Raw genomic sequence first — 57,671 nt, forward strand, 5'->3', positions numbered from 1 at the left:
GAGATAACTAGTAGTACCCCGGGAACGTTATTTTTTATAACCGGGGTTGCTGCTAAAAAAGAGCAAACGTTAAGGGAGTGGGCTAAATGGCGATTGAAAGATCACAGGTAGAAGACATTATAAAAGCCGTTGGTGGCAAAGACAACATAGAGGCCTCTACGCATTGCGTAACTCGTCTGCGATTTGCCCTTTATGATGATAAGCTGGTCGATAAAGAAGCACTTGAACAAAATGATTTGGTCAAAGGCCAATTTTCTTCACAAGGACAGTATCAGGTCGTGATTGGTCCAGGCCTGGTGGATAAGGTATATAACGAAATGATCTCCATTACAGGAGGTAGTCGGGCTTCTAAAGACGATGTCAAAAATGCAGCAAGCAAAAAACAAAATCCAATTCAGCGTGCCATCAAGACGCTGGCAGATATTTTTATCCCCATCTTGCCCGCAATCGTGACTGCAGGTTTATTACTTGGAATAAATAATATTTTGACAGGCAAGGGGATTTTCTTCGAAGGTATGGCTCTGGTTCAGGTCTATCCTCAATGGACTGACTTTGCTGCTATCATTAACACCATTGCCAGCACCGCTTTTACATTCCTACCTGCCTTAATTGGATGGTCAGCCGTTGTCCGGTTTGGCGGCAGTCCTTTACTCGGGATTGTACTGGGTCTGATTCTGGTTCACCCAGATCTATTAAGTGCATACGGTTATGCGGATGCCGTTACCAAAGGAACCGTTCCGGTTTGGAATTTGTTTGGGTGGGAAGTGAACAAGATTGGTTATCAAGGACAGGTTTTACCTGTTTTAGTATCCGCTTACGTACTTGCACAAATTGAAAAATTCCTAAATAAAAAGATAGCGGATTCATTTAAGCTGTTACTCGTGGCACCGATTACATTATTAATAACGGGATTTCTGGCTTTTACAGTGATCGGTCCGGTTACTTTTATGATTGGTAATGCTATTACGTCTGGTCTTGTATACGTTTTCGATTGGGCTCCTGCGGTGGGAGGCTTGATCTATGGAGGCTTGTACTCCTTGCTCGTGATTACGGGAATGCACCATACTTTCCTGGCGGTGGATGTGCAATTAATTGGTACGCAGGGTGGAACGTTCCTCTGGCCGATGCTGGCGCTGTCCAATATCGCTCAGGGGGCCGGAGCATTGGCCATGATGCTAGTATTGAAGGAGCAAAAGGGAAAAGGGTTGGCTCTTACCTCTTCTGTGTCTGCTTTTCTGGGTGTAACCGAGCCTGCCATATTCGGGGTGAATATCCGATATAAATATCCGTTCGTATTTGGAATGATCGGTTCCGGTATCGCAGGTATACTGCTTACCGTAAATCATGTGATGGCTTCTTCCATTGGTGTGGGAGGGATTCCAGGCTTCTTGTCTATTTTCCCAAACAACTGGGGTGTATTCTTCATTGGGATGGCGATCGTATTGATTGTACCGTTCACTTTAACCTTTATGTATGGAAAACTGCTAAATAAGCGCCGTCAGACTCCAGCTACACCAGCTAACGACTCCGTACGGAAAGATTCGGGCCGTCAAGATTCTGCACTGGATGTGCTTGAAGTAAAGACTCCGGTACTGGGACGTGTTGTGCCGTTGGAGCAGGTTCCTGATCCGGCTTTTGCCGAACGGCAGATGGGACACGGTATCGCAGTGGAACCGAAGGATGGCAAGATTCTTGCCCCTTTCAGCGGAAAAGTTATTCATATCATGATGAAAAGCAAGCATGCCTTGATTTTGGAGCATCCGACAGGGGTACAGATTCTGGTACATGTGGGGATCAATACGGTGTCACTGAAGGGTGAGGGATTCACCATACATGTGGAGACAGATCAAACTGTGAAGCAAGGACAACTATTGATGGAATTTGACCGTGATCTGATTCAGAAATCCGGATATCCCATCATTACACCTGTCATTGTCCCGGATGGCCAAAGTATGATTAAATCGGTTGAGGAACTGCCAGGTGAGGCAGACGATTTGCAGTATACCTTAATGAGAATTCATTTGAATTCTTCATCAGGTCATAGGAATTAATTCAGATTCAATTCGCACAGTCTATTATAGTGAACAGGGAAGTGAAAGAATGCTACAATGAACGTGGTGATGAAAATTGACAAAGAATATATTTTTGCAAATTTATCAGGATTATTCGGGACAGATCCAGACAGGCGAATTGGCTCCAGGTACGAAAATGCCTTCTGAAAATGAACTGGCCCGGAAGTATAACACTTCTCGCGAAACCGTACGTAAGGCACTCCATTTGCTTGCACAAAATGGGTATATCCATAAAATAAAAGCTAAAGGATCTTTTGTTCTGGATATGGGGCGGATGGATTTTCCTATAGGAGGACTGGTCAGTTTCAAGGAAATGTCCGAACGGATTGGGCGTACATCACGAACCATTGTACATGAAAATCAACTACTTCCAGTTCCAGATGACATAGCCAATCATCTTGAGATTGACAAAGACAAATATTTGGTCTGGAAAGTCGTTCGTGCACGTGAAATTGAAGGTGAATGCGTCATATTGGACAAAGATTACTTTCGATCAGACATTGTACCTGTGCTTACTGAGGAAATTAGTCGTGGATCCATCTACGAATATTTGGAGGAAGAGCTTCATCTTCAAATCAGTTATGCTAAAAAAGTCGTTTCCGTAGAAAATGCAGACGAAGAAGATCATAGGCTGATGGACCTTCAGAACTACACTCATGTGGTCGTAGTACGCAACTATGTTTATCTGGAGGACACTACATTGTTCCAGTACACTGAATCAAGGCATCGGCTGGACAAATTCCAATTTGTCGACTTTGCCAGACGTTCCCACAGTGGAGACAAGAGAGCAGATTTTTTAAAATAACGATCAATAATATAGTTAAGAAGCCCCGTCTTTTAAGACGAGGGTTTCTTTTTTACCTTGGATGCAACTGCTGAGCAGCTTCTATACTGGCATTTGAGGGATTTGAATTTGCGTTTTATCCAAAAGCTATTTATAGAATGTTAAAAGGTTATATACTATTTAAAATACAATTCCATGATCAATGCAATGGGAACGAGGTGTATGTTATTTATGTATAGAGTGGCTATCTGCGATGATGAGCACAAGCAGAGAGAGCTTGTTAAAAATATGCTGATTACTTTGTCGATAAAGACCAGTATAGAATTTAAAGTTGAATTATTCGACTCCGGAGAACAGCTGGTATCTCATTATCAAAACCATGAGTCTCCATTCCATATCTTAATATTGGATGTTGAAATGAATGGCATGAACGGAATTCAAACCGCCCAAAAAATAAGAAGTTTAAATCACCTGGATGAACAGATTGTTTTTTTAACGAGCTACCCTGAATATATGGTGGAAAGTTTTGACGTAGTCACATTTCAGTATTTAATAAAACCGATTGCTCCCCATATCTTTGAGGAAAAAATGATAAAGCTGTGTCAATATTTTCAATCTCTCGATAAAAAATTCGTTATCATCAAGTCAGCTTATGAGGAAGTGCTTTTAAAATATGATGATATCATTAGTATTGAAGTGGTCAAAAGCTTAACCATAAAAAACAAACTGCATTTTGTAACCTCTACTCAAACCTATGATAGCAAAGGGATTCTTTCGGACTATGCTTCAGCATTAAAAGAACATAATTTTCTACAAATTCATCGTTCGATTATTATAAACTTAATTCATGTGAAAAAATTTGCTGGCGGTGATGTTTTGATGTCAAATGATGTGAAGTTACCTATTGGGCGTTCTAAAATAAAAGAAGTTAAAGATATATATACCAAATTTATGATCATGAAGATGCATTAATATGATGGAATATAACTCCCTGCTTCTTAATCTTTGCGTTGTCCTTGTTATGTGCTTCCAAGTGAATTTTTACTTTAACTCGGTTTTTGATAAGTCCAATCGAAAGCCGAACAGATTCGTGTACTTCATTATTTTTGGGTTGCTGGATTCCCTATATTTAAGTGTTTATTTGGCTCCTACGATATCTTCGATTTTAGCATTACTTGTCATATTTAGTTTAGCGCAATCGTATACAGTGGAAATAAAGACAAAGATCATCTTTTCTATCCTTTATGCTGTATTGATAACCATCGTTAATTTTATATCTCTTTATATTTTATATGCTGTAGGCTCTGTTAAAATTAGCAACTTTAGCCATTTGAGTGAACAAGATCACTTGATATTCTCTAAGGTTATGTTACTCAGCTGCATTATCATGTTTGCTGTCATTCAGATTATACGGTTATTTGCCAAACGAAGAACCTTCCCTTTGCAGCATCGTTACTATATTTTATTTTTAATCGTTCCCATCATAAGTTTATACCAGGTCAATGTTTTATCTGTTTATAGTGAAAAGAATATGTATTATTTTGGTTCTATTATTGGCTTTATTTCCTTAAATGTTTTTATCATATATATTTTTGATAATGTCATTGAAAAATTTCAATTAATGCATGAAAATGCTCAATTACAACATCAGATGGACTACCAAGATGCTAACTACGAAAAAACGGTTCACAGCTTCAAAAATATAAAAAGAATCATTCATGATACACACCAACAGTTTTTGTATATTGAAGAATGTATCAAGAGAAATGAATTGGCAGAGGCGAGTGAACATATTAAGGTTACCTTAAATAAGATCGAAGGAGCATATCAAAGGGTTAATACCGGTAATCTGGTTATAGATGCTCTTGTCACGAATAGTCTTAATATTGGGCAAGCCAATGGCATAAAGATAGATACCCAACTTAACTTATATTCACAGAAAGTAAATATTGAACGTTATGATTTATGTGTAGTTCTAGGGAATATGCTGGATAATGCCATAGAAGCATCCAAAAAGATCAAGATTGCCGATGACAGGTACATTCTTATTAAAATACATTCCAATGAGTCTGCGCTTTTCATTCACATCCTTAATCATGTGGAGAATGAAGTGGCTCATTTGCATAGTCAAAAATCAAACCCGGATGTTCATGGCATTGGCTTAACCAATATATCTAGAATATGTGACAAATATGGTGGGAATATGACCATTGAAACGAAAAATAAAGTATTCAATAATATGGTTTTATTTCCATTTTATAAGGACATTCCTTAGACATTATGTTGTTTAGGGATTGTTTTTTACATTTAAGGGTGTTTTTTTATATAGAATCCTCGTTCATTGTATGATCAGGTCAGTCATAAAATCTGGTGAAGCTATAAGAGGAGGAAATATAGAATGAAGAAAATAATAGCTGTGTTCGTTTCTGCTATGCTTTTTGTACTGCCGATGACGAATACTTTTGCTCAAGGCACTGATGAACCTATCAAGGAAAAGGCTCGCAGTCTGGCCTCGGAGCTGGTATCCAAATACGGTGTTAGCGGTGTGCAGTATGCCATTATGGATCATGGAAACATCGTATTATCGGATAGCGTGGGTGTAAAGAATAAAGCAACTAACGAGCCGATCACCAAAGATACGATGTTCGGTATAGGCTCTACAAGCAAAATGTATGTATCTGCTGCAACGATGATGCTGGTGGATGCCCATAAGGTAGATATTGATCAGCCATTAACAACATACATTAAGGACTTTAAAATGTCTGATGAAAGATACAAACAAATTACACCGCGTATGCTGTTAAATCATTCGTCAGGTCTTTATGGTGCTCACTATAAAAATAGTATGTTATTTAATGACAATGATACAGAAAATCATGATGAGCTCTTGCTAAGGTTGCAATCAGAAACTTTAAAATCAAACCCTGGCGAATATTCCGTATATACCAATGATGGATTTCAATTGCTTGAAATATTAGTTGAGCGGGTGAGCGGTCTAAGTTACACCGATTTCCTGGCAAAGCATATGAGTACCCCTTTGGGTTTGAAATCTACCAAAACACCTCTCGATCAATTTGATAGACAAAAGCTGTCCAAAACTTATTTTCCTGCGATTGAGGGGGCCTTACCGGTTGAAAATGCCAATGTCATCGGGACAGGGGGCTTATACTCCACCGCAGAAGAGGTGGCTATGTTTTCAGAAGTGTTAACGGGGAACAGACCCGATATTCTATCTGCCCAATCGGCGAAGTCCATGCAAAGTCATGAATATCGAAAAGGAATATGGGTACCTGAAGAGACAAACAGCTTTAATTATGGACTTGGTTGGGATGCGGTTCAGTTGGCACCGTTTAGTGATTACGGAATAACAGCGTTATCCAAAGGTGGGGATACTGTTTTGTATCACTCTGTCTTGATCACCATACCGGAGCATCATATTTCTATGGCTGTACTTTCATCTGGAGGGTCTTCCATCTTAGATAGTATTTTTGCCTCTAACATTTTATTGGAAGTTTTAAAAGATAAGGGCATCATTAAAGACATCCTACCGGAGAAAACATTTGAGCCTCCTGTAAAGGTGGAAATGCCATCTGAGTTACTTTCTTATTCGGGATTATACGGTTCTGTGGGTACAACCATCAATGTAGAGATTAAAAACGGTGAGTTTGATTTGCCTGCTTTCTTGGATGGATTCGTCCCGGCGCAAAAATATGTGTATACAGGCAATGGACAATTCAAAAGCAGTGATGGCAGTGTAGCCATAAGCTTTGACAAACAAAAAAACGGGAAAACGTATATTAAGGCTAACCTATATTTAGACTTTCCGGGATTAGGTCAAATGGTTATGGTGACTTATGAATATCAAAAGCTAGATGCCAATCCTGTAAATCCCACAGTTAAAAAGGCATGGGAAAACAGAAACGGGAAAAATTATTATGCTTTGGATGAAAAGATATCTTCCATATTTTATCTGGCTCCCTCATTTATAACGAAAAAAATATCCGTTGATCATGATGGATACGCAAGTGGAACTAAAATTGTCGATGAGAATAAAGCAGTAAATGCCGTTGAGATTCCTGTTATGAGTGGAAGAGATGCATTTGATCTGAATTTTTATACCAAGGATGGTTCGGAGTATTTAACCATAGATGGACAATCCTATATCAGTGAAGATGCTGTTAAACCTATCTTGGGAGGAAAATCAGTGTATACCATACCATCTAATGGCCAAGCCACATGGTATAAAATAGATAAAAACTCAGCCAATAAAACGATGACCGTTGATTTTCCAACAAGCGGAGGGTTCGCTGTCTATGATGAAAACGGAGCGGTTGTACAATTTTCAACTGCTAGCAATAACAATTCGGTTGTACTGCCCAAAGGTGGCTTGATCGTTTTGGGTGGCAATGCAGGGGATGTATTTAAAATCAATTTGAATTAAGTGTGTAGTCGCTTCTGTAAATTCAGGAGCGACTATTTCATTCAGCAGATGAACCTAAATCCGTAATGGATAATTTTATATCAAAGGTTACGGGTGTTTTGCTGAATTTGTAATCCCAATTATCCTTTACCTTTTTCCACACCTGCGGTTTCTCAATATGCAAATGGTCACCAAAACCGGCAACATCGACTTTATATTCTGACTGTAATTTGTGCATAAGAGACTTAATCCTGCGAGTCACTTGTTTTTCAAACTCTTTCTCAGCCTCCTTCATGTTTTGTGTCTCAGTCGGGTCCGCTTTATCATCCCAGTTTTCGATTAAACGTCCTTTGGATTCAATTTTTACGTGAAACGAGATATCGTTGCCTTCGGTTACTTTAGTTGTTATTTTGCTTTTTACCGATTTGATTTCGTAAGTGATAGCTTCATTCCGCTTGTCATATGTTTTTACAGCTCCGCCCTTAACATCACCTGTAATCCAGCCAATACTCTCCACGTCTTGTTGGTCCAAACTGCCTATCCAGTGACCGGTATCTCCTTTAATAATACCAGCACCTGAAAATTCCAATTCCCCATCGGATTCAGTGATGTTTTGCAATATATAGCTTTTTTTGGAATGCATCATCCCATCCAATTCAGACAAATTGACCCCCCTCATTACCTTGCTGGTTCTGAAATGGTTACGAAGCATATACAGAATATGAATGGATGGGACTTCTTCCTTATATTTGGTAACTAAAGTACTAGCTGCTCGTCCCTTGCTTAAGAAGACCAAGCAACTCGGGCGAATATCATTATCACGAAGCGCAAAATCCATCAATTGCTGCATCGTCTGTTCTTTCGCCAAATCGGTGGCAACCACCATGACCTTTAGATGGTGGCCAATAACGGGGCGATCCAAACGGAGAGAGAGCTGCCGGAAGATTTCAAGCAAAGAATCTCCTGTGCCAGTTATGTTGTTATAGTTTGGCTCTTGTCCTCCTCCTCCGCCTTGTTGGTTTGGGCTTCCAGATGATTTTTTGGGGACGATTTGTACGCTGGCCGTAATTTTATTTTTCTTGAAGTAACGGCTACCTTTCTTCTCCAGATCCTGTTCCAATGGAGTGAGCTCCCCCTTATCCAGAGAAAGTCCTGTATATATGCTAAGTTCCTCTACTTCTTTGCTGCTCCAACAACCGACTTGAGTCACCAGAAGAATAAAGGCAAGCAGTACAGATAGGATAGGTCGTCTACACATTTTGCTTCATTCCCTTCTTCCTGATCATGAACACAATGGAGAGAAATACCGGAATCAAAATAAATAATAGGATTCCCATATATCCGATCGCGTCGCCCAGGCTAAACACTTCCATCATACGAACAGGAGTCATTGTGGAGATAAAGATTAGCGGGATTAAACCGAAAACCGCATAACGATATTTAAAACCAAACACCTGTGAAACACCTAAGGATGCATTGAAGAAAAAACTGCAGGAATTACAAAACATTTGCATCATCCAGATCACTAGCAGTGGAAACTCTAGACGTTCAAAAAGAAATCCAGGGATTTCAAAACTGCGCATCAAATTAATGGTAGGCCAAGTACTTGTCACAGTGGAATCTACCGATAGCCCGCCGATCACCATAACTACGGTCAAAAAGTACAAAATTAAAGGGATACTGATCCCCACTACCATGGCCTTAAATGCCTTCTCGGGGTGCTGCATAAAAGCGACCAGTGTCATGACGACTTCACATCCACTGAAAACAAGGATAGTTGATTTCAGCCCCTTGATGACGGGCAAAACCCCTTCACTCAATACGGGACGAAGATGATCAATTTCAAAAATCCTTAAGCTAAAGAGAAAACAAAAAAGCAGAAAGAAAAGACTGATTGGAAGTACAATCTGGTACAGTCGCACGATGGGATTAATGCCTCCAAAAACTAAATAACTCCCTACCCAGATAAATGGAATCACAATCGCCCAGATGGGTGTGCCTTCGAGTAGAAAAAACATGGTCACTTCAGCTAACACACGTATTTCAAAGCCGGCAATGATTATAAAGTATATAATCAATAGCACGCTTAAGATTCCTCCCGGAACAGTGCCTACAATTCTTCTGGAGTATTGGTATATGGTGTTTCCGGGAAACTGTTGACTTAATTTCACCATGACCCAGACGACGAATATGACAATACCTCCACCGATGAGGACAGAAAGCCATGCATCAGGAGTCTGTACTTGTTCAGTTACACCCCTCGGCAGTGTCAAAATCCCTGCGCCCAATACGGTATTGGTCAGGAATACAGCCGCCTGCTTCGTTGTGATCTTGTCATCAGAGCGTCTAAACACAGTAGCTCCTCCTTCGTCTTGGCATCATGGTCTACGCCTTTTTTGCTGCGTTTTCATCATAACAGGTCTTCGTTTCATTAGAGATATAGGAGCTCGGATGTACATATCTTTCAAGTCGCTTAGACGCATCGGGGAAAAGGGAGTCACATATGGGACGCCGAAGCTTTTCAATTTCGTCAGATGGATACAAATCAACAGAAAGAACAATATGGTTCCGAGCATCCCCAGGATTGCTGCAAAGAGCATGCCGACGAAACGCAGTAGGCGCAAGGTAATGCCCGCACTGTATGTCGGTATCGAAAATGAAGAAATGGCAGTTACCGCAACCACAATCACCAGGAAGGGGCTGACGATGCCCGCATTTACAGCAGCGTCGCCGATAACCAAGCCTCCCACAATGCCCATTGCAGGACCAATGGGTTTGGGCAATCGGATGCCGGCTTCCCGCAGGATTTCGATCGAAATTTCCAGAATCATGACTTCAATGACGGAAGGAAAAGGGACGCCTTGACGGGTCTGAATGATGCTAATGACCAGCTTGGTCGGAATCAAACCGGGATGAAATGAAATAAAAGAGATATACAAAGCAGGGCCCATCAGCGCTATGAAAGCTCCAAAAAATCTCAGCAAACGTAAAAGTGAACCTGGAATCCAGCGTTCATAATAATCCTCGGGAGATTGAAGCAGCATACTGAAGGTCACCGGGACAATAAGTGCAAAGGGAGTCCCGTCCAGAAGAATGGCTATTCTTCCTTCCAGCAATGCATTAATGACACGGTCGGGTCGCTCTGTGTTGTGAACCTGCTGGAACGGACTTAAATAATTGTCTTCAATGAGTTGCTCTACATAACCGGATTCAGCCAAAAAATCCATATCTATTTTTGATATTCTGCGGTTTACTTCTTCAAGAAGATCCGGATTCACAATATCCTTGATGTAGGCGACAACCAGATCCTTTTTGATTCGGCTTCCCACTTGAAATTTCTTCATTTCCAGACTTTTATTTAAGCCCTGGCGTCGAAGCATCGAAGTATTTTCACTTAATACTTCCGTAAAACCGATTCTGGGACCCCGAAGTAGTGCTTCAGAGGTTGGTTCATTGACGGAGCGAATGGCGCCATTAGGCGAGCCTACCAGTAGTGCTTCCTTCATTCCTTCAATTAATAAGGCAGTATGACCTAAAAGGATGAACTCGTGCAGTTCCTCCATACTGGTAACTTCACTAATTTGCGTAAGTGGCATCAAGCTATCTTTTATAAAAGAGCTACTTATACTTTCCGGCTGTTCCTGTTGGTCCTGCTGGCCCTCAAACATCAAGACCTCCAATACCTGATTGCTCATAAGCTTTTCATCCTGCATGCCTTCTATGAAGACTAATACGGACCGAGCATGAAATTTTTTCAACATAAACTCACGAAAATGCACATCACTATTTCCGCCTATAGACTCTCGGATCGAATTTAAATCGGAATCGTAATTCCCTGTAATTTTAGAGTTTGGTTTATTCTGTTGATCAAGGTGCCCTTCGTTATTTTCATCGGAGAGCGGCCGACCGGAAGAATGTTTGGATTTCGCTCCCTTACTACCGACAAACGAATAAATCGAGGTGTTTATATAATAAATCCCTAAAGGAATAATCAACGCGAGGCCTGCTTGAAAGAGTATACTCCAGCTCGGAATATAAGAAATTATTTTAGACCACAAGATGACCACCTCCAAACGATTCAATTCTAAGATACAAGTTGTCCCTAAAGTATTCCTTATAAAGGTTGTATTTACACATGAACTGGAAAGATTCGTTCGATGACCAGAGCAAATGATCATCAACTACACTATTTTTAAATCTAATCATTACGGCAGATCTCACACCAAACACTTCTGTTTTTGTTTTAGGGCTATCTAGCACTGAGAGTCAGCGTGGGGAATGGTGCAAAACCCCTTGAAACGGAATAGGGAAATCCCTAAACATTCTTAATGCGAACCACATTGTGATTATAATCACATATAGCTCTATCTGCTGTATTAAAATAGAAGCATAAACAATATTCATTAGAAACGTAGAGATGTCGTCAGAAACGTAGAGATGTCGTCGGATAGGAAGTAGCGTCGAATGAATGGAGGAACCGGTATATGATAAACAGTAAAAAGAAGCTTGTGGTTATAGGGAACGGGATGGCTGGTATCAATACGGTCGAACAAATTTTAAAATTAACAGATAAATATGAAATTACAGTCCTGGGAAGTGAGCCGCATCCGAACTATAACAGGATCATGCTCTCTTATGTGTTGGAAGGTAGTAAAACAATAGATGATATCATACTGAACGATTTGCAATGGTATGCGGATCAAGGGATTACTTTATATACAGGAAAAATGGTGAAAAGTATCGACGGTGAGAACAAGAAGATTCTCACCGAAGACGGACTGGAAATTGATTACGATGTGGCTTTGGTGGCTACTGGTTCACAATCGTTTATTCTGCCTATTCCGGGTAAAGAATTACCGGGAGTAATTGGTTTCCGAGATATCGCCGATTGCTCGGCAATGCTGGAAGCGGCAAAGACCTATAAAAAGGCCGCTGTCATTGGTGGAGGTCTGTTGGGGCTGGAGGCAGCTAAAGGCCTGGTCAATCTGGGGATGGATGTTACGGTCGTTCATTTAATGGAGGATTTGATGGAACGTCAGCTAGACCGGGAAGCCTCTGCGATGCTAAAAGCAGAACTAGAACGCCAGGGAATCAAGTTTGCTATGCAAATGCAAACTTCGGAGGTGTACGGTCAAGATCGGGTACAAGGACTGCGGTTTTCAGACGGAAGCGAGCTGGAAGCGGATTTGGTCGTTATGGCGGTTGGGATCAAGCCTAATATTCAGGTAGCTGTGCAAAGTGGTATGGAAACGAACCGTGGTATTGTAGTCGATGATTTGATGAGAACCTCTGTGCCGGATGTATATGCTGTAGGGGAATGTGTTGAACACCGCGGAATCTGTTATGGTCTGGTAGCTCCGCTGTTTGAGCAGGGAAGTGTCATTGCCAAACATTTGGCAGGCGCGGAAACTGAAGGTTATATGGGATCGGTGGTTTCCACCAAGCTCAAAATTTCAGGGGTGGATGTTTTCTCAGCTGGCGAATTCATAACCCAGCCTGAACATACGGTGATTGTTGCAAAAGATGAGTGGAAGCGGACCTACAAAAAAGTGCTGCTTCGTGAAAATAAGATTGTTGGAACTGTACTGTTTGGCGATGTGAGCGAATCTGCTAGCCTGCAAAAATATGTGCGTCAGCAAACATTGATGACAGATGAAATATATGGACAGCTCATGGGTACTGGATGCAGCAATCACGGGTCGAAAACATCATCCGCTGAAACGATGGCCGATGATGAAATTGTGTGTGGCTGTAACGGTGTTACTAAAAAGGCCATTGTTGATGCAATTAATGACAATGGGCTGACTACAGTCGATGAAATTAAAGCATGTACCGGAGCAACTCGTTCTTGTGGAGGATGTAAGCCGGTCGTGGAGCAGATTCTACAATATGTTCTTGGAGACAGCTTCAAGACGTCAGCCAAGCAAGGAATATGTAGCTGCACAACATTGAGCCGGGACGAGATTGTGGAAGCGATCAAAACCAAAGGGCTGACAACAACGCGTGAAGTTATGAATGTACTGGATTGGCATAATGATGAAGGTTGCTCCAAATGCCGGCCGGCGCTGAATTACTATCTGGGAATGATTAACCCGGACACCTATGAAAATGAGGGGGATTCCCGTTTTGTAAATGAGCGATTGCACGCGAACATTCAAAAGGATGGAACGTTTACAGTTGTTCCTAGAATGTACGGCGGTGTAACGACCCCAGAAGATTTGAAGAAGATAGCAGATGTTTCTCTTAAATACAACGTTAAGGTCGTTAAAGTAACAGGAGGACAGCGGCTTGATTTGATCGGTGTCCGTAAAGAGGATCTGCCTAAAGTATGGGAAGAACTCGATATGCCGTCGGGGTATGCCTACGCGAAGTCACTTCGTACGGTTAAAACCTGTGTTGGATCGCAATTTTGCCGGTTTGGCACACAGGACTCGATGGGAATGGGAGAAGTGTTGGAACGGAAATTCGAACGACTGGACTTCCCGGCAAAATTCAAATTAGCGGTTAATGGATGTCCACGCAACTGTGCGGAATCATGTACCAAAGATATCGGAATCGTAGGTAATGATGGGGGCTGGGAGATCTTTATCGGTGGTAATGGCGGTATTAAAGCACGGTTGGCTGATTCACTCTGTAAAGTGAAAACCGACGCCGAGTTGATTGATATTGTAGGTAGCGTAATGCAACTCTACCGCGAAACAGGACAATACCTGGAACGTACTTCGGAGTGGGTGGAACGGATCGGTCTGGAAGAGATTCAGAAAGCAGTCGTTCAGGATACAGCTAATCGCCAAGCTTTAGTAGAACGTATCGAATTTGCACTGCAACAGGTCGAAGACCCTTGGAAAAAGATCATCAATGATGAGGATTCACGCAAAAATTTATTCGAGGTTGTCACCCCGTCTATTGTGTAATTGTATCTAAAATGCCTGAGGAAGGGAGCAATCAAGCAAATGATCAAAAATGCCGAATGGCTTGTCGTCGGTCACAGTAAGGATTTTCCGATCAGAATAGGACGTACCATCCACATCAAAGGTGTCGAAATTGCTGTTTTTCGCACTTCGGAGAATGAGCTTTATGCCGTTGAAAATATCAATCCTCATCCCAAAAGAGGTCCTCTTACAGAGGCGATAGTATCTGGTCATTATATCTATGATCCTTTATATGACTGGAAAATTGACCTGCAGACAGGCATCGTTCAAGAGCCTGATCACGGACAAGTTAAAACGTTCGCTGTTTGTGAAGAGGGAGAAGAAGTAAAAATATCGCTCGAAACGGTTTAGTTCATCTGATGGAATACAAATAAAAAGGGCTCAACAGGACAATCCTGTTGGGCCCTTTTCGGCTTGGATCAGGTAATGGTAATGCCTGCACTCGCATAACCCACCACGGTGTTGAGGAGGGAGGCTCCTGTAGCCGTTGCTGAGAAGACCATAAGTAGACGGGTCTGCGCGGTTACGGGTATAGCCAATTCGGTAGTAATACCACTAGAGATCGTTCCCAAAGCAACAATGTCAGTCAGTGGGGGAGTCAATATAACGGTAGCTCCGGGAATCGCTGTGAAGGAATTATTAGGTGTTGGGGAACTAAACAACTGGGCAGTAATGCTAACGGATGATGCTAAGAGGGTCAGAGCAGCTGTTGTACTGAAGTAACCAGCAATAGAGGTAATTACGCCATCCCGTGGTACGGAAAAAGCAAAGTTAATAAGCGGTCCTACAAGCGTACCTGTGAGGTCAATGGTATCGCCTACGAGGCCAATACCTGTAGCTGAGCTTCCGAAGCCGATCAAACTTGTGGTTCCTACCAGCCCACCAAGAACAGTTGTCAGTGTAGCAGGCCCTCCGGAAGCAAACGGGATGATGGCTCCCGAGCCGGTGGCTCCGGTAATCCCTGTAACGCCCGTAACACCCGTGGCCCCAGCGGGTCCGACAGCGCCAACTGCGCCCGGTAGACCATCGGGCCCCGTAGCACCCGTAGCGCCGACAGGTCCGGCAGGGCCTTCCGGTCCAGCGGCCCCGATAGGCCCAGCGGGCCCAGCGGCGCCCACAGGTCCCGCAGGCCCGTCAAGGCCCACAGGTCCGGCCGCTCCGATAGGTCCGGGAGCCCCTTGTGGCCCTGGTCCACCTGCTGGTCCAGGCGCACCGCCGGGTCCCACCGGTCCTGGAGGTCCTGGAGGCCCTGGAACCCCTGGAGGCCCTGGGGGTCCTTGTGCACCGGGCTCCCCTGACAAGTATGTTTCACCTAATACGTTGCTAACCATCGTTCCAGCGATTCTGATCGCGTTGATTAAGCTGTCTTTAAGAGCAGGATCGAGGGATTCTTGTAAAACGATGGACAATAGCGCATCCAGCAATTGTTGCAGTGCAGTACCTACGCCGATCGGCGAGAAAGGTGTAGCTTCTAACGCAACAATAGCAAGCTCCAGCGCTGCCAGTAAGTCTGCCTTGGCCCCGCCGCGAAGCCTTAAGCTTTTCGCCAGAGACAACAGACGTCTTAAAACCTGTTGCAAGGAAGATACATTAGCCGCAGAAGGGTTTGCGAACACGATGGGGATAATCGCGGTCATTTCATTAATCAGCCTGAGAAGATCTTCGATACTTCTATTTACTCTTGTTGGTTTACAGTCTTCATCTTTTTTTGATGCACCACTGAACCTGAACGGTTTTTTATGTTTCATGCTCAAATATCTCCTCCTGATCGTTCTTCCTACAGTAGAGGTGACAGGTGGTTCATCGCCCCGTTTCGCAGATACTCATAATATATTTTCTGAAGCGAAAAGGGTGAATGACCAAGCAAAAATGATTGTTGAAGGCTCCTACATAAAAATACACATAAAAAATACGGCCTCCCGAAAAGCTTGGAGGCCGCGTTGTATTGGCTATACTCATCTGATCTATGAAACTTGAAAATTCTTATTTAAGCATACGTACTAACAATTCAGCCATCTCACCTCTGCTGATAGCCGCTTTTGGCTTGAGCGTTCCATCTGGATAACCGCTGATCCAGCCGGAGGATACTGCATTTTGGAATGCTGTGGAGGCCCACGCTGAAATCTGCTGCTCATCCTTGTAGGATTGCAGTGCAGTAGTGCTGGAAATGGATGTCTGATTCTGCATCGCGTGTGACAGGATCACCATCGCCTGTTCACGGGTAAGGCTTTCATCAGGTCCGAAAGTTTGAGCGGTTAGCCCTTGAATCCATCCCTGACGGTAAGCAGAATCCACAGCTGATCCAGCCCAGTGTCCCTTCATATCTGTAAATGAGGTAGAAGGGCTCTCATCTCCAGCAGTTCCCAATGCTCTGGTCAGTATGGCTACAAATTCTGCACGGCTTACAGCGCGCTCAGGACGTATGTTGCCGTCTTTATAGCCTTGTATCCAGCCTTTGTCTGCAAGAGATTGCAAGGACTTCGCAGCCCAATGGCCTTGTACATCTGGCCATACTTGAGCTAGCTCTTGCGAATCTGACGAATTGATTGGGGCATTTTGCACACGGGTATGACCGGTTTGAGGCTTTGCATCTGTGGCGATGGCAAAGGTACCTAACCCGGTCGTATTCAGACTCACACCCGACAAAATCCCTTTTGAATCCATTACAGCAGTACCTTTTAGAATCTCACGCTCGCCATTCTCATGAATAACAAGAATGGAGAACTGGGGCTCTGCATTGTGTAACTCACCTAAGGATTCGTTATCCAGCGGTAGAATGATGGTCGATGTCCCTGTCCCTGTCATATTGGCTTTGATGTCTGTAACCGGACCCATCAGCGTCAGGCTGGATTGTTGCTCAGCCCAATCACGGATCTGCTGTGCACGCTGTACATCTACCTGCTGGAATGACAATGTAACGTCCTGCTGACCTGAGGCCATGCTGGTTAAGGTGTCACTGGATATCCTCAGTGTTCCATATCGGGATATTACCGATGCACCCATCTTATCCCACTTATTCAGTAAAGAATGAGGAAGGAGAACACGACTCATTTGTTTTTCCTGCTCCAAACGAATGTCTGCGTATGCTTTGCCCTCACGAAGTGCTTGCTGTATCTGCTCATCCAGAAATGCCGGCGAAGGAACAAAGAGGGAGAACTCTTTCCCTTGTTCGGAAAATCCGATCTGTGGCACGAAAGTAGATAGATCCTCAGTCTTATCTTTGTTAGATTTGCCTGTATTCGCAATTACCTTGGCAGGAACGGTCACTTCTATGGCTTGCGTCAAAGCATGAGAACCATCACTTACCCTCATAACATCCAGCATGATAGTTACAACGGAAGGAGTACCTGCTTGAACAATAGTTCCGTCTGTACGCACGATGTCTGGCTGGCTACTGCTGCTGATGGTCACACGGAAACCATCAGGTACAACAGGCAACCTGAGCAATGTATCACTTGTTGTAGGAGGTGTTATGCTTGTGATGGAATCGGCAACGCGCTGCGCGGTTAACCCTTGCGGATACACTAGCCCTGACGGAGCGCTCTTCATGCCATTTACGTTCTGTAGCACATAGTAGGTGGCTCCTTCAGGAACGGGTATAAATGTATATCTACCCTCTCCGGAAGCAATTCCTTCCGCTATAAGCTCCTGCTGAGCATTGTACAGCTCAAGCCGTGCGTTCGGTAAGGCGCCTGTAACGATCACAGAGGCTATATCCTCATTGCCTGCTGCGGCTGTAACAGCACGAGGCAGCACGTTTATATGGCGTTCTGCAGGCTCTGCCGTCCAACCCCCGTTGTCGCTATAAGCATAGTTCAATACATATACACCAGGTACATTTGTATCAACATTCCCGCTACCTGAAAGCTCAGGGAGCAGGATATTGCCGTAAACACTGTCCAGTACGCTGGCTCCTGGATCAGTGAAGCTGTCGCCGGTTTCCAGAACAATTGGATTACTGCCGTTCAATCGTACGTAAGGTGTATTCGGCAATGCCTTCAGCACTGTGATCGTGAATGTTCTTTGTACAGAAGCTGCACCTTTAGAAATAATGGCAATTAATTGTACATTCGCATCACCGTCTGTATATTTAGGCCGATTCACCTGACCACTATTGCTGAGGATATCCGGTTGATCCGAAGACCAGTCAATCTGGGTGTCAAATGCTCCTGTACGAGGCAGAGCAATGGAATCCTTAATCCCTTGCGGATAATCCAAATTTAGTGTATTTGCTGCCAAATTTACGGCTTCATCAGCACTTACGGGCAGTGCGGGCACGAGCAGGCTGAATGTTTTTCGCAGCTCAACCCCGCCTCGTGACACAACTGCTTCCAGCGTGATGGTCTGATCGCCTTGCACATAGCTTGGGAATGTTACATGCCCCGTATGATCCAGGAACTGGGGCTGAGTCGATGACCATGACACCTGAACACCATTCAATGCGTCTTTTGGCAAATATACGTCTCCGGTTACTGTAGTCATTGGCAACTCAAGCGCCCTGTATGCTGCGTCAACGGCTTCTGTATCGCTCATGGGCAGACGGAATACATGCGCAGTAAAATTCTTTGTTTTCGTTAAGCCTGCAAGTTGCAGGGTAGCCGTTAGGATAACGTCAGTATCTCCACTACTATAAGAGGGTCTGGTGAGTGTTCCATCTGATGCAATGACAAGAGGTTTGGACGAGGACCATTCGATCTGCGTACCACCATAACCGGATAATGGGAGAGATATATTTTCTGTCAGCGCAGACAAATCGCCAAGCGAGAGGGCACCTGCTGCTTGATCCAATGTATCATGTGCAGTTATCTTCGGTACGGTAACTTCGAAAGTTTGAGTATCCGAGGCGGTTCCTTTTGCAATCGTAGCTGTCAGTTTTACTTTTCGGTCACCCAGATCGTACCGCGGGCGTGTGACAGCCCCCTCATTCGTAATGACGTCAGGAGTATCCGAACTCCAGCTCACCGTCGTATCATTCAATCCAGTGAGGGGTAGTGTCAGATTTTGAGATACCGAATCAGCTGTATCTCCAGATGCAAAGCCTAAAGCAAGAGCGGCTTTTGCCTGTGCAACTCTCTCGGCATCGGTAAGTATAATCACTTTAACCTCTGAGGGAGTGCTCTCCCCTTTAGCATTCACAGCCTGAACCGTATAAATTGCTTCACCTGGCGGCAAGGCTGAAGTGTCTATGAATTGGGTTAAGCTGCCTGTATAGAGCGTTACGCTATCTCGTATGACTTTGTATGATGTTGCATAAGGAACAGCATCCCAGCTTAACTCCACTGTATTTCCATTTTTGGTTCCTGCAAAATGGCCCGGAGCCTGTGGAATAGGCAATTGCTCCCCATAAGCTGCGAATTCCATGATGGAAGTCCATTGATTGTTTCTTGCATTTCCTTGATCAATAGTTAATCGCAAGTATCGTGTAGTTACAGGGGCAATGCTCTTTTCAACATTAGAGCTTTCATTATTCTGGACGGTATCTACAGTCACCCAATTAATTCCGTTGCTGCTTGTCTGCAATCGGAAACTGTATGGATCACGTTGATCGTTCCATCCATAATGGACACCCATACCTGTAACAACATATCGATCTACGGTATACCAATCTCTCAGATCTACCTGGATCCATTTTTCACCATTGCTTGCCTGATACCAGCGGCTTGTTGGCTCGATTGACCCATCTACCGCTCTGGAGGGATCATAGGGTTGCGTGTAACCGCTTGAGCTTACAGGCTTGTGCAACACTACATTTTCCCAACCGGCAGCATGTGCCTCATTCGTCCCTATGAGCAGGAACGCACCGCCGATGAATGGCAGCAATGGAACCAGCAACCGATAGGGTTTCAATTTGTTGCGTGTGAAGTTATTGCCTTCGAGCACGCTATCACCTCTTCTTTATTAAATAGCACACTATTGAGCGTATTCATCTTATGGGCGGGACGGGTATGCCCCTTCGGTTGCGATGTAGTAGTTTACATTTGGCAACGGGGAAGCTCCGCGCAAGTCAGGCAATGCAAATGTGCTCATTCCATCGCCGCCAAAATTAGTGCCCAGCAGGCTAAATAATGCTGAATTCTGAGCAATGCTCAAGATCTGGCCCTCGCATTTTAGCCATCCCTTAGGAGCGAACATGTACGGGTACACCGTAATTTCCCCAATATAAGGCTCATAACCTGCATGTGCCTGTTTGGGACTGATTGCCGTTCCACCTAACAAAATGACCGCTAACAAACTCAACACAGCGGTTTTCTTCCAAAAATGATTCTTCATACCTACAACTCCTTTTTAGATTCGAATAATGGCCCACGAATTCAACGAATTTGTGACATTAGTCATAGAATGAATAGATATTATCATGGATTTCTACATTTGACACTACAGTTCATCTATCAAATTCACCTTTTTATTCCTTTTGTGAGCAAAGAAATTTATTCCATCCCACCTATCGTCCATGCATCTTTTTTCTAATCCAGGTAAATCTATATACAAATCCTATGGAAGTAAAGGAGGAAAGAACGTGTGGCAGGTCATCGGAACTCATATACCCAAATGGAACGTATGGATAGAAGCTGCCTTTTTGTTCATCATACCTTTGATTATTTTTCTGACGGTACGACAAATTAAAGCGATGGATGGTCGAGAGAGCAGACGTATGGAACGATTAAAGCTTCTAGAAGAAGAAGACCGTTCGGAGCAGGCAGATCGCAACCCGTCTGTAAGTGAGGCAGAGAAGGAAAAGGGAACCTTTACCGAAGATTATGAGGCGAATATAGAAAAAGTCAGACAAGCCGTCTCGGAAATGTCGGATGTAAACGAACGATCTTTTTTTCTGGAAAAACTGAACGCTGTAGGCACGCTTTTTTTTGTGGATGGCTTAACAGATAAGGTTGGCATGGATCAGAACATTTTAAAGCCACTGATGGATTGGGGGAGTTCCGGGCAAGGGGGGGAAGATCTTCCGAGAGGAGAAGAGCTTCGGAATATGTTTATTCGTCAGGTCATGCTGGTATCGGAAACAGAGTATACGTTAGAGGTGCAGTTCTCCTTGCAAAAGGTGCTGTTCGGTTCTGTCATACTCATGATTCAGGGCATACCAGGGGCTTTTGTGTTGGGTACACCCAAAGGGAATACACGAGGGGTGGAAGACCCTATATCGGAATCGGTGCTGCGAGGACCACGAGTCGGTTTTACCGAGACCCTCAGCGATAATACCGCAATGCTGCGCAGACATGGAGAAAGTACGGAACTGGCCATGTCGTCCTTCAAAGTTGGAAAAAGAGTGGAAAAACAGCTAATGGTGGTGTATTTCAGAGACATTGCCGACCCGGAGCTTGTGGATGAGGTGAAGCGGCGGGTCAAAACCATTGATATGGATGAGGTATTGGAGTCGGGCTATGTGGAGCAGCTTATTGAGGATAATTTTCTTAGCCCCTTTCTGCAAATTCAAAATACAGAGAGACCGGATCGGGTCATGGCTGCATTACTGGAGGGACGTGTGGCGATTCTGCTGGACGGTACACCTTTTGCGCTTCTTATGCCAGTAACGTACGGGATGATGCTTCAGTCTCCAGAAGATTATTATGAACGATGGATACCGGGGTCGCTTATACGATTCCTTCGTTTTATAGCAACTTTCATATCGTTGTTCGCCCCGGCGCTCTATATCTCCTTTATCTCGTTTCATCCCGGATTGATTCCAACCAAGCTGGTCATTTCCATTATCAGTGCAAGACAGGGGGTTCCGTTTTCGACGCTGGTTGAGGCCCTGATTATGGAGATTTCTATCGAAATTTTACGTGAGGCGGGACTTCGGCTCCCCAAACCCATCGGTCCAGCGATGGGCATCGTCGGCGGTTTGATTATCGGACAGGCCGCTGTTGACGCCGGGATTGTAAGTCCTATCCTCGTTATTGTGGTTGCAGTCACGGCGATTTCTTCCTTTTCCTCCCCTGTATACAGCGCTGGGATTTCCATGCGTGTCATGCGCTTTGGAGCCATGTTTACGGCGGCCACCTTCGGGTTGTATGGCGTGATCATGTTTTTCCTGATGCTGAGCATTCATATGGTTAAATTACACAGCTTCGGTGTGCCGTTCCTGAGTCTGACGACCCCCCGTTCGTTGAAAGACTGGAAAGATTACTTCATACGAGCACCGATACAATTTATGAAAAACAGACCCATTCTATTGAAGCATAAAGATCCTAAGCGACAAGGATGAGCTCGACACAGGAGGGAGCAAGATGGCCCGTGGGAAAAAAGCGGATAAAATTACAACGTTGCAGACAACGGCAATTGTGGTTTCCTTTATGCTGGCTGCCGGGTTGCTTACCCTTCCCAGAGTAGCAACTGAAGTTGCAAAAACACCGGATGCGTGGATATCTGTCATTTTAGCAGGGGCGGGCACTTTCCTGCTCGGATGGATTATGATCAAACTAAGTTCAAGGTTTCCAGAAAGTACCTTTTACCAGTATGTTCAGCGGATAACAGGCAAAGTCATTGGCAAAGGGATTGGTATGCTGATTGTTATTTATTTTGTTTGTATAGCCGCATTTGAAATCCGATCTGTAGAGGAAGTAACGTCGTTCTTTCTGCTTGAAGGCACTCCGGCGTGGGCGATTTCAGCACCTTTTATGTGGCTCTCTCTGTACCTATGCATGGGAGGAGTAAGCTCGTTGGGTAAAATATGCCAATTAATATTCCCGATTACGACGGCTATCTTTTTGTTGATATGCTTGCTGAGTTTAAATATTTTCGAATTGAATAATTTGCGTCCTGTCTTGTCGGAGGGGGTGATGCCAGTGGTTAGAACGCTCAAGACTACAATCCTGACATTAACGGGGACAGAGTCCTTGCTGATTATTTTTTGTCGGATGGAAAAACCCGAGAAAGCAACCAAGGCAATCGGACTGGCGATCGGGATCGCGGTCGCTTTTTATACAGCAACGCTGATCCTGTGCATTGGCGCTTTTTCGTTCGAAGGAGTCTTGAGCAGAACCTGGCCATTTTTAGATTTGGCTCGCAGTTTTGAAGTGGAGTACCTGTTATTGGAACGGTTCGAATCCTTATTGTTGACCATTTGGATCATGCAAATTTTTTCCACATTTAGTATTGCTTTTTATTGCGCTTCGCTCGGAGTTTCTCAAATTTTGAATAGCTCGTATTCCAAGACGCTGTTCATTTTGCTTCCGATCATCTACTTCCTGTCCCAAATTCCCAAAAATCTGAATGAGTTATTTTCTTTCGGAACGATCCTGGGGAATGCAGCTTTCATTTTATTCGCTCTGCTTCCACTGCCACTGCTGCTTATTTCTCGCTGGAGGAGGGTGCGGTCATGACGAGGGCACGGTCAGCATTACTCGGAATGGCTGCTCTCCTGATATGCAGTATACTTTCAGGCTGCTGGAGCAGTTCTCCGGTGGAGGATCTGAATCTGGAGACAGGCATTGCTATGGATATAGCGGAAGAATCTTTGCAAGAAGAACAAATTAATCGAAAAGGAGGAGATTATCCAAAGAAGGAGTTAATTACAGGAACCTTTCAATTTATCATTCCAGAAGAAAGCGGTGGATCCAACACTTCTTCTCCACAAGCTAAAAAATTTTTTAATATTACGGAAACGGGAGATTCCATTTTTGAAATGATCAGAGAAATTTCATTGCGGACCAATCGTCCTCCCATCGGGCAACATTTGAAAACGATTATTATCAGCTCAAGTCTGCTTCGCAAGATTCCCTTGTATGAGTTACTGGACTTTTCCTTGGGGGATAATGATATTCGGCTCAGCGTACAGTTGCTGATTAGTACAGACAAGGCGGGGAATACGCTTCAGGAGAAAATTCCTGGTCAGATTCCTGCTTATATTTTAAAGGATATATTCCAAAACCGTAAACGGAATGCGCGGTTGATAAAGCCCGTGGCTTTGGCTAAAGTGATCGGACCCATGAAGGGTGAAAGAAGCTTTATATTACCTAATGTCATTACGGCGGAGAATGAAATCAAGCTCGCAGGTGCGGGAATCATTAAGGGAAAGACGCAAACCTACGGTGGTTATCTGAATGAGTCAGAGGTTGAAGGTCTTATGTGGATCAAAGGCGATCTGAAGGGAGGCGTGCTGAAAAGCAGCGATCCGAAGACTGGGAAAAATATAGCATATGAGATCAAAGCGGTGAAAAGCAAGATCAAGGCCATCGTTCAGGGGGATGACATTTTCTTTCAGGTAAAAATGACCTCAGAGGGACGCATTTCGGAGGTTTTAAACAAAAGTGAAAATTTGCGTAGCAACGAAGTGCTTGGAAAAGAGGAGAGTCTTTTTCAGGAGAGAGTGAATTCATTAGCTGAACAAACGTTAGCTAAAATGCAAAAGCTGAAGGTTGACGTCGGAGGTTTCGGAGAAGCCTTGAGGATTCAGCATCCTAAAGTTTGGCGTAAGGTCAAAGAGGATTGGGATACCACTTTTAGCACCATTCCTGTACGGTTTAGCACAGATATCCATATTGAAGATTACGGCTCTTCGATTACGACGGCAGACTAGTTTGCACGTATTTTAGAAAAACCTTCAATACCACGAATCTACGTGGCGTTGAAGGTTTTTTAGGCTATTCAAACAGGAACAGTGTTTCTTCCAGCCACGTAATATAGCTTTCTTCCCGATTAATGGCACGGCTCAGCACCAGATAATGACCGAATTGGTTAGATCTGGGGGATTGAAGGTTGTCGTCCAGCTGTTGGAGGGATTTTTTACTTTCGTACAGATACTCCAGTTTTTCTTTACGTTTGGCAATCTGGTCCTCGAACAATCGCTTGTTCTCTTCCTTGGGGATGGCCGCTGAGAAATACAGCATAAGCATAAACTCATCCTTTTCCGTTTCCGGTAACTCCTTGGGGCTTAGCAGCCATTCCGTCAGCTCTTGGGTTCCTTTGGGGGTAATGCAGTACAATTTTTTTTCCAGCTTGGCTCCTGTAATGGAGGTGCGATATTCAATGAGTCCCTCTTCAGTCAGCCTTTTTAACTCGGGATAAATCTGACTGTGTTTGGCGCTCCAAAATTGTCCGATTTCCTGCTTGAATTGGCTCGTAATATCGTAGCCGCTCATTTCCTCTTTGTGAACTAGGCCCAAAATGGCATATTTTAAAGTGCGTTTCAACGTAGCTCTCCTCGTAAAACGGTATTTGACACTAGTATACCACAGTGCTACAATTTATATGTAGTTAAAAACATGTTTATATTTACATGTTTGAATTGAATATTTATTATCTTTGGTATCCCATTCAATTCATGAAAAATTATAATTGAGGAAAGAAGGATGCAAGATGGACAAGTTTATCGGCAGCCACATGATCTACACCTATGAGAATGGTTGGGAGTACGAAATATATATTAAAAATGAAGATACGATCGATTATCGCATTCATAGTGGTATGGTAGGTGGCCGCTGGGTACGTGATCAGAAGGTCAATCTGGCGAAACTGGTGGAAAATGTGTATAAAGTATCGTGGACCGAACCGACAGGCACTGACGTTTCTCTGAATTTTATGCCTGAGGAAAAACGTATGCACGGCATTATTTTCTTCCCTAAATGGGTTCATGAGCATCCGGAAATCACTGTGCGCTACCAAAACGATTTTATTCCGCTAATGGAAGAATCGCGTGAAAAGTATGAAACGTATCCAAAGTATGTGGTGCCTGAATTTGCAAATATTACATTCATCGAAAATGCAGGTGTGAACAACGAAAAATTGATTTCCCAAGCACCTTATGAAGGAATGACAGACGATATTCGTGCAGGTAAACTGCAAGTGTAATTAACTCTGTGCTGAAAGTGTAAAAGCCTAGCCTGTGATAAACAGTCTCAGGCTTTTTTGCATGAACTGAAAGTAGATTGCTAATGGAGTGGTGGACGATATTTAGAATGAATAGTAGACCAGACCATGCTCGATAAGATACGAACGACTAATCCGAGAGGGGAGGATGGTCGCTGATGGAGAGAAGATGTACAAGTTTGCATGGGTAGTCAGATCGGATAAGGCAGATAGAGCCAGCTCTGTTTTATCAGGCCCCCAGTGATCAGCGTGGTGCTGAATATATTGCTCAGCCTCGGTTAAGGACAGACCCTTGAGTGAGGTAAACACGGAAGCCCAGCGGACGAGGTCAAAGGCTCCTTTAATTTCAGGTAACTCATATTCTGCCAGACCTTGAGCGCCGTTACACGACATAGTAAGCAAGCCACAGCAAGGGTGTTGATAGGGTTTCGAGTCAGGAAATTGACGATAATCGTATTGAATCATTTCCATGGAACCAATGCGTAATTGGGTCGCTTGGGACGTTGTGGGCTGGGCAAGCGTCATGCTCATGCTAGAATGGCCTCCTTCTCGAGTTCACTGTAAATAGGGATGGAAGAATCATACGTCACAGCGGATGTAATGTAAATCACGAATACAAGTGTAAAATGAGGATATGTAGCGGAAAACGAGCTTTAATGCCAATGGAAACGGATACTTGCATCCATATCTTTTATTATCTTGGAGAATGTCTTTATATCACAAAAAAACAACCCCGGATCTTCCCAGGGTCGCCTCTACGAGAAATATAGTTTAGCATTTCGCAAAATGCTTGTTTGCTGGTTACACGGGTGTGACGTCTTGAACCGCTTCTTCTTCTTTCCAAATCACGTTCTCGCGATAGTTTGATCCCCAATCGTACATTGCTCTCAGTATCGGAATCAGGCTTTCGCCATGCTCTGTCAGTGAATATTCCACATGCGGAGGGACGACAGGATAGACTTTACGTAGAATGAGTTTATCTTCTTCCAGCTCGCGCAATTGGTTGGTCAGCATTTTTTGCGTAATATGGGGAATCAGCTTCTTCAATTCACCAAACCGCTTGGTGCCTTCCATACCGAGATGCCACAAAATAATCAGCTTCCATTTTCCACCGATGACGGCGAGAGTCAATTCCTTATCACAATTAATCAGCTTCAAATCAATCCGGTCTTTTACAGTAGTGATATTCATCGACCTCCTGTCCGTAGTTATTCCAAGTATACTATTTATAGTTACTATACGCAAAAGGATATACATCCATTTTGGAAACTATGCATACGTATATGGATACAGATCGACTGGACAGTGAAGCATGATGATTACGTAGGACCGGAAAACAGGAACGTAATATTCCTAATATATGCATAATTCCAGAAAACTGCGGCGTTAAGAAGGAATCACGATCGTATTAAAGGACTCTGGCTCCAGTTCCAAACGGTGTGTTGTTTCTCCGATAGACAGGTTCAGTACCCGAGATTCCCTGAAGGGGTTGGCGATGACTAGCACCTTTTGCCCGTCTGTATTTTGAAAAGCGACTGCATCTCCAGTCCATGAGCCGCGAAGTCCGATGCGTTGGGCACCCGGTAATACAAAATGAGAAAAATGCTTCATGACATAATACTCTGGATTCAGGACAGGTTTTCGATCCGTTGGATCAACGGTAATCATCGAATTTTGCTCCCAGCCCCATGTGCTCTTGCCTTTCGGTTCCAAAACCATATTCCAGTAAATATAAGCATTCACACCATTGGTGAAGTAGTGCTGGTACAGATTATATACATATTTGGCGTAGTCCCATGAGTTCTCTCCGTTACCGCATTCATTTTCGGTTTGCATGTAACGAAGCTCAGGATAACTGGCAACGGTGCGCTGAATGGCATTTTTGCCTGCCCACTGGTAGCCTACACCTTTAATATATTTGTAGGCTTCGGGGTCACTTAACACGGTATGGGCATACTCATCGAATCCGGTCGAAGTCTTTTCATTAATTCCTCCCACGGATCGGGTGCGTTAATGGTGCCCAGCCAAATTTCCGTATCCAGTCCGTGTTCCTCAAAAGCAGGACCCAAATAGTCGCGAATAAATTCACGCAGTTGCTCTCCGGTCCATACACAGGAAGGAAACTTCTGATCGGCAATGACTTCATTTTGAACGTGAATCTGATGGATCGTAATCCCTGCCTCTCGATAAGCCTGAACAAATTTGACAAAGTACAATGCATACGCTTTCAAAATATCCTTTTCCCAGCGCAGCGTGCCGTAATTGTAGGCTTTCGGTGATTTCATCCATGTCGGCGGACTCCAGGGTGAAGCGAACAACTTTAAGTCCGGATTGAGTTGTAACGCTTCTCGAATAAAAGGAATGAGATACTGCTGATCGCGCTCAATGGAAAAGTGTTCCATCTCCACGTCGCCGTCTGTTTCATTGTGGCTATACCATTCCAGCGCGTAGTCACTGGCTCCAATAGGAAGTCGGCATATCGTGAATTTGTGCTCGCCCTCTGGGTGAAAGAGAGAATGAAGCACCCGATCTCGGTCGTCCTTTTCCAAATGATTCAGGGCCACATAACCTAATTCATTAAAACAGCCACCAAAGCCTTCTACAAGCTGATATGTTTCTCCTGTAAGGATTAGGTTGGCACTCTCTTGGGTATCGGTCAAATGGTGAGCTTGGGATTGCCAAGCTTTAGCTTTGGAAGTGGAAAACCACTGAATGGTTTGATTGCTCATGTGTTACCCTCCTGTCAGGCTTTTTGTATCTCAACTTATTATAGGGTAGGATCTTAGAGAAAGAGATGGTCTGAGCGATGACAAATTTGCCCTAATCCAAGGTTGAATTTGCGGATGAGAACTTTTGCTGATAAGAAGTGTCAAGAACACATAAAGAACACATGTCTTTGATATACTGGTGTCCTAGAATGACCGAAAGAGGGAAGTCGATTGAAGAAAAGAGTTCTTCTTGTCGAGGATGAAATACGTATTCGTGAAGTGATCGCGGATTATTTTAAACAAAATAATTGGGAAGTCTATGAAGCAGGCAATGGAAAAGATGCACTTATCTGGTTTGATTCGGTGCAGCCTGACCTGATTATACTCGATATTATGATGCCGGAACTGGATGGTTGGGAGGTGTGCCGCCAGGTGCGCAGCCGTTCAGGTGTGCCGATCATTTTGTTGACAGCCAAATCCGGTGATGATGATAAAATATTAGGCTTTGAACTAGGAGCCGATGATTACGTGACCAAACCTTTCAGCCCCAAGGTGCTGATCGCCCGCGCCAACGCGCTGATGAAACGGGTGGAAGGACATGTGCAGCCAGAGTCGCATATCTTGCGGTTCGGTAGTGCCATTCTCAACACGATGGCTCATCGGCTTGAGGTGGATCAGGCGGAAGTCGAACTGACGCCCAAGGAGTATGAGCTGCTGCGGCTGCTTATACATAATAAAGGCATCGTTATTTCACGGGATGCGATACTGAACCGAGTGTGGGGCATCGACTTTGAAGGAGATACACGAGTTGTCGATACGCATATCAAAAAGCTGAGAAGTAAGCTGGGCCGTGAATCACGCCATATCCGCACTATTTTTGGTACTGGCTACAGGTTTGAGGAGGAAGAATGAACAAACGGGGAGTTACCTTTAAGTTGTTCATTATGACGGTTGTGTTTTTCCTGTGTTTTTACGGTATGGTGATTTTAAGTCAATTGTTGTTTTTTGAAAATTTTTATCAGAAACAGAAGATTGGGCGTGTGGAAAGTCGTTTGCAAAGCTTCGGTCAAAGTTATGTCCAGGAGGCTTGGGGATCGGGCAGGGTTTCGCGTGAGGCAGCTCGTTTTATGCTTCAAAATAAAAACCAGTTGGCGATTGTAACGCTGGACGGCAAAGTAAAGCTGGATGATGCGTTTCATATCAATGTAAGAAAAGCAGATGGTAAAATCGTTAAAATATCGCTGTCTCTGTTTATGAGTGAGTATGGAGATGAGCTGAGAGCTGCCCGGATTCAGCCTGGCGATACGGTAACGGTTGAAGGTGAGGGATTGGGAACGGAAGGCATATCCTCCGCCAATTTAATTTATCCAACCGGCATACAGAAGCTTGGCTTCAAAAGTATAGGATCAACTTTGGAAGAGGCAAGCACAGGTGGCAGTGTAAGGTTTTCCGGTACGGTGACAGAGATTGTGCTGCCGGATCTGAAAACATGGAGTCAGCGACAAGGTTTACTGTTTAGTGCGCTGGAGGAATGGTTCCCTTTATCACAGTCGCATCTGGAGAAGCTTAAGAATTTCGAAGTGTTGGAGGAAGATTGGACGGAACCTTGGACAGGGGTACGCAATGCAGTTATAGTCCATCCTGTTCGTCAGAGCACAGGCGAGATCGACCTCCTGTTCACAGTGACATCGTTGCAGGAAATTAGTGAGACGAATGAAGCTCTGCGTTGGTTTTATCTGTACCTAGGGATCGGAGGATTTGCACTCATTCTGATTTTGTCCCTGTTCTATTCCCGAATGGTAACCCGTCCGCTCATTGCTTTGAATAATACCGCCAAGCGGATGGCTAAGCTCGATTTTACAGCCCATACACCAATCCGGCAGAATGATGAACTGGGCAGCTTGTCCTACAGCATGTATACCCTGTCCCAGAACCTGGACACCGCTTTGCGCGAGCTTCAGGAGGCCAATCAGCAATTAGTGGAGGATATGGAACAGAAGCAGCGGATGGAGGCTGTGCAACAAGACTTTTTTGCCAACGCCTCTCATGAACTGAAAACTCCGCTGAGTATCATTAAAGGCTTCGCAGAAGGATTACAAGATGGGGTTAGCGCCGGGAAGCAGGATCATTATATGAAAGTCATTGTAGAGGAAGCGGACAAAATGGAGCGATTGGTCAAAGATATGCTGGACCTCGCCAAATTGGAATCGGGTACTCTCAAGCTTCGCAAGACGACCTTTATCTTGAGTGAGCTGGTGGAGGAGGTCGTGGACAAGCTCTTCCACCTGTTGAAGGAGAAAAAGCTGGAAGTAGTCATTATCCCCGCCAATGAGATGCCGATCCATGCCGATGTAGGATGGATGGAACAGGTGATTATCAACTTTGTTGTCAATGCCATACGACATGCTGAGGAAGGAAGCTCAATCACGATTCGTATCGAAGGTGATGGGGAAATCAGTTCCTTTTCCATTGAAAATAAAGGTGAGACCATTCCTGATGATCAACTGGAGCAGATATGGGATCGCTTTTACCGGGCTGAGCTGTCCCGAAGCCGCCAGACAGGTGGGACAGGGCTCGGGCTGTCGATCGTCAAACGAATTTTGGATTTGCACGAATTCCACTTTAAGGTGGAGAATACCAAGGACGGCGTCCGTTTTGTTGTTATATTCGGAGGCTAAGCTATGGCAAAGGAGTTAAGAGTATGAAATGGAATTGGTTGCCCTCACTATGCACGATTGCAAACCTGGGGGCAGGGGTCTTATCCCTGTATTTCACGATTCATGAGCAATACATGACCGCCTTTATTCTCGTGGTGGTGGCTGCTTTGTGGGATGTATTAGACGGTTTACTGGCAAGGCTGCTGCATTGTTCCAGTGATTTTGGCAAACAGCTCGATTCGCTGGCGGATGTGGTCTCATTTGGGGTTGCCCCTGCTTTCTTGATCTTGTTATACAAGCTGGGAGATACCCATTGGGTAGGACCACTTGTGGCTGTTTTGTTTGTCATATGTGGTGCGGTAAGATTGGCAAGATTCAACCTAATGGCTTTTAGTAAAGGCTTTGTGGGTATGCCGATTACGGCGGCGGGAGTGATTTTGTCCTTTATGTTTTTATGGAGTGAGCATTTGAAGCCGGGGTTGTTGCTTGCGTTAATGGTAGTGCTGTCGTTCCTGATGGTTAGCCGTATTCCCTTCCCGTCCTTCAAAAAATAATCGGTCAGGAGGTGGCGCTCCTATGGAATGGGCCATCAGCATGATTACACAATACGGATATATCGCTATTTTTGCTCTTCTTGCTCTTGGGATTATTGGCCTACCGGTTCCAGATGAAATTATTATGGTGTTTGTCGGCTATTTATCTTCTATTATGGTACTGAATTATTCGGTGTCTATCTTAGTCAGCTTCATCGGTGCAATGACAGGGATGATGATCAGCTACACGCTAGGCAAAAAGCTGGGTCAGCCCTTGGTGGATAAGCACGGCAAGTGGGTTGGATTGACACCGAAGCGATTTGCAAGAGTTAAGGGGTGGTTTGCGCGCTTTGGGTTGTGGACCATTTTGTTTGGTTATTTTATCCCAGGAGTCAGACATGCGACAAGCTATTTGTCGGGCATTAGTGCGATGCCTGTCCGAAAATATATGCTGGTGGCAAGCGCAGGTTCTCTGATATGGACGCTTATTTTTATCTCCATTGGTTATATTGCCGGGGCGAATATAAACTTTCATTAAGGTGACCTCAAAAGTAATGTAGCATTTTTCACGTATACCACCGATAATATAAATAAAGATGATATTGTACAACCAGTGAGGGGATCTGTATTGAATGCATTAATGAAGTATATTGAGAAGTTACCTGGTTTTCTGCAATTGATCTTAAATATCTCGCTATTTCTGGTCGGGCTGATTTTAAGCTTCTTACTTCTAAAAGAAACATGGTCCATTTTTTCTTATGTTTTTTTGTACACAGAGGCCGACAAAAATTACTATGAATTCACGGAAGAGTTGCTTGTATTCTTCTTGTATTTTGAATTCATAGCATTAATAGTTAAGTACTTTAAAACCAATTTTCATTTTCCATTACGTTATTTCATCTATATTGGGATTACGGCCGTCATCAGGCTCATTATTGTGGACCATGATGATGCTAAAAATACATTCTGGTGGTCCATTGCTATTCTAGTCATGGTAGGTTCTCTATTGATCGCTAACAGTAAATTGTTAAAAAGAGAAAGTTAATGCCGGGAAAGATTGCAAAGGGTGACAGTCAAGTGGGAGAGAGGGAATAAAGACGAATGGTAAGAAACTGGATGAATCATGCGGGCGTCAGGCGGGTAGCCGTCCTTGCGATAATCGTTTTGCTGTTGTTTATGTTAAGAAGCATGATGAATATTATGTTGTTAACACTGCTGCTTACGATCTTGATTGGCAGTATATATAACGGAGTGAATAAGCTGGTCAAGCGGTTCGTCAATGTACCGTCAATGGTCGTGCTGCTACTGGTGTATGGGCTGCTGATCCTGATTATGGTGTGGGGCGTTTACCGAATGGTGCCGCTAATCGTTGTACAGGTCAAGCAGGTGTATCTCATGATTCAGCAAGCGTATATGTATCCTGATCGTAATCAGTGGAACGAAACGATTATCGAATTTATGGACACACTGAATGTTCAGCGGCTATTTGAGCCTGGCCTGAGTGCAGTGATGAAGGTCAGTCAATTGGGAACACAGCTTCTGGTGTCAATTATTTTGAGCTTGTTCTTCCTGATGGAAAAATCCTATATTACACGCTTTACAGCTACGTTTGTAGATAGCAAGCTGGGCTGGTTTTTCAAGGAAGTGGGTCATTTTGGCCGTATGTTTCTGGGTACGTTCGGGAAGGTATTGGAGGCTCAACTGCTGATTTCACTTATTAACTGTATATTGACCACGATTGCGCTCTGGATTATGGGCTTCCCTAATCTGCTCGGTCTTGCGCTCATCATTTTCGTACTGGGATTGGTTCCGGTGGCAGGTGTGTTTATCTCACTGGCACCGCTCGGCCTGATCGCTTTCAGTGTCGGTGGCATTCAATATGTAATTTATCTGGTTATATTGATCGTGGTGATTCATGCGATTGAGGCCTATTTCTTAAATCCGAAGCTGATGTCATCCAAAACGAATTTACCGATTTTCTTTACCTTTGTCGTACTTATTTTCTCTGAGCATCTGATTGGAATTTGGGGCTTGATTGTAGGTATTCCGTTGTTTGTTTTCTTCCTTGATCTGATTGGGATAAAACGCAAGCAAGAGAAGGATACTTGATTCAGCAATACAGATTCCGCCCTAGTATAGTGACTATTGATATATCACAAATGCCTGCAAAACCGCAGGCATTTTTTTATTGCCCTTTTGTTCACAGGAAAAATCGCTGACGCTCATCCACTTTTTAATTCTCTTGTTAGCTATAGTACACTGAATATGCAAGATCAGATCAAGTTCGGAGAAATGAGATGATACGGTTGGAACAGAAAATTAAGGTATTGGCTATATCGGGTAGCCTTCGTCAAAAGTCCTCCAATACAGCACTTATGAAGGCTACTATGGGGCTGGCTTCTGAAAATATGATGTTCACAGTCTATGATGGGTTGGAAGATCCCCCGCATTTTAACCCTGACTTGGATGTAGATGAGGGGCCAGCTTCCGTAAGAGGGCTACGGGAACAATTGAAACAAGTGGATGGAGTGCTGATCTGTACACCGGAATATGGAAATGGGGTACCGGGTGCTTTGAAAAATGCCTTGGATTGGCTTGTATCTTCAGGTGAATTTGTAAATAAACCAACAGCGGTCATTAGCGCGTCACCGTCTCCTATGGGCGGCCATCTGGCGCATGCCTCGCTGCTGCTCACATTGCAAATGATCAACGCAGAGATTGTGGAGAATGGAAAGGTCATTATTCCGCATATCACATTAAAGCTGAACTCAGAAGGCATCATTACAAACGCTGAAACTAGACAGGAAATGGAGGCATTACTTCAAGGGCTTGAGCAAGCATGCAGAGGACAGGTATAGGAAAATCCAAAGCAGATCCTTCATCATAGAAGGATCTGCTTATTTGAATGGCCACCTACTACATATTCAACGGCAGGAATTCACCAGTTATCTAATATTAGTTGTGTCCAGCAAACGCTCATAGACCTTTAATCGGGCATACACCGTTTCAAGTATCGGATATGACATATTACGATTAGCCAATGCCAGAAGTGTTCCGCTCATGCTGGCAACAAATATATACTTTTGCCAAATTTCACGCTGAATGTCATGGCTGTGTGTAACCGTGAAACCTGCTAGCACTTTTTCAGCTGTAAGAAAAAATCATTTCGGCCACGACCTTTTTGATACCCGCAGCATTACGGGTAAACGTACCTAAAAGCGATACTCATATCGCTACTTCGGAAGCATAAGCTCTAATAAGACGCCGTCAGACGTTTCTTCTTATTGCAGACCCAAGCATTAATGCGGCGCGAGAGCAAGATAATAGCGCATATCCTTATTCTCACAAGTTATCTTAAGATAAAAAGAACGGGTATCTAATTATAGGGAGATGAGGGAACGGAAATGATTAATGTAACGAAACTACTTACCGGTATGAAGGGAGAAGGCGATGACCTTCGTTATACCATTAAGCCGGGCCACAAACCTCATGGCGTTTCCGCGGGCAGAGGGCCTGTCGTCGTATGGAATTCGACACGGGCTTGCAACTTAACCTGTAAACATTGTTATGCGAATGCCTGTCCTGCCCATGATCCCGATGAAATGTCGACGGAGGAAGCTAAGGTATTTATTGATAATCTGGCCGCCTTCCAGGTGCCGGTACTGCTTTTTTCCGGTGGAGAGCCTCTGATCCGCAAAGATATTTATGAGCTGATTTCTTATGCGTCAAGCAAAGGGCTTCGGCCGGTAGTATCGACCAATGGCACATTGATTACCATGGACAGAGCGAAGATGCTAAAAGAAGCAGGGGTTAAATATGTCGGTGTAAGCCTGGATGGGCTGGAAGAGCGCCATGATGAATTTCGCGGGCGAAAAGGAGCCTTTAAGCAGGCGCTTCAGGGTATCCGAAACTGCTTGGTCATCGGCCAGAAGGTAGGGGTCCGGTTCACGATCAGCAGACATACATATGAAGACTTGGATGGTGTCCTTGATTTGATCGAGCGGGAAAATATTCCTCGGGCCTGCTTCTACCATCTCGTCTATTCCGGCCGCGGGAGCGCCCTGCAGCAAGAGGATGTTACCCATGAACAATCCCGGCATGCTCTTGACCGGATTATGGCTAAAACGGTGGACCTGCATGGCAAAGGCAAACCGGTGGAATTGCTCACCGTTGATAACCATGCGGATGGCGTTTACTTATACCAGCGGATGATGGAGCGCGACCCGGAGCGCGCAGCTGAACTGCTTGGCTTGCTTCAGAGAAACGGCGGCAACCGTTCCGGAATAGCCATCGGCTGCGTGGATTGGCACGGCAACGTCTATCCCGATCAGTTCACGAGAGATATCGAAATCGGTAATATCCGCAAGCAGAAATTCAGCGAGATTTGGCGTGATGCCGCTCATCCGCTAATGGTCGGCCTGCGCGACCGTAAACCGCTGCTAAAGGGACGCTGCAGAGAATGCAATTGGCTGGATATCTGTAACGGGAATTTCCGGGCCCGGGCTTCGGTAAGCGGTGATTTCTGGGCGGAGGACCCATCCTGTTATTTAAGTGACCGTGAAATTGGAATCGTATAACACTGGAAAGGAAGGCTGAATACGCATGCTCGTTTCCTGGAATGTGACCAAGAAATGCAATTTATACTGCGAACACTGCTATCGTGACTCGGGGCCGACATCGTCTGTAGAAGACCAGCTAACCACGGAGGAAGGCATCCGGCTCATTGATCAGATCAAGCAGGCTGGATTCAAGCTTCTCATATTCAGCGGCGGCGAGCCCTTGATCCGTGAAGATCTCTGCGAATTGATCGCGTATGCCTCGTCTATCGGCCTTCGTCCCGCACTTGGCAGCAACGGCACGCTTCTGACCGCCGCCAAAGCTGCGGAGCTGAAAAAAGCAGGGCTGGGGGGCATTGCGATCAGCATAGACAGCGCCACGCCTGAGTATCACAACCGGTTCAGGAATGCGCCAGAAGGCTGGCAGCAAGCATTGGAGGGCATTCGTTATGCCCGGGAAGCCGGGCTGAGAGTGCAGATTAACATGACGCTGACCGAGGGAAATATGGATGACTTCGTGCAGGTTGCCCAGCTTGCCGAGGAGCTTCATGTGTCCTCTCTGCACCCGTTCTTTCTCGTCCCGACCGGACGGGCCGTCCATATCGAAGAAGACGGGCTGAAGCGGGAACGGTATTACTCGGTTCTGCGCAGTGTTCTGTCCAAACAGAAGTCAACATCCCTTGAAATCAAACCGACATGCGCTCCCCAGTTCATGCCGCTTGCCAAGAGCATGGGGCTGGAAATGCGGTACACGCGCGGTTGTCTGGCCGGGGTCTCCTATTGTTCTGTGCTGCCGAATGGCGAGGTGCATATTTGTCCGTACCTGCCGGTCAAGGTGGGGAATGTTCGCGAGCAGCCTTTTGATGAAATATGGCGGGATAATCCGGTGTTTCGGGATTTAAGGGACTTCAAGAAATATGAAGGAGAATGCGGCTCCTGCCCCGATGTGGGCATTTGTGGCGGCTGCCGGGCGAGATCGTACTATTACAGCGGCGGCAATTTCATGGCCGAAGAGCCGTGGTGTTACAAAAGATCGGCGGCGCTGTAAGCTGGGGAGGTGGGAATAGTGGACCTGGATTCGAACGACCGGAAGCTGCTGAATCGGCTGCAAATCGGGCTTCCTCTGGTCAAACGCCCTTGGAATGCCATTGCGGAGGAACTGGAATTACGCCAGGAAGATGTGCTTCAAAGGCTTGAAAGGCTGAAGAAAGAGGGATTCATCCGGCGGATCGGCGGGGTGTTTAATCCGGCGGGACTGGGATTTAGAGGCTGTTTGTATGCGATGGCAGTCAGGGAGGAGCTTTTTTACCAGACCGCTGCTGTCATCAACAGGTATAGAGGCGTAACCCATAACTACCGCCGGCGCAGCAGGCTCAATATGTGGTTCACGCTGACTTCCCGGACCGAGGAAGAACGGGGGGCTATTCTTGAAACGATCCGTGAAGCGGCGGGAGGGCCGCTGCTATATGAGTTTCCCTCCGAGCAATTATTCAAACTAAAGGTCTTTCTGAATATGGAAGAAACGGCTGATGCATCAGCCATTACACCCAGCCCGAACTTGAATGGAGTCGCAACCTCCAAACAGGAACCATGCAAAATAGAAATAACGGATGTGCAGCTGATCCGCGAACTGCAGGGAGATCTTCCGTTGTCAACTGAACCGTATACCGAGATTGCCAATAAGACAGGTTGCAGCTTGGAAGAGGTGTTTCTGCGCTTGCAGGCACTGCAGGCAGGAGGAGCACTCAAACGAATCGGAGCCGTTCTAAAGCATAGGGAAGCGGGATTTTCAGCAAATGGCCTGTTCATCTGCGTACTTCCTGAGGAGCATATACCTGAGGCAGGAAAAAGGCTGGCCGATTATTCGGAAGTCAGCCACTGCTACAAGCGCCGGACGCACCCCGATTGGCCGTATAATTTATACGCCATGATTCATGGACCCGATGAAGCGTCTGTTCGGAAAGTTGCGGAGCAATTTGTTCGGCGGGAAGACATCAAGGATTACGATATTCTGTTCAGCACGGAAGAATTGAAGAAAACGAGCTTTTCGATCTAAAGCGCTTCTTATATTCACACGGATGCCGTCTCTTCAAGGACAGCGTCCGTTTTTCGTGTTGGCAGGTTAACGCTCTTTGACTATATTGAGTTTAATTCGTAATGCTTACAATTTTACATAGATCGGAAGTATCGAGCGTGCAGTCTGAAAGCATCGGCAAAGGCCCCGCTAATCTTAATGAACTGACCCCTAGATCCTGTGCAATTTGTGGCAGTAATCCAGCAGGCAGGCTTTCTGTAAGAATGCAGATGAATCCCGCCATGGCTAAAGCCAGCAACCCGACCCACGGGAGACGTTTGGAAGACGACACATTTGCACCGCCTTTTCTTATAAGAGCAGTGTTTGAGTTCACGAAAAAAATCTCCTTTATTTATTTTTTGCCGCTTAAAAAAGCTTTCGCTTCCGTATAAGCTTATATAAATAAAACACTTTTTTACATGGATGATTAAAGGGGGATGAAGTGAATTAAGAGGAAAATAGGCGCTACCTTATTGCGCCTAACAGTAGTCATTATTATTTTTCGCGAACCAGCTATCCTGTCCCATATAGAGCCAATCCGAACAGTGTGTGCGACGGTATCCGTAGTGGTTCACCTTTAGCACAGTTCCCCTAAATGTAGCACGGACTTAGTGTATATGTAGCGTATGAAGGTGATATAATAGGGCGCAAATAGGTAGGTTCGTAGAACAAATAACTCGGAACAGAGGAGAGAAGGCTGGTGTTTGAGCAAATTGTAGCATATGGTTTGAGCCAAAAAGAGGCCGTTAAGGATTACCCGTTTGGTGCTGATCCCCTGGTACTCAAAGTAGGGGGCAAGATGTTTGCTCTCCTGACTGAAAAGGATGGTATGAGCCATGTATCCTTGAAATGTGATCCAGTCATTGCGGTAAATTTGCGTGAACAAAACAAGGCGATTAAGCCAGGCTATCATTTAAATAAAAAGCATTGGAATACGATTGAGGTTGATGCTACCTTCCCACTGGAGGATTTGTACAGCATGATCGACCATTCGTATGAGCTGGTCTTCAAGAGCTTAACCAAAGCGCAACGTGAAGCGATTACGATGAGAATACGGGCAACGGATCTGTAAAGGGCTGAGTGAAGCCCTTTTTTTGTATCCAAAAATACTTATAGTTTTACTTGACAGAAATCACAAATAGATATATTCTTAATTTAAAGATAATTCATTTGAAAATAATATCAAGGAGTGGAACTTAACATGAGCGAACTGGTGAATATTATTCAAGAGAGAAGATCAGCTTCTAAATTTATTCCTGATGTTACTATAGATGCAAAAGAACTAGAAGAAATATTTCAGTTGGTGAAGTTTGCTCCATCGGCTTTTAATTTACAGCATGCGCGTTATATCGTAGTGCAGGATGCGGATACCAAACAAAGACTGCATGATGAGGCAAGTAAGCAGTATAAAATATTAACGGCTTCGGCGACCATTGTAGTGTTGGGGGATATAGAAGCTTATACCAAGGTAGCTGACCTCAACGAAGGATTCCTGAATTTAGGTGTCCTGAGCAAGCAGGAATATGATAGTACAGTGGAATCGGTAACTCAGTTTTATCGCGAGCGGGGACCTGTCTTCCAGAGAGAAGAAGCGATCCGTAATGCCAGCCTGTCGGCTATGCAATTTATGCTGATTGCCAAGGACAAAGGCTGGGATACTTGCCCGATGATCGGTTTTGATCCGGCGAAGGTGCAGGAAGTATTGAATATTCCAGAGCAATTTGTACCCGTGATGATGATTACCTTGGGTAAAGAGGACGAATCGGGTCAGCGGGCACGGGGATACCGCAAGCCGGTTGGACAATTTGTCAGCTACAATGGATTTTGAAATTTGTAAATCATTTGTGTAAATAAATCAACATGTTAATGAAGGAGTGATAAAGATGTCATTGAAAACCGCTGGAATTCACCATATCACGTCCTTTGCAGGCGACCCGCAGGGCAATGTTGATTTTTACGCAGGCGTACTTGGTCTGCGATTGATTAAAAAGACGATCAACTTTGATGCTCCAGAAGTATACCATTTGTACTTTGGTAATGAAGAGGGCAGCCCGGGAACAATCATTACTTTTTTTCCAGCTCCGGGTACACGCAAGGGTAAGATTGGAGGCGGACAGGTTGGGATTACGACGTATGTCGTGCCATCCGGTGCTTTGGAATACTGGGAAAACCGTCTGCACAGCTTGAAGGTATCTTTCACGAAGGCTAATCGTTTTGGCGAGTCATTCATCCAGTTCCGAGACAACGAGGGCTTACATCTGGAGTTGGTGGAGCGGGAAGGTGGCCCGTTGAACAAGTGGACAGCCGGGGGTGTGCCTACGGATAAAGCGATCAAGGGCTTTGGCGGTGCGGTACTGTACAGTGCGGATTCCAAACATACGCAAGGGGTGTTGGAGAACGTCCTGGGGATGACTCTCATCGGAGAAGACGCAAATGCAGGCTACATCCGCTATCAGACGACAGGTGATCTGGGCAACCTGATCGATATTCCGGTCAAAGATGTCCCGTGGGGGAATGGCGGTGCCGGTACGGTTCACCATATTGCCTGGCGCGCGCAGGATGATACGGAGCATCAAGCGTGGAACGAATGGGTTCACCAGCAGGGTTTTGGGACTAGTGGCATTGTAGATCGCCAATACTTCAATGCCGTATACTTCCGCGAGCAAGGCGGTATTCTATTCGAGATCGCAACCGATCCGCCCGGATTTACGGTGGATGAGGAATTGAATGAGTTGGGGCACAAGCTGATGCTGCCTGAATGGTATGAGCCTCAGCGCACCCAGATTGAGTCTAACCTGGTTCCCATTGAACCTAGAGTATTAAAACAGGATTAATCTGCTCGATCCAAACAATCATATTAGAAGCAAAAAGGTCCAATACGGGAAGATTTCTACCGTGATTGGACCTTTTTGTGCATGTGGAATTAGCTAGATCATGAGCAGTTCGCGAATCTCCAGCTCGGTCAGTACCGAAAGGGTTTCTTGCCCCGGCTGAATGACCTGGTCGATCATGTTTTTCTTTTTTTGTTGCAGTTCATACATTTTATCCTCTACTGTGTCTTGGGCGACGAGACGAATAACCTGCACGACTTTTTTCTGGCCCATTCGGTGTGCACGGTTGGTAGCCTGCTCCTCTACAGCGGGATTCCACCATAGATCATACAGTATGACTGTATCTGCGCCGGTGAGGTTCAGGCCAGTACCTCCTGCCTTTAGGGAAATCAGGAACAGCTCGCGTTCTCCTTCGTTGAAGCGATCGCACAGTTCGACTCGTTCCAGAGCGGGAGTCTGCCCATCCAGGTAAAAGTAGGACACTCCTTCTCGAGCAAGCTCGCGTCCGATCATTTGAAGCATCGTGGTGAACTGTGAAAAAATGAGCATCCGTTTCCCGGAGCTGAGACATTCCGTAATGATCTCCAACAGCTGTTCAAATTTGGCGGAGCTTCCCGTATATCCTTCGATGAACAAGCCAGGATGACAGCAGAGCTGACGAAGCCGGGTTAGACCTGCGAGAATTTTGATCCGATTTTTCTGAAATCCTTCCTCGTTGAGATGCTTTAACGTTTCATGCTGGAGCTTGGCCAGATAGGCCGTATACAGCTTTTTCTGATCTGGCAGAAGCCGGGATACCTGCACGGATTCGATTTTTTCCGGCAGCTCCTTGAGGACATCACTCTTGAGACGGCGCAGCAAAAAAGGACGAACCCGCTTGGCAATCACATTTCGAGGCAGGTTGTGAAACGCTCTTTTCCCGCCGGGAAATAACGCAGGAAATACAACGTCAAAGATGGACCACAGCTCTTCCAACGTATTTTCTACTGGCGTTCCTGTCAGGGCAAAACGGTAACGAGCTTTTACATCCTTAACAGCCTGTGCCGTCTGGGTGGCATGATTTTTGAAAGCCTGTGCCTCGTCCAGAATGAGCGTATGAAACGATGGCTTGCTGTACACATCTGCATCGCGTCGTAGCAGCGGGTAGGACGTAATGACGACGTCATAACTGGCGGCATCCCGTATGATCCGGCCGCGTTCTTCCGGGCTGCCATCTGCGATAGTAACGCGGATATGTGGAGCAAACTTCTCCAGCTCATTCCGCCAGTTGTACACCAGTGATGCAGGGGACACGATCATGGCTGGAAGCTGCTGGCTGCGGATTTCCGGCAATACTGAGACGAGAAAGGCGATACTTTGCAGCGTTTTACCCAGCCCCATATCATCTGCCAAAATGCCCCCAAAACGGTAATGCGCCAATGTCTTAAGCCATTGAAAGCCGTAAACCTGATAATCTCTTAAGATTGGGGCAAGCATGTCTGGAACTGGAAAGTCGAGATGGTCTGGGTTGCGTATATTTTCCAGTAGCTGGCGAAAGGTTTTACCCAAAGTCAGGTTTTTCCCATGATCGTGAGGATCAATTAAGTACAGTCCTTGCGTGACGGGAACACGAATTTGGGCTGCATCCAGATCACTTTTGCGGATACCTGTTTCATTCATGAATCGAATCAATTCCTTGTATTCCTCTGTTTCCAGCGGCAGCAAGGCACCATTCGGCAGACGGTGATATTTCTGTTTTTCCTCTAACGATTTGAGCAGTTTGCGAATTTCCGGTTCCGGTATGCCTTCCATATCAAATTTAAATTCAAGCCAATCTGTACGTTCATCCCACTCCGCGCGTATCCTTGGGGTAGGCAGAGTATTGTTTATTTTTGCTTTGACTGCACCTGTAGCATAGACGTCCAGCAGCTTTTCCAGTTGCGGAACCGTATGGTACAAAAAATCATACTCTGCATCTTCATCTTCCATAAAATATCCGCTGTCTGTTCTGGCAAAGGAGCTATGCTCCATCAGCTCCAAAATCCGTTGCTCCTGTTCCCCATCACGTATCAGAATTCGGTCGTTACCAGGCGTTCGTGCATCTGTTTCCAGCGGGTTGATGATGATATCCCCATATTGGAACTCCAGCCCTGCCAGCAGCTTGTCTCTTACTCGGTCCAGATACAGCTTGGCCTTCAATGGCTGCTGTGTGACCCGATCTGAGACGGAACGTGTCATATGAACACGTCCGAGCTTCATTAACCCGGGTACAACCTTGTCCATAAAAGATTCCATCTGCTCTGGCGCGATCTGAACTTTTCGCCTGTGGTGTACTTCTACCATCCGTTTTAGCTCGGACAAACGCCGTAAGGGGTCGGCTTTCTGTTTGACAAGCTTGCCATCGGCAATGACGACACCATAGTCTTCCATGATGGTCAAGTCATCCAATCCTTGTATGCTTAGCTGGTAGCCTTCGGTTTCGGCCTCAACCTCATCAAATTCAAATTGCAGCGGAAGCATCAGGTCGGACTGGGGAATACCCTCGTTCATGTTTCCGTGAATTTCAAAGTAGACGCCCTGTGCTGCTGTCAGCAAGGGGAGCAGCTTTTCCCAAGCCGCAGGCGGGATGAGGAGCATTCGTTCACCGCTCATATGACTACCTGAAGATGAATACGTACCTGAGGTTTCCCGAATCATACGCTCATGGTGGCACACCTGGGATAATTGCTGGAGAATAGCGTCATGTTCAGGTCGGAAGCGGTACAGCTCAGGCTCGTACGAGAAGCTTTTCGTGAACATGTAGCTATCCCCACGGTCAATACTACACAGAAACGGACGAATTTTCTGGACGATATATAATCGTTTGGGACCAGCCTTCATTTCTACACCAAACATATATTTTTGGTAACCGTAGGCAAAAGGTCGGATCACGAACTGAAAATCCAAGACCGCACGAGTATCCAGCAGGGTAGGCGTGCTGCGAAGCGGTCGCTTGCGTTCAAATAGTTTTAACATACTGTCGGTCAGCTGGAGATCGCCTTGTGTGATGTCAGAGGATCGTGCTGTTCTAGCAGTGTGATCATATGAAGCATCTGTAGATGTGTACATCCCGTCTGAATCTAGGCTTCCTGCTGTATCTGGGGCAGTACCGGGATGAAGTCTGGAGGCATAGGAGCGCACAGACAGACTCTTTCCACGGCGTATATCATGGGCGTTAAGGAGAACAGCTGCGATATGTTTACAATATCGACCGGTGTTCTGAAATGTGCTACAGGTGCATTCTGCTCGGATACTTCCATTGGATCGGATCATCGCCGCAACAGCATAAAAGCTGCTTCCTTTGACCGTAGCTTCGTATACACCTTCATCATGATCTATTTGTGTAAAGGCCACTCTTTTGGCCCGGTAATAGGCATCCCCGTCGTCATAAGCGGCTTGACTGCATAGTTGTCTGATGGCTCGCCGGGTAAGTTCAAAACTCATGGTTCGTAATCCTTTCCTGGGTTATTCCGTTTTCTTACATGATAACAGAACAGACAGGAGGATGGACATGTGGGGAATGTAATTGAAAAATATGGATGATATTATACGAGAAATAAAACTTATCAGCTAAGAAAGGAAGGTTTCTACACCGATTTGATACCGTAGACTTAGCTCTATCCCATGTCTTATGGCGTATTGATTGTATTTGGAAACAAAAGGTACAATTTATAAAAGGGATTTTGTGGATATAAAATGGATGTTACGCATATGAAAGGGATGATTAGGATCAGTCACCGATATCTAAAAGGAATGATGGTGTTGATAGCCCTTATTTTAATACTGGGAGGATGCCACAAGGTGAATAAAGACGAAGATGCTGAACTGATCAGTAAGGCGAAAGCTACGGCTGTTCAATATTTGAAGGAAAAATACGAACTAGACGTTGAAATCACATATGCAAAAAAATTTCCTCCTTATGTAACAAACAAGGTAGATATAAGTGGCAATGTAATAGGTCATGCAGAAGAGGATTTTACGATTTCTGTAAACTATGAAAATCAGGAAACTTCGAATTTTGCTATAAGTCCCGAGCTAAAAAAGGTGCTTATTGAAAATGGGACTTATCCAGGCTTTCAAGATAAAAAGAAAATTCACTAGATCAGAGGAGTGTAAATAGTATGAGTTCACTTCAAGTAAGTGACGAAACTTATAAAATAATGTCTGAAATGGCCTATAAAAAAATGAAAAAAGGTGCTGAACCATCAGAAGAACTCCCCGGCTGGAAAGTGTTAGACACGCTCGATCGCGAGGATTCGGGACTTGCCGCTGTCACATTTTACAACGAAGAAACGGAACAGGCCGTTATCGCCTATCGTGGGACGGAAACGGATGATCCACAGGATCTGTATAACGATGTGACTCTTGCACTTCCTGAAATTAACCGCAAAATTCACGGTAGTTTGAATATTCATTCAGATGAATATAATGAAAAAATGAAAAAAATGGACGGCGCTTTAGGGTTCACGGCGTTTAACAACTGGATGGGAGAGAAAGAAAAAAGCGTAGATAAGGCTTTGTTCGGCAGCTCGAACCAGTTCTATCAGGCAGAGGACTATGCGAAGGATATACAAAACAAGTACAAAAACTACAACTTCTCGCTAACTGGACATTCGCTGGGAGGAGGGAATGCACAATATGTAGCTGCTTATACAGGGTTAAATGCGGTTACATTCTGTGCGCCTTCAGTCATTTCCAGTCTGACACCGGAGTACAGAGAGAAAGCAGAAAATGGTGAGTTTGACCATCAAATTACGAATTTTCTGCATCCCAGTGATATGATAGCTAGCTTTATTGGGGGAGGGTACGATCTTCACGTAGGAGCTTCCTACCATATTGACAATAATTATCAAACAGCTAATGAAGGCTTAGGACTAAAAGAGAGAGTGGACAACACGTTGGGTGGGCCTTCCTATCACTCACTCAATCATTATAAGTTTGATAAGAATGGCTATGTATCCAACCCGCTATATGATCCTGTAACAGGCGAACGAATCGCGGAATCTCCGCGTATTCCATCTGACTTTAACCTAATGGAAACGGTGGACGGCTGGATACATCAATTAGGACAGACCTTAACTCAATTCCAAAAGGCAGCGCTGGTAACGGCGGCAACATCTGCTTCAGCAGGTACGATTCAAGTCATGCCGGAGCATCTACTCGCTGTAGCTGAAAAATGGAAGGCGAATGCACAACAATGTGATGCAGATTTCCAACGTGTCAGAGCCAGGCTTTCACGCTATTTGCACAGTAGTCAGAGTCGGCGGTTGCAGCCGATTGTAACACAGCTTGACTCCTCCATGATGGAATTTAGTCAGTGGTATTTACGGACGACTAATGAATTCCTTTACAATCTCGAGTACAAAATAGAGCAGTTTATCCAGGCAGATATTAGCTAATAACGCTAATAACAAGGTACTAACGATATAGAAAAATGAATACATAGGAGGTGGCCAGTAATTTGAACGGACAATTACGGGTCGAACTGGAAGAGCTATTGCTTGCCGAAAAGGAGCTGACCTGGCTACTCGCCAAACTTCGCACAGATGAACAAGCGGCACGTGTATTATATGGGCGTCTGCATGAATGGACTGGGCATTCGGCCAATGCTATCAGAGACCAAATTGAAGCTTTTTTTGTCGGGTTAACGAACAGAATTCATACTTTAGAGCAACAAAAGGCAGAGTTAATTCAGTATGTTGAATTGATGAAACGTACAGACGCTGTACAGTAATGAAGGTAGAGAAGTTTTTACAAGCTGCACATAGCAGGATACAATGGAAGTGTTAGAGAAAGGAGACGGATACTTTTGCAAAATGAAGAGAAAAAGACCGATTCCAAATCCGGCTCATCCAAATGGTACCTTGGTAGTGCAGCAGCATTGCTTCTTCTGAAAGGCAAGTCGTTACTTGCCCTTTTAAAATTCAGTAAATTTGGCGGTGCGCTGATATCTATGGCGATAACGATTAGCACATATGCGATCATTTACCCGTGGGGATTTGCGGTCGGCTTCGTGTTGCTGTTGTTTGTACATGAGCTGGGACATGTATTGGCCGCCAAGCGCAAGGGGCTTCCCGTATCAGCACCATTATTTATTCCTTTTCTCGGTGCGCTGATCACCATGAAACGTCAACCTTTGGATGCGCAGACAGAGGCTTATGTGGCCATGGGCGGCCCGTTACTGGGGACGATTGGGGCTATGGCAGTATACGCAGGAGCCTATGCAACAGACAGTCCCCTGTTGTATGCGCTCTCGTATGTCGGCTTTTTCCTGAACCTGATCAACCTGCTGCCGATTCATCCGCTCGACGGAGGACGGATTTCCACGGCAGTGACGCGTTGGCTGTGGCTGGTGGGTCTATTGGGTGGAATTGTAGTCGTAGTATATTTAAAATCCTTTTTATTTTTCTTGATATGGGCGTTCTTTGCCTACGATTTGTACAAAAAATATGTTAAACGCAATAAAGAAGAGGCTAAGGTCCAATCCTTTTTGCAAAAGCCACTGGTGAACGTACAGCATCTGTATGAACAAGGATATCCGCTGCCTGGACCGGAGCACACGCGCAGATTATCTTTTAATACCTACTCGGATTTAGAGGGGCAGCAATATGTGACGGTGTATATGGAAAGTCTGGATGTGGAGCAGACACTTCTGCTGCCACAGCAGTGTCTTGTCCAGGATGTATGGCTGAACGGTGTGGAACATATACCGACGCCGGATGCGTACCAGCTCAGATTGCTGTGTGGGATTGATTATATTCCGTTTGAAAATGATAAGTATTACGAAGTACCCGCATCATCGCGCTGGAAATTCGGCATCGGTTACTTGGCTTTGGCCGTATTCCTGATGGGGATGATGTATGTGGTGCACCAGCATATAGGGGATATTAGGCTGTGATCCGAATGATGAGAGCTTGGTGAAGATTTTAGATCATTAAGGCAACGGTACAGCTTGTAGAAAATAGAGACAAAAGAGCGCGACAGCCGCAATATTCGGTGTCACGCTCTTTTTTTGGGTTGAATAACACGGTGGAGCCTTTGCTATCCGTCCTTATATCTTAATCCTTTGTTCATTAGTAATCGGTTTTAACGTTTGGCGGTATTTAAGTGGGCTGGTGCCTGTCCAGCGCTTGAACTGTCTGCTGAAATGAGCCAGACTGGAGTATCCGAGCAGGGAAGCTACCTTGTTGAGTGGTAGATTGGGCTGCTGGATCAACACCTTAGCTTCATGCAACTTGGTCTCCGATAGATAGTGACGTGGTGAATAGCCGTATACCTTGCGGAACACTTCCTGGGCATAGCCAGGACTGATCCCGAGAGAAGCCGCCACATCTTCAAGTCGGAACGCTTGCTCGCCAGATTCATCTTCCCGATAAGGCTTAAACCTCGATTGAATAGCTTCCATGATGGCCTTGGCATATTGAACGGATGAAGGCGCAATTCTGGGCTCCAAACTGGTAGATATCATTTGCGAGAATATCCCGAATAGCTCAAATAAGGCAATCTGCATGCGAAAACGGTCTGCTGTCGTATATTCTCCGCTTTCCCGCACCATGCCAATCCAGCTATGGACAACCTTTTGCAGCTTGGCATTCGTTTCAGTACCCGCCGGAAAAAAGAGCTGATTGCTTTTAATCATTTCCTGACGGAATAATGGATCATCGACATTAAAATGAGAGCTAAAATAGTACATGCCGTTTGGGGAAACACACTGACTCACATGTTTAAAACCCGGCGGAATGATTAAAATATCACCTTCTCCAACCGAATATACGTTATTTTCCATAATCGTTTCCTGACGACCTTCTAAAATGAGTGCAATTTCAAAACCGATATGAGATTCCTCCGGCATGCACCAATCCGCTTGGACCCGGTGAATATGGGCGCCAAAAAATTTCACATTCCAGTCAATAATGGGCAGCCATTGGCAATCATGAAATAGAGATGGATCAACATCAGGATTTAATATCATCAGATCACCTTCGATTAGGGCAAATTTTACACCGCTTAGACAATCTCATTGTATCTAACATTTAACTATAATAAAAGAGCGCTTACAAATACTATTGTATAAGCTTTTATATAAAAGAAAGTGCTTATATATAGACATTTTGAAAGTGATGCGGATTATGTTGACATATCTGTTTCAATTATCAGTACTCTATTTGTACTAGCCCGTATATGGAATGCACTTAGTGCTCCGATCTTCGGAGTGGCTGGAATCGAATTTTGCAAAATCCTGATGAACCTAATTGGAGGACGACTTGATGAAAAAGCTACTGTACGGTGTTGCCTATTATGATGAATATATGCCATATGACCGTTTGGACCAGGATATCCAAATGATGAAGGATGCGGGCATCAACGTGGTGCGGATTGCGGAATCCACTTGGAGTACGCATGAACCGCAAAATGGCGTGTTTGATTTTACTTCTGTGGATCGGGTGCTGGACGCCATGCATAAGGCGGGCATTGAAGCCATTGTGGGGACGCCCACCTATGCCGTACCCACGTGGCTGGTGAAGGAGCATCCTGATGTATTGGCGACAACGCCTCAAGGGCCGGGCAAATATGGTGCTCGCCAGATTATGGACATTACGAACCCGGTGTACCTGTTTCATGCCGAGCGAATCATACGCAAGCTGATCGGACGGGTGAGTCAGCATCCGGCGGTCATTGGCTTTCAGACGGATAATGAGACCAAGCATTACAACACGAGTGGGCCTAATGTGCAATTGCAATTTGTAAAGTATCTGCGAGAGCGGTTCGAATCGCTGGAGGAGCTAAACCGCAAATTTGGTCTGGACTATTGGAGTAATCGCATCAATAGCTGGGAGGACTTTCCTTCAGTGGTCGGAACGATTAATGGAAGTTTGGGCGCAGCCTTTTCCCAATTCCAGCGCAAGCTGGTGACGGACTTTCTGGCATGGCAGGTCGCGCTGGTGAAGGAATATAAGCGGGAGGACCAATTTATTACGCAAAACTTTGATTTTGAATGGAGAGGTCATTCCTTTGGTGTTCAGCCAGACGTGGATCACTTTGCGGCATCGCAAGCCTTTGATGTGACTGGGGTGGATATTTACCATCCATCACAGGATGACCTGACTGGTATTGAAATTTCCTTCGGTGGCGATGTGGCACGTTCGACGAAAAATAACAACTATCTAGTGCTAGAAACGGAAGCGCAGGCTTTTACCCACTGGGTTCCCTATCCGGGGCAATTGCGTCTGCAAGCGTTCAGCCATCTGGCTTCAGGGGCCAATATGGTGGCATACTGGCACTGGCATTCCATCCATAATTCCTTCGAAACCTACTGGAAGGGTCTGCTGAGCCATGATTTTGAGCCGAATCCAGTGTATGAGGAAGCACAGACCATAGGGAAGGATTTTGCAAGATTGTCTCCGCATTTGGTCAACTTGAAAAAGAAAAATAAAACGGCGATTCTGGTCAGCAACGAAGCATTGACGTCAATTGACTGGTTTAAATTTAATATGAGTAGTCCGTTGAATTACAATGACATCGTACGTCGTTTGTATGACGAGTTGTATAAACTGAATATCGGGACAGATATTGTTCATCCAGGTACAGAATCGTTTGACGACTATGATCTCTTGATCGTCCCGGTTCTCTATTCTGCCCCAGATGCACTACTGGAGAAGCTGAACCGATATGTGGAAAAAGGTGGTCATGTAGTATACACATTCCGAAGCGGATTTACCAACGAGCATGTGCAGGTGAGAACGTCCCGACAGCCGGGCGTGATTAGCGAAGCCTGCGGCATTCATTACAGCTTGTTCGTGGAGCCGAAGAAAGTGACGCTTAAGAATAATCCTTTTGGGGTGGCACCAGAGGACAATCAGGTAGATACGTGGATGGAGCTGATTACCCCGACGACCGCCGAAGTATTGGCCTATTACGATCACCCGCATTGGGGCAAATATGCAGCAATTACGCAAAACCGCTATGGTCAGGGAACAGCGACCTATATCGGCTGTATCGTCAGCCCGGCGGTCATCCGCGAACTATTCAGCTCTGTAGCCAAAAAGGCAGGAGTATGGGGACTGGATCAGGAAACGTCTTATCCGATCATTGTTAAATCCGGCACGAATGAGCTAGGACGGACAATCCGGTACTATTTTAACTATTCTGAACAAGCAGGCTCGGTGGTCTATCCGCATGGAGACGGCAAGGAGCTGATTGGGGAGCATGCGGTTACCCAAGGAGAAACGCTTCCATTAGAGCCTTGGGGTGTTATAATTATCGAAGAAGCGTAAATGATGAATAATGAGCTGAAACCAACTTACGAATAATATCATATAGGTTTTCCCCGGGAGTATCCGGTACATGAAGCGCCCCTGCGAATTGCGGGGCGTTTTCGCATATGGCTGAAAGAGGAGTGCATCGCTATGCCAACCCGAGCAGTTCGCTGGTTCCGGGCGCTGACGGCCCCGTATCGACGTAGCATTCAGCTCAAGCTGATCTTGACGATGGTTGTTTTGTCTGTGCTGCCGGTCATTGCTGTCACGGTGCTGGCTGCGGAGAAAAGCAGAGCTTCCATGGAAACGGAAGTGGTAGAGACGAACATGTCCAATATGAAATGGACGGGGATCTATATCAGCGATCAGCTAGATCGTCTGAATCATCTGATTTACAGCATTCAGATCAGTCCTGATCTGAGCGATTATTTGAATGAGCGCGAGCCTGACAATCTTTCAAGCCAATTTAATGCCCAGCGAAAAATGCTGAATACGATGGCGAATGTGTATTATTCGGCCGGAAGTCATGTGATCGGCATCCAGCTTTATTCGAAGCAATCGCAAACCTTGTTTACCTTCAATAGCATGCAAAATGAAATTACGACGGTGAGCGGTATTCCCCCACAGTATGCCGAGATGTGGCAAGCGAATAAGGATTATTTGATTCGCCCAAGCTCTACTGACCCGGAACGCTTTACTCTGACGCGCAGTATTCGGCGTTTTGAAGACCAAAAGCAGACGGGAGCTATTTCTTTGGATGTATTGTGGTCTCAATTCGATCAGACGCTGGGCCTACTGGGACGAGGGGATCAGCATCAAGTGTTGATTACAGATGCAGATGGCAGGGTTATGTATCCAGCACAGGCTCTTCAGTCGCCTCCTCCTGCAGGAGTGCTGACAGCTCTGCGTGACGTTAAGCCGGGCCCCGGGATGATTCAAACTGCTGAACATTATGTGTTCTATAATGATCTGGATGTAGTTGGGCTGAAGCTGGTCAAAATCGTACCCACTTCCTCCATTAACCACAGCGCCTTTTCAACCATGCTGTATGGTATCATCGTCGGCGTGATTTCAATCCTGGTTTCCATCTGCATTGCCGTTTTCATCGCATGGCGGACTGCACGTCCGATTGTTCATTTGGCACGTTCCGTACAGGAGCTGGATATGATCAAAGGACCGGTTGGACAGCCAAGTACACGTCCGGATGAGATAGGACTGCTGGAAAGAAGTCTGCATGGGATGGCAGGCCGAATCCGCGAGCATATCCAGACGGAATACAGTATCAATTTGCAAAAAAAGACGGCTGAATTGAAAGCGCTCCAGGCACAGATTCATCCACATTTTCTGCAAAATACACTGCAAATGATCGGGAGTATGGTATTTTCTCAAAAGCCGGAGGACACCTATGAAGTTATTCGGTCGCTGAGTGAGATGTTCCGTTACGTGGTACGGGAGCCTCAGGATTTGGCCTCTTTACGCGCAGAGCTCGACCATGTAGGGCATTATATGCGCATCCAACAACGTCGATTTCCCCAAAGATTAGTGTTTCAGGTGGAGACGGAAGAACAGGCGATGGATATTCGTCTGCCTAAGCTATCGCTTCAGCCATTGTTAGAAAACGCGTTTCAGCACGGTCTTGACCGTAAGGCAGGGGCATGGCGAATGGGAATTCGAGTGGAGATTATGAGAGAAGATGTGTGTATTACGGTTTGCGATAATGGAAACGGCATGGCCCCGGACAAGCTGGAAAAAGTACGGGCAAAGCTGGAAAACGCGTCGGAGGAACCGATCTGGGCGCAGGGTAGTCATATCGGATTGAGCAATGTGTCTTCACGCATACGGATGAATTTTGGAGTGCGCTACGGAGTGACGATAGATAGTGAGCAGGGAGTCGGTACACGTGTCACCATCCGCATTCCATTCATCTCAGCAGAGGAGGGAAAAGTATGATCAGAGTATTAATTGTGGACGATGAGCCGTGGAATCGCGATATTCTGAAGACATTTGGCACATGGGAAAAACTCGGAATGTTGGTAGTGGGTGAGGCTGAGGACGGAGACGAGGCGTTCAGACTAGTCGGGGAGTTAGCTCCCCATATTGTGATTACGGATATGCACATGCCGGGTGCGGACGGAGTGGAGCTGCTGCAAGCGCTAAATAACCATTGTCCTAATGTAAAAATCATTGTCGTGAGCGGATATGATGACTTTGCGTATGCCAAACATGCCATCCGTTACAAGGCCGTCGATTATTTGTTAAAGCCAGTCAATCCTGCCGAGCTGAATGCAGTGTTGCTCAAATGCAAAAACGATCTGGAGGTCAAGGCTGCTGAACAGCAGCAAGAAGCGACGGAGCTGGATTATGAGTTTTTTCACAAGCTGACCCGGTATAAGCAACTGCTGCGTCTTTATTTTAATGAGTTGAACTGTGACGGGGTGAACCTAACCTGCAGACAGGTTATGCAGGAGCTGGAGAGTTATGGAGCGCCGAGTCCACCTATGCTGGGCAGGCTGGTGCAGGAGCTTCTTTCCCTGCTGAAAGAGCTGGCAGCGGATAACGGGCTGGATACTTCTACGGCAAAGGCAGGATTTCTACTGTCGCAGGATGCCGTATCCTCTGTAGAACATGCGCTGGAATTCGTATCGTCGTGCTATGTTCAGGAACTGGATCAGCTCATTCGGCAGCGGAAATACAAAAACAAGCTGAATTTAGAAGAGGTACGGCGATATATCGACAGTCACTTTGCTGGGCCGATTACACTGGAGCAGTTGGCGAAAAACTTTTTTGTGAGCAAGGAGTATATGAGCAAGGTATTTAAGCAGGAGTATGGTCAAAATGTAACGGACTATATTGTAGCGCGAAGAATGGAAAAGGCGCGAGAATGGCTGGTCAATAAACAGGTTTCAATTAAAGCAGTTGCGGAGATGGCAGGATATGAGGATGTGTCTTATTTCTATCGGGTATTTAAAAAGCATTTTGGCATGGCACCCGGTGAAATGAGGAAGGAAGTTTAAAAAAGTCCAATCCAATAAGCTAAGGGTGTCCAATGGCAGAAGTGACCTCCAATTCTATAATGAAAGCGTATACAAAACAAGTTGTACAAAGGAATTTGGCCTTTAGGAAGTTCGCACAGAGCTGAATAGAGGTTGAAGACCGGCGGCATAGCTGCTTTGAATAACAACTGATTTGCCGGTGGGTAGCAGTTATTTTCAAAATAGGGGAGGTCATTTTTTATGAAAATGTGGAAAGGTGTATTGAGCACAATGCTGGTTGGCACGTTATTGGCCGGGTGTGGAGCGAATTCTTCAGGCAGTGACAGCAGCGGTTCCGGTGGAGACGGCAAAACGGTGAATCTCAAAATGTTTATTGCTCAGCCCCGTTTGAAGGAGCACTACGATAAATACATTAATGCGTTCGTAGCGAAAGAGAAGAAAGATAAAAATATCGACGTTACGGTTCAACTGGAGATGCCGCCTGCGGACAACGCTGCACAAATTTTGAAGACAAGACTCGCATCCAACGATGCGCCGGACGTATTTGCATTGCACGCGGTGAATGAAATCCCTCCGTTTTATAAAGCGGGCTATTTGGAGGATTTGTCCGGTCAGCCTTTTGTTAACAAATTGATGGATAGTGTGAAGCCTTCGGTAACAACCAAAGACGGAAAGGTCGTAGCGGTTCCTTTGGAGACGATCTCATGGGGCTACTTGTACAATAAAAAGATATTTAAGGATTTGGATTTGCAGCCGCCGGGAACGTTAACCGAAATGAAGGCAGTGGTCGAGAAGCTGAAAGCGAATAATGTGAAACCGTTCCTGTTGTCCTACAAGGAATCCTGGATTCCACAGCTGTTCGTGCCGCTGACAGCGGGTGCGATGATGAACACACAGAATAAGGATTTTATCGACCGGATGAATCAGGATAAAGGCTCTTTTTCCGAAATGAAAAGCATGTTCGCTATTATTGATCTGGTGAATAGTAACGGTACGGACAAGGCGCTGGAAATCGGTGGGGATGATGGATCGGCTGCGTTTGCCTCGGGTAAAGCGGCGATGTGGATTCAGGGACCGTGGTTTGCAGAAACGATTTTAAAATCGGATCCGAAGATGGATTTTGGGGTAGCACCGCTGCCGATCAATGACGATCCCAATGCGACACTGATTAATTTGTCCACTTCGACTTCGCTGGCTGTATCCTCTACAAGCAAGAATAAGGAGGTTGCGCTCGATTTTGTTAACTATGTGCTGGATGACAAGGATTCCAGTGCGTTCTATGAAGCATTGAAATTTAACCCGATCTCCAAAGTGCATACGTTTAAAAGCTATCCTTGGGTTAATGACGCTACCGAATACGTAAAAGCAGGCAAGTCGTACCAAGATCCATCGATCCCGCAAGCGGTCAAGGACGAGGCAGGCAAATCGCTACAATCCTATTATGCGGGTCAGCTCTCGCAGGATGATGTCATTAAGGCGCTGGATAAGGCATGGAAATCGTATAACAAAGTGAACAAGTAACGGTAACCTACAGAATTACACCAGGAGGGAGAGACTCCATGCCTTTTAAAATCTATAAAAAATACGTCATGCTACTGGCGTTTACAGCCCCGGCGCTGATCTTTTATGCCATCTTCCTGCTCATTCCAACGATCAGCGGCATGTACTACAGCTTTACAGACTGGAACGGATTGAATCCCAATTACAGCTTTATCGGCTTGGGGAACTTTGTGGAATCGTTGAAAGAAGACCCCGATTTTCTCAATTCCCTTTGGTTTACCCTTAAATACGTATTCGTCATGATTGTGCTGCAAAATGTACTGGCGCTGGCACTGGCAGTGTTGATTGAGTCGCGTACACGTACCAAAGGATTTTTCCGGACGATATTTTTTATGCCCAATATGATCAGTACCATTATTAGCGCATTTATGTGGACATTCGTTTTTTCCTCCGTGCTGCCACAGATCGCCGAAAAGACGGCTATCGCCTTTTTGGGCCAATCGTGGCTGGGCGATCCGAAAGTATCTTTCTTCGCTATTATTATCGTGTCGCTCTGGAATGGTGTCGGTTATATGATGATCATCTATCTGGCTGCGCTTCAAGGCGTGCCACAAAGCTTGAAGGAAGCTGCGATTATTGACGGGGCGAACGCATTTCAGACATTGCGAAGTGTGACGATGCCGATGATTACTCATGCGATTACGATCTGTTTCTTCCTGACGCTGAATGGTGCCTTCAAGGTGTATGAGGTCGTATACGGCTTGACTGGCGGGGGTCCGGGACGCAGTACACAGGTGATTACGATGAACATTTATGAGGAGGCGTTCTCCAACAACTTCCGTTATGGTTATGCGAGCGCCAAATCTGTTATTTTGTTCGCGATTGTTCTCATTTTCACCCTGATTCAGCTGCGTGTCATGAAGAAGAGGGAGGTGGAGGCATGAGGTTGAAGAAAGCCAATTCCTTGCTGATTACGCTGATTTTGTGCGTGGGCGCAGTCGTGTCCTTCTTCCCGATCTACATGGCGGTAATTAATTCGTTTAAAACACAGGGTGAGATGTTTGCATCCTTTACAGCGCTGCCGACAAAGCTTCATTTTGAAAATTACAGTCAGGCTTTTCATCAGACTCATTTGCTAAACAGCGCTCTGAATTCCACGATTATTTCTTTTATCGGCATTGGTGGCATTGTGATCTGTTCGGCGCTGGCAGGCTACAAGCTGTCTCGTACACAGGGGAAACTGAGCAGTGCGATTTTCTTCCTGTTTGTCGCGTCGATGCTGGTGCCGTTTCACTCCATTATGATACCGCTTACACGAATGGCAAAAGATTTGTCCGTTCAGGGTAGTACGTACGGTTTGGCCCTGATCTATATCGGCTTGGGTGTGAATATGGCGATCTTTTTGTATCATGGATTTGTCAAATCCATCCCGCGTGAGCTGGAAGAATCCGCGCAAATGGACGGTTGTAATGAGTTTCAGACGTTCTTTCGCATTATATTTCCTTTGCTGCTGCCGA

45 protein-coding genes and 2 pseudogenes (1 of these 47 running past the window's edge) are annotated in these 57,671 nt (G+C 45.3%); 34 read left to right on the top strand and 13 right to left on the bottom strand.

Going from position 1 to position 57,671, the window contains the following annotated elements; translation table 11 throughout:
- Positions 1–86 precede the first annotated feature (86 nt).
- The 5 genes from treP to ACYCS5_RS18090 all read left to right on the top strand — a co-directional run bounded on the left by treP (position 87) and on the right by ACYCS5_RS18090 (position 7,297).
- Positions 87–2,051, top strand: a complete 1,965-nt coding sequence (gene treP, locus ACYCS5_RS18070; protein WP_459759883.1) for a PTS system trehalose-specific EIIBC component — start codon at positions 87–89, stop codon at positions 2,049–2,051.
- A 76-nt stretch (positions 2,052–2,127) separates the two neighbouring features.
- Positions 2,128–2,877 (top strand): trehalose operon repressor, encoded by a 750-nt coding sequence (treR, locus tag ACYCS5_RS18075; RefSeq protein ID WP_459759884.1) that lies wholly within the window; start codon positions 2,128–2,130, stop codon positions 2,875–2,877.
- Positions 2,878–3,087: 210 nt separating this feature from the next.
- The gene (locus tag ACYCS5_RS18080; RefSeq protein ID WP_342445570.1) at positions 3,088–3,828 is read left to right on the top strand and encodes a LytR/AlgR family response regulator transcription factor; all 741 of its coding nucleotides are present in this window, start codon (positions 3,088–3,090) and stop codon (positions 3,826–3,828) included.
- Position 3,829: 1 nt separating this feature from the next.
- Positions 3,830–5,131, top strand: a complete 1,302-nt coding sequence (locus ACYCS5_RS18085) for a GHKL domain-containing protein (RefSeq protein WP_459759885.1) — start codon at positions 3,830–3,832, stop codon at positions 5,129–5,131.
- A 123-nt stretch (positions 5,132–5,254) separates the two neighbouring features.
- Positions 5,255–7,297, top strand: a complete 2,043-nt coding sequence (locus ACYCS5_RS18090; RefSeq protein ID WP_459759886.1) for a serine hydrolase domain-containing protein — start codon at positions 5,255–5,257, stop codon at positions 7,295–7,297.
- A gap of 37 nt (positions 7,298–7,334) precedes the next feature.
- On the opposite strand, the gene ACYCS5_RS18095 is transcribed toward ACYCS5_RS18090, so the two are convergent.
- Genes ACYCS5_RS18095 through ACYCS5_RS18105 form a run of 3 tightly spaced genes read right to left on the bottom strand, consistent with a single transcriptional unit; the run spans position 7,335 to position 11,334 of the window.
- Entirely contained in the window at positions 7,335–8,534 is a 1,200-nt protein-coding gene (locus tag ACYCS5_RS18095; RefSeq protein WP_241113470.1) for a Ger(x)C family spore germination protein, read from the bottom strand.
- Positions 8,527–9,630, bottom strand: coding sequence for a GerAB/ArcD/ProY family transporter (locus ACYCS5_RS18100; RefSeq protein WP_029515883.1), 1,104 nt, complete (start codon positions 9,628–9,630; stop codon positions 8,527–8,529). Before ACYCS5_RS18100 ends, ACYCS5_RS18095 begins: the two co-directional genes overlap by 8 nt.
- A gap of 24 nt (positions 9,631–9,654) precedes the next feature.
- Positions 9,655–11,334, bottom strand: coding sequence for a spore germination protein (locus ACYCS5_RS18105; protein ID WP_029515882.1), 1,680 nt, complete (start codon positions 11,332–11,334; stop codon positions 9,655–9,657).
- Positions 11,335–11,760: 426 nt separating this feature from the next.
- On the opposite strand from ACYCS5_RS18105, the gene nirB reads away from it, so the two are divergent.
- Positions 11,761–14,190 (top strand): nitrite reductase large subunit NirB, encoded by a 2,430-nt coding sequence (nirB, locus tag ACYCS5_RS18110; protein ID WP_459759887.1) that lies wholly within the window; start codon positions 11,761–11,763, stop codon positions 14,188–14,190.
- 39 nt (positions 14,191–14,229) lie between these two features.
- Positions 14,230–14,559 carry a nitrite reductase small subunit NirD gene (gene nirD, locus ACYCS5_RS18115; protein WP_029515880.1) on the top strand — a complete coding sequence of 110 codons (330 nt, stop codon included), beginning with the start codon at positions 14,230–14,232 and terminating at the stop codon, positions 14,557–14,559.
- 68 nt (positions 14,560–14,627) lie between these two features.
- On the opposite strand, the gene ACYCS5_RS18120 is transcribed toward nirD, so the two are convergent.
- From ACYCS5_RS18120 to ACYCS5_RS18130, 3 genes are all read right to left on the bottom strand, one after another.
- Entirely contained in the window at positions 14,628–15,956 is a 1,329-nt protein-coding gene (locus tag ACYCS5_RS18120) for an exosporium glycoprotein BclB-related protein (RefSeq protein WP_340884271.1), read from the bottom strand.
- Between the two features lie 235 nt (positions 15,957–16,191).
- A complete protein-coding gene (locus ACYCS5_RS18125) occupies positions 16,192–20,088 on the bottom strand; it encodes an immunoglobulin-like domain-containing protein (RefSeq protein WP_459759888.1) in 3,897 nt (1,298 codons plus the stop codon).
- Positions 20,089–20,136: 48 nt separating this feature from the next.
- Positions 20,137–20,478, bottom strand: coding sequence for a phage tail protein (locus ACYCS5_RS18130; RefSeq protein WP_029515877.1), 342 nt, complete (start codon positions 20,476–20,478; stop codon positions 20,137–20,139).
- A gap of 247 nt (positions 20,479–20,725) precedes the next feature.
- On the opposite strand from ACYCS5_RS18130, the gene ACYCS5_RS18135 reads away from it, so the two are divergent.
- Genes ACYCS5_RS18135 through ACYCS5_RS18145 form a run of 3 tightly spaced genes read left to right on the top strand, consistent with a single transcriptional unit; the run spans position 20,726 to position 24,739 of the window.
- Positions 20,726–22,426: a spore germination protein gene (locus ACYCS5_RS18135; protein WP_165148267.1), complete on the top strand. Its 1,701-nt coding sequence runs from the start codon at positions 20,726–20,728 to the stop codon at positions 22,424–22,426.
- Between the two features lie 22 nt (positions 22,427–22,448).
- Positions 22,449–23,543 carry a GerAB/ArcD/ProY family transporter gene (locus ACYCS5_RS18140; RefSeq protein ID WP_459759889.1) on the top strand — a complete coding sequence of 365 codons (1,095 nt, stop codon included), beginning with the start codon at positions 22,449–22,451 and terminating at the stop codon, positions 23,541–23,543.
- Entirely contained in the window at positions 23,540–24,739 is a 1,200-nt protein-coding gene (locus tag ACYCS5_RS18145; protein ID WP_165148273.1) for a Ger(x)C family spore germination protein, read from the top strand. Before ACYCS5_RS18140 ends, ACYCS5_RS18145 begins: the two co-directional genes overlap by 4 nt.
- Positions 24,740–24,803: 64 nt before the next feature.
- On the opposite strand, the gene ACYCS5_RS18150 is transcribed toward ACYCS5_RS18145, so the two are convergent.
- Positions 24,804–25,352: a PadR family transcriptional regulator gene (locus tag ACYCS5_RS18150; RefSeq protein ID WP_165148276.1), complete on the bottom strand. Its 549-nt coding sequence runs from the start codon at positions 25,350–25,352 to the stop codon at positions 24,804–24,806.
- A 166-nt stretch (positions 25,353–25,518) separates the two neighbouring features.
- Here ACYCS5_RS18150 and ACYCS5_RS18155 point away from each other — a divergent pair, with 166 nt between their 5' ends.
- A complete protein-coding gene (locus ACYCS5_RS18155) occupies positions 25,519–26,010 on the top strand; it encodes a phenolic acid decarboxylase (protein ID WP_322251883.1) in 492 nt (163 codons plus the stop codon).
- Positions 26,011–26,112: 102 nt separating this feature from the next.
- On the opposite strand, the gene ACYCS5_RS18160 is transcribed toward ACYCS5_RS18155, so the two are convergent.
- The 3 genes and pseudogenes from ACYCS5_RS18160 to ACYCS5_RS18170 form a co-directional block, all read right to left on the bottom strand.
- The gene (locus ACYCS5_RS18160; RefSeq protein WP_459759890.1) at positions 26,113–26,559 is read right to left on the bottom strand and encodes a hypothetical protein; all 447 of its coding nucleotides are present in this window, start codon (positions 26,557–26,559) and stop codon (positions 26,113–26,115) included.
- Positions 26,560–26,829: 270 nt separating this feature from the next.
- Complete coding sequence (locus ACYCS5_RS18165; protein ID WP_459759891.1) at positions 26,830–27,219, bottom strand: winged helix-turn-helix transcriptional regulator; 390 nt, start codon at positions 27,217–27,219, stop codon at positions 26,830–26,832.
- A gap of 195 nt (positions 27,220–27,414) precedes the next feature.
- Positions 27,415–28,757 (bottom strand): annotated as a pseudogene (locus tag ACYCS5_RS18170) (glycoside hydrolase family 30 protein).
- Between the two features lie 210 nt (positions 28,758–28,967).
- Between ACYCS5_RS18170 and ACYCS5_RS18175 the strand changes: the two are divergent.
- The 10 genes from ACYCS5_RS18175 (at position 28,968) to ahbB (ending at position 38,538) form a co-directional block, all read left to right on the top strand.
- Entirely contained in the window at positions 28,968–29,648 is a 681-nt protein-coding gene (locus ACYCS5_RS18175; protein ID WP_029515868.1) for a response regulator transcription factor, read from the top strand.
- A complete protein-coding gene (locus tag ACYCS5_RS18180) occupies positions 29,645–31,414 on the top strand; it encodes a sensor histidine kinase (RefSeq protein ID WP_449291942.1) in 1,770 nt (589 codons plus the stop codon). The genes ACYCS5_RS18175 and ACYCS5_RS18180 overlap by 4 nt, the downstream gene beginning before the upstream one ends.
- A 23-nt stretch (positions 31,415–31,437) precedes the next feature.
- Complete coding sequence (gene pssA, locus ACYCS5_RS18185; protein WP_029515866.1) at positions 31,438–31,947, top strand: CDP-diacylglycerol--serine O-phosphatidyltransferase; 510 nt, start codon at positions 31,438–31,440, stop codon at positions 31,945–31,947.
- A 22-nt stretch (positions 31,948–31,969) separates the two neighbouring features.
- Positions 31,970–32,464, top strand: coding sequence for a DedA family protein (locus ACYCS5_RS18190; RefSeq protein ID WP_340954123.1), 495 nt, complete (start codon positions 31,970–31,972; stop codon positions 32,462–32,464).
- A gap of 90 nt (positions 32,465–32,554) precedes the next feature.
- Positions 32,555–32,971 (top strand): phosphate-starvation-inducible protein PsiE, encoded by a 417-nt coding sequence (gene psiE / locus ACYCS5_RS18195; protein ID WP_459759892.1) that lies wholly within the window; start codon positions 32,555–32,557, stop codon positions 32,969–32,971.
- A gap of 56 nt (positions 32,972–33,027) precedes the next feature.
- Entirely contained in the window at positions 33,028–34,035 is a 1,008-nt protein-coding gene (locus ACYCS5_RS18200) for an AI-2E family transporter (RefSeq protein WP_459759893.1), read from the top strand.
- Positions 34,036–34,223: 188 nt separating this feature from the next.
- Positions 34,224–34,784 carry an NADPH-dependent FMN reductase gene (locus tag ACYCS5_RS18205; protein WP_459759894.1) on the top strand — a complete coding sequence of 187 codons (561 nt, stop codon included), beginning with the start codon at positions 34,224–34,226 and terminating at the stop codon, positions 34,782–34,784.
- A 546-nt stretch (positions 34,785–35,330) separates the two neighbouring features.
- Positions 35,331–36,503, top strand: a complete 1,173-nt coding sequence (locus tag ACYCS5_RS18210) for a radical SAM/SPASM domain-containing protein (protein ID WP_029515861.1) — start codon at positions 35,331–35,333, stop codon at positions 36,501–36,503.
- Between the two features lie 25 nt (positions 36,504–36,528).
- Positions 36,529–37,530: a radical SAM/SPASM domain-containing protein gene (locus ACYCS5_RS18215; protein ID WP_029515860.1), complete on the top strand. Its 1,002-nt coding sequence runs from the start codon at positions 36,529–36,531 to the stop codon at positions 37,528–37,530.
- Between the two features lie 18 nt (positions 37,531–37,548).
- Positions 37,549–38,538 carry a siroheme decarboxylase subunit beta gene (ahbB, locus tag ACYCS5_RS18220; RefSeq protein ID WP_340884295.1) on the top strand — a complete coding sequence of 330 codons (990 nt, stop codon included), beginning with the start codon at positions 37,549–37,551 and terminating at the stop codon, positions 38,536–38,538.
- A gap of 148 nt (positions 38,539–38,686) precedes the next feature.
- On the opposite strand, the pseudogene ACYCS5_RS18225 reads toward ahbB, so the two are convergent.
- Positions 38,687–38,890: pseudogene (locus ACYCS5_RS18225) on the bottom strand (MFS transporter); the annotation flags it as partial.
- Positions 38,891–39,256: 366 nt separating this feature from the next.
- On the opposite strand from ACYCS5_RS18225, the gene ACYCS5_RS18230 reads away from it, so the two are divergent.
- From ACYCS5_RS18230 to ACYCS5_RS18240, 3 genes are all read left to right on the top strand, one after another.
- Positions 39,257–39,628: an MmcQ/YjbR family DNA-binding protein gene (locus tag ACYCS5_RS18230; RefSeq protein ID WP_340884296.1), complete on the top strand. Its 372-nt coding sequence runs from the start codon at positions 39,257–39,259 to the stop codon at positions 39,626–39,628.
- Positions 39,629–39,757: 129 nt separating this feature from the next.
- Positions 39,758–40,384: a nitroreductase family protein gene (locus ACYCS5_RS18235; protein WP_459759895.1), complete on the top strand. Its 627-nt coding sequence runs from the start codon at positions 39,758–39,760 to the stop codon at positions 40,382–40,384.
- A gap of 55 nt (positions 40,385–40,439) precedes the next feature.
- Positions 40,440–41,390: a ring-cleaving dioxygenase gene (locus ACYCS5_RS18240; RefSeq protein WP_029515855.1), complete on the top strand. Its 951-nt coding sequence runs from the start codon at positions 40,440–40,442 to the stop codon at positions 41,388–41,390.
- Between the two features lie 93 nt (positions 41,391–41,483).
- Here ACYCS5_RS18240 and ACYCS5_RS18245 read toward each other — a convergent pair whose 3' ends face one another.
- Positions 41,484–44,849, bottom strand: coding sequence for a DEAD/DEAH box helicase (locus ACYCS5_RS18245; RefSeq protein ID WP_459759896.1), 3,366 nt, complete (start codon positions 44,847–44,849; stop codon positions 41,484–41,486).
- Between the two features lie 357 nt (positions 44,850–45,206).
- On the opposite strand from ACYCS5_RS18245, the gene ACYCS5_RS18250 reads away from it, so the two are divergent.
- The 4 genes from ACYCS5_RS18250 (at position 45,207) to ACYCS5_RS18265 (ending at position 48,303) form a co-directional block, all read left to right on the top strand.
- The gene (locus tag ACYCS5_RS18250; protein ID WP_459759897.1) at positions 45,207–45,506 is read left to right on the top strand and encodes a hypothetical protein; all 300 of its coding nucleotides are present in this window, start codon (positions 45,207–45,209) and stop codon (positions 45,504–45,506) included.
- 20 nt (positions 45,507–45,526) lie between these two features.
- On the top strand, positions 45,527–46,804 hold the full coding sequence (locus ACYCS5_RS18255) for a lipase family protein (protein ID WP_459759898.1): 1,278 nt from the start codon (positions 45,527–45,529) through the stop codon (positions 46,802–46,804).
- A 62-nt stretch (positions 46,805–46,866) separates the two neighbouring features.
- Positions 46,867–47,139 carry a hypothetical protein gene (locus tag ACYCS5_RS18260; RefSeq protein WP_029515851.1) on the top strand — a complete coding sequence of 91 codons (273 nt, stop codon included), beginning with the start codon at positions 46,867–46,869 and terminating at the stop codon, positions 47,137–47,139.
- Between the two features lie 75 nt (positions 47,140–47,214).
- Positions 47,215–48,303: a site-2 protease family protein gene (locus ACYCS5_RS18265; protein WP_029515850.1), complete on the top strand. Its 1,089-nt coding sequence runs from the start codon at positions 47,215–47,217 to the stop codon at positions 48,301–48,303.
- 153 nt (positions 48,304–48,456) lie between these two features.
- On the opposite strand, the gene ACYCS5_RS18270 is transcribed toward ACYCS5_RS18265, so the two are convergent.
- Positions 48,457–49,377 carry an AraC family transcriptional regulator gene (locus ACYCS5_RS18270; RefSeq protein ID WP_209949407.1) on the bottom strand — a complete coding sequence of 307 codons (921 nt, stop codon included), beginning with the start codon at positions 49,375–49,377 and terminating at the stop codon, positions 48,457–48,459.
- 295 nt (positions 49,378–49,672) lie between these two features.
- Here ACYCS5_RS18270 and ACYCS5_RS18275 point away from each other — a divergent pair, with 295 nt between their 5' ends.
- The 6 genes from ACYCS5_RS18275 to ACYCS5_RS18300 form a co-directional block, all read left to right on the top strand.
- The gene (locus ACYCS5_RS18275) at positions 49,673–51,679 is read left to right on the top strand and encodes a beta-galactosidase (RefSeq protein ID WP_165148306.1); all 2,007 of its coding nucleotides are present in this window, start codon (positions 49,673–49,675) and stop codon (positions 51,677–51,679) included.
- Positions 51,680–51,811: 132 nt separating this feature from the next.
- On the top strand, positions 51,812–53,611 hold the full coding sequence (locus ACYCS5_RS18280; protein ID WP_318627593.1) for a sensor histidine kinase: 1,800 nt from the start codon (positions 51,812–51,814) through the stop codon (positions 53,609–53,611).
- The gene (locus ACYCS5_RS18285; protein ID WP_459759899.1) at positions 53,608–54,675 is read left to right on the top strand and encodes a response regulator transcription factor; all 1,068 of its coding nucleotides are present in this window, start codon (positions 53,608–53,610) and stop codon (positions 54,673–54,675) included. The genes ACYCS5_RS18280 and ACYCS5_RS18285 overlap by 4 nt, the downstream gene beginning before the upstream one ends.
- A gap of 219 nt (positions 54,676–54,894) precedes the next feature.
- The gene (locus ACYCS5_RS18290; RefSeq protein ID WP_459759900.1) at positions 54,895–56,175 is read left to right on the top strand and encodes an ABC transporter substrate-binding protein; all 1,281 of its coding nucleotides are present in this window, start codon (positions 54,895–54,897) and stop codon (positions 56,173–56,175) included.
- Positions 56,176–56,213: 38 nt separating this feature from the next.
- A complete protein-coding gene (locus ACYCS5_RS18295; RefSeq protein WP_029515844.1) occupies positions 56,214–57,098 on the top strand; it encodes a carbohydrate ABC transporter permease in 885 nt (294 codons plus the stop codon).
- A protein-coding gene (locus ACYCS5_RS18300) for a carbohydrate ABC transporter permease (RefSeq protein ID WP_029515843.1) crosses the window boundary here: on the top strand, positions 57,095–57,671 show its 5' portion. It continues 251 nt past the right edge of the window; only the first 577 of its 828 coding nucleotides appear in the window; the start codon lies at positions 57,095–57,097; its stop codon lies beyond the right edge, outside the window. Before ACYCS5_RS18295 ends, ACYCS5_RS18300 begins: the two co-directional genes overlap by 4 nt.

It is taken from the genome of Paenibacillus sp. SEL3 (genome assembly GCF_054602585.1).

Coding starts and splice junctions, on each gene's coding strand:
- ACYCS5_RS18130 (WP_029515877.1), bottom strand. CDS start 20,478: ATGAAGAATCATTTTTGGAAGAAAACCGCTGTGTTGAGTTTGTTAGCG.
- ACYCS5_RS18180 (WP_449291942.1), top strand. CDS start 29,645: ATGAACAAACGGGGAGTTACCTTTAAGTTGTTCATTATGACGGTTGTG.
- ACYCS5_RS18235 (WP_459759895.1), top strand. CDS start 39,758: ATGAGCGAACTGGTGAATATTATTCAAGAGAGAAGATCAGCTTCTAAA.
- ACYCS5_RS18275 (WP_165148306.1), top strand. CDS start 49,673: ATGAAAAAGCTACTGTACGGTGTTGCCTATTATGATGAATATATGCCA.
- ACYCS5_RS18205 (WP_459759894.1), top strand. CDS start 34,224: ATGATACGGTTGGAACAGAAAATTAAGGTATTGGCTATATCGGGTAGC.
- ACYCS5_RS18290 (WP_459759900.1), top strand. CDS start 54,895: ATGAAAATGTGGAAAGGTGTATTGAGCACAATGCTGGTTGGCACGTTA.
- ACYCS5_RS18095 (WP_241113470.1), bottom strand. CDS start 8,534: ATGTGTAGACGACCTATCCTATCTGTACTGCTTGCCTTTATTCTTCTG.
- pssA (WP_029515866.1), top strand. CDS start 31,438: ATGAAATGGAATTGGTTGCCCTCACTATGCACGATTGCAAACCTGGGG.
- ACYCS5_RS18285 (WP_459759899.1), top strand. CDS start 53,608: ATGATCAGAGTATTAATTGTGGACGATGAGCCGTGGAATCGCGATATT.
- treP (WP_459759883.1), top strand. CDS start 87: ATGGCGATTGAAAGATCACAGGTAGAAGACATTATAAAAGCCGTTGGT.
- ACYCS5_RS18255 (WP_459759898.1), top strand. CDS start 45,527: ATGAGTTCACTTCAAGTAAGTGACGAAACTTATAAAATAATGTCTGAA.
- ACYCS5_RS18080 (WP_342445570.1), top strand. CDS start 3,088: ATGTATAGAGTGGCTATCTGCGATGATGAGCACAAGCAGAGAGAGCTT.
- ACYCS5_RS18140 (WP_459759889.1), top strand. CDS start 22,449: ATGGCCCGTGGGAAAAAAGCGGATAAAATTACAACGTTGCAGACAACG.
- ACYCS5_RS18155 (WP_322251883.1), top strand. CDS start 25,519: ATGGACAAGTTTATCGGCAGCCACATGATCTACACCTATGAGAATGGT.
- ACYCS5_RS18160 (WP_459759890.1), bottom strand. CDS start 26,559: ATGAGCATGACGCTTGCCCAGCCCACAACGTCCCAAGCGACCCAATTA.
- ACYCS5_RS18120 (WP_340884271.1), bottom strand. CDS start 15,956: ATGAAACATAAAAAACCGTTCAGGTTCAGTGGTGCATCAAAAAAAGAT.
- ACYCS5_RS18295 (WP_029515844.1), top strand. CDS start 56,214: ATGCCTTTTAAAATCTATAAAAAATACGTCATGCTACTGGCGTTTACA.
- ACYCS5_RS18165 (WP_459759891.1), bottom strand. CDS start 27,219: ATGAATATCACTACTGTAAAAGACCGGATTGATTTGAAGCTGATTAAT.
- ACYCS5_RS18215 (WP_029515860.1), top strand. CDS start 36,529: ATGCTCGTTTCCTGGAATGTGACCAAGAAATGCAATTTATACTGCGAA.
- ACYCS5_RS18280 (WP_318627593.1), top strand. CDS start 51,812: ATGCCAACCCGAGCAGTTCGCTGGTTCCGGGCGCTGACGGCCCCGTAT.
- ACYCS5_RS18210 (WP_029515861.1), top strand. CDS start 35,331: ATGATTAATGTAACGAAACTACTTACCGGTATGAAGGGAGAAGGCGAT.
- ACYCS5_RS18190 (WP_340954123.1), top strand. CDS start 31,970: ATGGAATGGGCCATCAGCATGATTACACAATACGGATATATCGCTATT.
- ACYCS5_RS18200 (WP_459759893.1), top strand. CDS start 33,028: ATGGTAAGAAACTGGATGAATCATGCGGGCGTCAGGCGGGTAGCCGTC.
- ACYCS5_RS18270 (WP_209949407.1), bottom strand. CDS start 49,377: ATGATATTAAATCCTGATGTTGATCCATCTCTATTTCATGATTGCCAA.
- ACYCS5_RS18240 (WP_029515855.1), top strand. CDS start 40,440: ATGTCATTGAAAACCGCTGGAATTCACCATATCACGTCCTTTGCAGGC.
- ACYCS5_RS18090 (WP_459759886.1), top strand. CDS start 5,255: ATGAAGAAAATAATAGCTGTGTTCGTTTCTGCTATGCTTTTTGTACTG.
- ACYCS5_RS18085 (WP_459759885.1), top strand. CDS start 3,830: ATGATGGAATATAACTCCCTGCTTCTTAATCTTTGCGTTGTCCTTGTT.
- nirB (WP_459759887.1), top strand. CDS start 11,761: ATGATAAACAGTAAAAAGAAGCTTGTGGTTATAGGGAACGGGATGGCT.
- nirD (WP_029515880.1), top strand. CDS start 14,230: ATGATCAAAAATGCCGAATGGCTTGTCGTCGGTCACAGTAAGGATTTT.
- ACYCS5_RS18145 (WP_165148273.1), top strand. CDS start 23,540: ATGACGAGGGCACGGTCAGCATTACTCGGAATGGCTGCTCTCCTGATA.
- ACYCS5_RS18245 (WP_459759896.1), bottom strand. CDS start 44,849: ATGAGTTTTGAACTTACCCGGCGAGCCATCAGACAACTATGCAGTCAA.